Below are 56,477 nucleotides of genomic sequence, written 5' to 3' on the forward strand. Positions count from 1 at the left end.
GGGGGTCGCCGTGAGGCCGAGAATCTTGAGCCGCGGGTTGGCCGCGCGCAGCTGGTCGATCACCTGGCGGTAGCTCGAGTCCTCCGCCGGCGACACCCGATGGCACTCGTCGACCACCAGCAGGGTGAAGGGGCCGCGCGGGTGGTCCGGCGCGGCGAAGCGTTCGAGGTTGCGCACCACCGACTGCACCGAGCCGAACACCACCTGGCGCCCGGCCTCCTTGCGCCCCAGGCCGGCGCTGAAGATGTCGGCCTCGAGGCCGTAGGCCAGGTACTTGGCGTGGTTCTGTTCCACCAGTTCACGCACGTGGGCCAGCACCAGCACCCGCCCCCGCGCCAGGCGCGCCAGCTCGGCGATCACCAGCGATTTGCCGCTGCCGGTAGGCAGCACCACCACCGCCGGGTCGTCGGCGCCGCGGAAATGCTCGACGACACGGCGCACCGCCTGCTGCTGGTAGGGCCGAAGGCTGGGCGGTGCGGCGGTCATGCAAGCTCCTCGAGCAGGACGCGACTTGACCCGTACCGGGACAGCCATGGTATCTAGAAGGGTAATGGGATGACTGGAACGCCATTTGCCGAGACAGGAGACACCTCTATGAAAGTGAAGACCAGCCCCGAATGCCCCAAGTGCGGCAGCCGCGAGAAACGATTCCCACCGGGTCGTGAAGATCAGTATCACGTCTACTGCGATGGCTGCGGCCACGACTTCGGCCGCTTCGACCACTTCCAGAGCCAGTTCCGTCATCTTCTCGACGACCTCGAGACCCAGCTGAAGCGCGAGGAAGCCACGGACGACGACGCCACCTGACGCTATCCACCCCCTTACCCACGACGCCCGGGCCATGGCCCGGGCGTCGTGGGTTCTCGAAGGGCGAGCATTTCAGCCCAGCCAGACCCGGGCGTTGCGGAACAAGCGCATCCAGGCGCCATCTTGGGTCCACTCGGCGGGACGCCAGGAGTTGGTCACCGCGCGTACCACCCGCTCGGGGTGAGGCATCATGATGGTGACCCGGCCGTCGGGGGTGGTCAGGCCGGTGATGCCGGAGGGCGAGCCGTTGGGGTTGGCCGGATAGCGGGTAGTCACCTGGCCATGGTTGTCCAGGAAGCGCAGGGCGACCTGGCCGCTGCCCTGGATGCCGCGCAGGTGGGCACTGTCGCGGAACTCGGCGCGGCCCTCGCCGTGGGCCACGGCAATGGGCAGGCGCGAGCCCTCCATGCCGGCCAGCAGGATCGACGGGCTCTTCTCCACCTGAACCATGGAGACCCGGGCCTCGAACTGCTCGGACTCGTTGCGCACGAAGCGCGGCCAGGCCTCGGCGCCGGGGATCAGCTCCTTGAGCTGGGCGAGCATCTGGCAGCCGTTGCACACCCCCAGCGAGAAGCTGTCGTCCCGCTCGAAGAAAGCTGCGAACTGCTCCCGGGCGCGGGGGTTGAACAGCACCGACTTGGCCCAGCCGCCGCCAGCGCCCAGCACATCGCCGTAGGAGAAGCCGCCGCAGGCCACCAGGCCCTTGAACGGCTCGAGGTCGATACGCCCTTCCAGGATGTCGCTCATGTGCACGTCCACGGCCTCGAAGCCGGCCCGGTCGAAGGCCCAGGCCATCTCCAGCTGGCCGTTGACGCCCTGCTCGCGCAGCACCGCCACCGCCGGGCGGGCCGTGTTGACCTGGGGCGCCTGGATCTGGGGTGCCTCAAGATAGGGGGCGGTGATGTCATCGTCGACATCGAAGGTCGGCTGAGCGGAGAGCCCGGGGTCGCGGCCATCGAGCAGGCCGTCGAACTCGCTCTTGGCGCAGTCGGCGTTGTCACGCAGCGCCTGCAGGCGGTAGCTGGTCTCGGCCCAGGTCCGCTCGGCGAGCAGCCGGGTGGTCTCCAGCAGCGGCTCCTCGAAGAGGGTCACCCGCACCTGGTCGTCGTAGCGCGGCCGGGCGATGACGCCGCAGGTCTCGATGCCGGCGGCGGCGAACTGGGCCAGCACCGCCTCGGTGTGCTGGCGGTTCACCTGGATCACCGCCCCGAGCTCCTCGGCGAAGAGCGCGTTGAAGGCGTCGACGGGCTCGTCGATCAGCCAGTCGAGCTTGATCTCGAGGCCCGCATGGGCGGCGAAGGCCATCTCCAGCAGCGTCACCAGCAGGCCGCCGTCGCTGCGGTCGTGGTAGGCCAGCAGCGTGCCCTCGGCGTTGAGCCCCTGGATCACCGCGAAGAATGCCTCGAGGTCCTCGGGGTCATCCAGGTCCGGACACTCGTTGCCCACCTGGCCGTAGACCTGGGCCAGGGCGGAGCCGCCCAGACGGTTCCGGCCGCCGCCCAGGTCGATCAGCAGCAGGTCGGATTCGTCCTGCTCCAGGTTGATCTGCGGGGTCAGGGTCTGCATGGCATCAGTGACCGGAGCGAAACCGGTCACGGAGAGCGACAGCGGTGAGGTGACGCTCTTCTCCTCGGCCTGCCCGTCTTCCGCGCCACTCTCCTCCTGCCAGGCGGTGCGCATGGACATGGAGTCCTTGCCCACCGGGATGGCGATGCCCAGCGCCGGGCAGAGCTCCATGCCCACCGCCTGGACGGCGTCATACAGCGCCTGGTTCTCGCCCGGGTGGTCGGCGGCGCTCATCCAGTTGGCGGAGAGCTTGATGTCGCCGAGCTTGTCGATGGGCGCGGCGGCCAGGTTGGTGATGGCCTCGGCCACCGCCAGGCGCGCGCTGGCCGCCGGGTCGATCAGCGCCACCGGCGGACGTTCGCCCATGGCCATGGCCTCACCGGCATGGGTGTCGAAGCTCGCCGTGGTCACGGCCACGTCGGCTACCGGCACCTGCCAGGGGCCGACCATCTGGTCGCGGGCCACCTGGCCGGTGATGGAGCGGTCGCCGATGGTGATCAGGAAGCTCTTGGAGGCCACGGCGGGCAGACGCAGCACCCGGTCCATGGCCTCGCGCAGATCGAGGTTGTCGAGCATCACCCCGGAGAGGGTATTAGCCTGGCGCTGGAACTCTCGAGTCATCTTCGGCGGCTTGCCGAACAACACGCTCATCGGCAGGTCCACCGGCTGGCTCTCGAAGTGGCCATCGGTCACCGCCAGGTGGTGGGGCTCGAGGGCTTCGCCCACCACGGCATAGGGACAGCGCTCGCGCTCGCACAGCGCCTCGAAGGTGTCGAGGTCCTCCGGCGCCACCGCCAGCACATAGCGCTCCTGGGCCTCGTTGCACCAGATCTCCAGCGGGCTCATGCCTGGCTCGGCGTTGGGCACGGCACGCAGATCGAACAGGCCGCCGCACTCGCCATCCTTGACCAGCTCCGGCAAGGCGTTGGAGAGGCCGCCGGCGCCCACATCGTGGATGAAGCGGATCGGATTCTCGCTACCCAGCGCCCAGCAGCGGTCGATGACCTCCTGGGCGCGGCGCTCCATCTCGGGGTTGCCGCGCTGCACCGAGGCGAAGTCCAGGTCGGCGCTGGAGGCCCCCGAGGCCATGGAGGAGGCCGCGCCGCCGCCCAGGCCGATCAGCATCGCCGGGCCACCCATCACGATCAGCTTGCCGCCGACCGGGATCTCGCCCTTCTGGACATGGCCGTCACGGATATTGCCGTAGCCGCCGGCGAGCATGATCGGCTTGTGGTAGCCGCGGCGCTCGATGCCGTCATGCCCCAGGGCGTCCTGCTCGTAGGTGCGGAAGACCCCGGCGAGATTCGGGCGGCCAAACTCGTTGTTGAAGGCGGCTCCGCCGATGGGCCCCTCGAGCATGATCGCAAGCGCCGACTGGATGCGCTCGGGCTTGCCGTAGTCGAAGGCCTCCCAGGGCTGCACGAACTCGGGGATGCGCAGATTGGAGACGGTAAAGCCGGTCAGGCCCGCCTTGGGCTTGCCGCCGATGCCGGTGGCGCCCTCGTCACGGATCTCGCCGCCGGCGCCGGTGGCCGCCCCCGGGTGCGGTGCGATGGCCGTCGGGTGGTTGTGGGTCTCCACCTTCATCAGGATCTGGATCGGCTCGTGGGCGCTACCATAGACGGCGCGCTCGCCGTCCTTGCCGGTGAGCGGCGCCGGGAAGAAACGCGGCGCCTCAGAGCCCTTGATCACCGCGGCGTTGTCGCTGTAGGCGGAGAGGATGTCCCCGGGGGAACACGCGTGGGTGTGCTTGATCATCCCGAACAGCGAGTGGCTCTGCGCCTCGCCGTCGACCACCCAGTCGGCGTTGAAGATCTTGTGGCGGCAGTGCTCGGAGTTGGCCTGGGCGAACATCATCAGTTCGACGTCCGTGGGGTTGCGACCCAGATCGTGGAACGCCTCGACCAGATAGTCGATCTCGTCCTCGGCCAGCGCCAGCCCCAGTGCCGTATTGGCGGTGACCAGCGCCTCGCGGCCGCCCTCGAGCAGGTCGACGCTGCCCAGCGGCGCCGGCGCGTGGTGGGCGAAGAGCTTGGCGGCGTCGGAGGCGTCGGCCAGCACGCTCTCGGTCATGCGGTCGTGCAGGGCGGCCTGGATCTGCTCGAAGGCCGCCTCGGCGAGGGTGCCGGCGACCTTCACCCGGTAGGCGACGCCGCGCTCGATGCGCCGCACCCTGGCCAGCCCGCAATTGCGGGCGATGTCGGTGGCCTTGGAGGACCAGGGCGACTGGGTGCCGATGCGCGGCACCACCAGGAACAACTGGCCCTCGGCACGGCTCTGGTCCTGTCGCGCGGGGCTCTCGTTATGTCGCTCGGGGCCGTAGTCGAGCAGCTGCTCCAGCAGGCGCCGCTCGTCGTCCCCCAAGTCGCCGTCATGGTCGACGAAGTGGACATGGTCGGCGTGCAGGGACTCGACCTCGGGAACGGATGCGCGCAGGGCGTCCAGCAGCTTGGCATGACGGAAAGCAGATAGGGCGGGCGCGCCTCGCAGTTCGAGCATATCCTGGAACCTCTGAAACAGGGAGAGTTCGGGGCCGCGGCCGGCGGCAATGAGCGCACATGTTACTGGAAAGCGCCGGATGCGAGAAATCGGCGTAGGTGACAGCCGCTCGCGGGCTGGTTAAGGTTGTGGGTCTCATCGCCGCACATCGCCCACATGCTCGCATTCCCGACTGACCCTACCCGGCGCCAGTGGCGCCGGGCCGCCCTACTGTGCAGCGCCCTCCTGCTGGCGCTGCTGCCCGGGCGTTCCGGTATCCCCGAGGGCCAGCACCTGAGGGAGGTGCTGGCGCGCGACTTCCTCAGCGTGCACACCCGCAACACCCCCACCACTTACTACGAAGGGCGCCAGGGACCTACCGGCTTCGAATACGAGCTGATGCGGCGCTTCGCCAACCACCTGGGGGTCAGCCTGACCCTGGATGCCGACCATCATATCCAGGGCGTGCTGGACGCCGTGCGCGAGGAAGGCGACCTGGGCGCCGCCGCCCTGCCCCTGGACCCGACGTTGGACGGACTGATCTTCAGCCGACCGATCATGCTGCTGCAGCCGCTGCTGGTCTATCGCCGCGGCCTGAACCCGCCGGAGGAGATCGCCGAGCTCGAGGGGCTGGAGATCGGCACCCTGCGCGGATCCGGGACCGACCGGGTGCTGCGCGAGCTGCAGGCCGAGCATCCTGGGCTGAGCTGGAAGGAATCCAGCGAACTGGAAGTGGCCGAGCTGCTTGGCCAGGTGGCCCGCGGCACCCTGGATGCCGCGGTGATCTTCGAGCGCCAGTTCCGCCTCAACCGGCTGTTCTTCCCCGAGGTCGAGGATGGTTTCACCCTCGGCAAGCCGCTCTCCCTGGCCTGGGCCTTCCCCGCTGGACGGGGCCTGGGGCTGGTCAACGCCGCCAACCGCTTCCTCGACGACCTGCGCCGCGACGGCGAACTCGACGCCCTGGTGGCCAGCTACTTCGACCACGACGACTACCTCGAGTATGTCGGCGCACGCACGTTCATCCAGCAAGCCCGCAAGCGCTTGCCGCCCTACACCGAACTGTTCCGCGAGGCCGCCCGCAACTCCGGCTTCGACTGGAAGCTGCTGGCCGCCGTGGGTTACCAGGAGTCGCACTGGGACCCCGCAGCCACCTCGCCCACCGGCGTGCGCGGGCTGATGATGCTGACCAATGCGACCGCCGGTGATCTCGGCGTCGACAATCGCCTCGACCCCGCCCAGAGCATCCACGGCGGCGCTCGCTACCTGCGCAGCCTCGAGGAGCGGCTGCCGGCATCGATCACCGGTGACGACCGCCTGTTCATGGCCATGGCCGCCTACAACGTCGGCCTCGGCCATCTCTACGATGCCCGCAAGATCGCCGAGCAGCGCGGCGACGACCCCGATCGCTGGCGCGACGTGCGCGAGGCCCTGCCGCTGCTCCAGGAGCGCGAGTGGTATAGCCAGACCCGCCACGGCTATGCCCGCGGCGGCGAGCCGGTGATCTATGTGCGCAACATCCGCCGCTACTACGAGATCCTGGCCTACCTGGACCGCAGCCAGGAGCAGTTTTACGAACTCAATGCGCGCCTGCCCGACAAGGACGACGGCGCACTGTTCGAGCAGGTCCCGCCCGTCCTCTAGTCAGTGGACTCCGGCCTCAGTCGTTCTCCAGGCCGTCGCGGCGCGCGGCGAAGAAATCCCGCAGCAGGCGGGCGGCGCGGCCGGCCAGCACCCCGCCCTCCACCGTCACCCGGTGGTTGTACCAGGGCTGGGCGAAGAGGTTGGCTTTCGATTCCGCCATGCCACTGCGCGGCTCGGCGGCGCCATAGACCACCCTCGCCAGGCGGGCATGGATGATCGCCCCGGTGCACATCAGGCAGGGCTCCAGGGTCACGAAGAGGGTGCTGCCGTCCAGCCGGTAGTTGCCGAGCCGCTCGCCGGCATCGCGCAAGGCACGAATCTCGGCATGGGCGCTGGGGTCGTGCTCCCCGACCGGGGCGTTGAAGCCGGCGCCGACGATCTCGCCCGCGGCGTCCACCACCACCGCACCCACCGGCACCTCGCCGGCTGCCAACCCCCGCCGGGCCTGATCCAGCGCCCGGTGCATGTAGAACTCGTCGCTGCGCACTGTCATGAACTCCCGTAGACTGGATGGCACTCAGACGATCGTATGGTAGCGATGGCCGGCACGCCATCGCTCCGGAGGAGAACGATGAAGCCCGATGCCCTGAACGCCCTGGTGGACCTGCTCGGCCTGGAGGCCCTTGAGGAGAACCTGTTCCGCGGCCGCAGCCAGGACCTGGGCCTGCCCCAGCTGTTCGGCGGGCAGGTGCTGGGCCAGGCGCTCTCGGCAGCCAGCCAGACCGTCGACCCGGCGCGCCGCACCCACTCCCTGCATGGCTACTTCCTGCGCCCGGGGGACCCGCATCGCCCGGTGGTCTACCAGGTCGACGCGGTGCGCGACGGTGGCAGCTTCACCACCCGCCGGGTTACCGCCATCCAGAAGGGGCGGCCGATCTTCTTCTGCAGCGCCTCCTTCCACGGCGAGGAGCAGAGCATCGCCCACCAGCCCGCCATGCCCGAGGTCGCCCCGCCCGAGACGCTGGCGGACGGCGATGCCCGCCTCGAGCGCTTCCCCGGCCATCCCATCGAGTTCCTGCACCTGGGCGACGAGGCCGAGGCGGGCCGACCGGCGCGCAAGCGCCTCTGGTTCCGGCTGGTCGGCGAGTTGCCCGATGACCAGGCGCTGCACCGCACCCTGCTTGCCTACAGCTCCGACTTCAATCTGCTGACCACCGCCCTGGTGCCCCACGGCATCGATTTCCGCGACCCGCAGCTGCAGATCGCCAGCCTCGACCACGCCCTCTGGTTCCACCATGACGTCAGGGTCGACGACTGGCTGCTCTACGACATGGACAGCCCCTGGGCCGGCGGGGCACGAGGCTTCGCCCGCGGCAGCATCTACGACCGCCAGGGCCGGCTGGTCGCCTCCAGCGCCCAGGAGGGGCTGACCCGGCTGCGCCGCTGACGCCTGGCATCGGGCCCTGAGCGGCGCTACCATGCCCCCTGCGCCGCAATAGCTCAGCTGGTAGAGCAACGCATTCGTAATGCGTAGGTCGGAGGTTCGAATCCTCTTTGCGGCACCAGAAATTCCTTTAGAAACGGTCACTTGGCTCATCGAGGCAGTGGCCGTTTCGCGTGTCGGCCTGTTCAGGCGGCAAGCAGGCAGCGCCCATCGGAGCGCCGCTCTGCTTCTCCGCTCGGACCGCCATGCCAGGACTTTCCCTTCCAGTTGCATGCAACTCTAGCCTAAAGTCTAGTAATACGGCACCCTGTTTCTCTTCTATCTTACAGATTGCATGCAATCCAGGACCTCCGCCGTGAGCACTAGCCGACACCTCGATGCCGCCCCCGTCGCCAGAACGGCCACCGCCCAGGTCCACGAGGCGCTGAAGCAGCGCATCCTCGACGGCAGCTACCGACCCCACGACTACATCCGCGAGGCGAGCGTGGCCCGCGAGCTCGCGGTGAGCCGCACGCCGGTGCGCGAGGCGCTGCGGGAACTGGTTTCCGAGGGCTGGCTCGAGGCGATCCCCCACCATGGCGCCCGGGTGGTCGCCTGGACCGACAAGGACGCCCGCGAGGTCTTCGAGCTGCGCCTGGTGCTGGAACCCATGGCGGTACGGCTGGCCAGCGAGCGCCTGGACCGGGCACGGCTGGACCACCTGGCGTCACTGGCCGAGCGCATGGAGGCCCTGACCGAGCGCGTCGAGACCGACCCCGGCGTGCGCAACGAGATCGCCTTCCTCAACCACGAGTTTCACCGCGAGCTGGTGCTGGCCAGCGACAACCAGCGCCTGGCCAGCGTGCTGGAGAGCGTGGTGCGCACCTCGGTGATCCGTCGCAACTTCGGCAACTACGACCTCACCAACCTGCGCCGCAGCATGCGCCATCACCGCGAGATCCTCGAGGCCATCGTCGCCGGCAGCCCCGAGTGGGCCGAGCACGTGATGCGCGCCCACCTGCTGGCCGCCCAGGCCCTGCATGTCCGGTCAACCGACGTCCCCGACGGCGCCCTGCCGGGGACCTCCCCCCACTGACACTCACGAGGCACCACAACAACAATGACGCCGCACGATACCCAATCCCCGACGCCCCTCAGCGATATCAAGGTCCTCGAGCTGGGCCAGCTGATCGCCGGCCCCTACTGTGGCCAGGTACTGGCCGACTTCGGCGCCCAGGTGATCAAGGTCGAGCCGCCCGGCAAGGGCGACGCCATGCGCCAGTGGGGAGAGGCCGACCGCGACACCGGCGAACCGCTGTGGTGGAACGTCATCGGCCGCAACAAGCAGTCGCTGACCCTGGACCTGCGACAGCCCCGCGGCCAGGAGCTGCTGCGCGAGCTGGCCAGCCAGGCCGACGTCATCATCGAGAACTTTCGCCCCGGCACCATGGAGCGTTGGGGGCTCGGCTACGATGAGCTCTCGCGGCACAACCCGGGCCTGGTGATGGTGCGCGTCACCGGCTTCGGCCAGGACGGCCCCTACGCCTCGCGGGCCGGCTTCGCCTCGGTGTGCGAGGCCATGGGGGGCCTGCGCCACCTGAGCGGCTACCCGGACCGCCCGCCGGTGCGCGTGGGCATCTCGCTGGGCGATACCCTGGCCGGCCTGCACGCGGCACTCGGCACCATGATGGCCCTGCACCAGCGCGACCGCAGCGGCCGCGGCCAGGTGGTCGACAGCTCGATCTTCGAGTCGGTGCTGGCGATGATGGAGAGCCTGGTCCCGGAATACGCCCGCGCCGGCAAGGTGCGCGAGCGCAGCGGCAGCTTCCTGCCCAAGATCGCCCCCTCCAACGCCTATCCGGCACGCGATGGCCGCAATGTGATCATCGGCGCCAACCAGGACACGGTGTTCCGCCGCCTCTGCGAGGCGATGGGCCAGCCGCGCCTCGCCGACCACCCCGACTACGCCACCCACCGCGCCCGCGGCGAGCATCAGGCGGCCATCGATGACCTGGTCGCCGCCTGGACACGCGAGCACGATGCCCAGCAGGTGGTCGACATCCTGGCCGAGGCCGGCGTCCCGGCGGGGCTCGTCTACCGTGCGCCGGACATGCTCGATGACCCGCACTTCCAGGCCCGGGGGTCGATCGTCGAGGTGCCCGACCGCCACGGCCGCCCGCTACCCATGCAGAACGTCTTCCCGCGGCTCTCCGACACGCCGGGACGCGTCCGCGAGGTGGGGCCGGCACTGGGTGAGCACACCGAGCAGGTGCTCACCGGCTGGCTGGGTCTGGCACCCGAGGCTCTCGACGCCCTGCGCGCCGACGGCGTGATCTGAGGACACCGCCCCCATGGATCCCATCATCGTGCTGGTCGTGCTGGTCGTGCTGATCACCATCGGCTTCCCGATCTTCCTGGCCCTCGGCCTCTCCGGCCTGGTCGGGCTCTACATGGCCCGCGGCTCGCTGGCCTTCTTCTTCGCGCCCTCGTCGCTGTTCGGCCAGCTCAACGCCTTCGAGCTGATCGCCCTGCCGCTGTTCATCCTGATGGGCAACTTCCTGGGCGCCACCCCGGTGGGCTCGAGCCTGTTCACCGCCGCGGTGCGCTGGCTCAACTGGCTGCGCGGCAGCCTGGCGATCTCCTCGGTGGGCGCCTCGGCGATGTTCGGGGCCGTCTCCGGCGTGAGCCTGGCCGGCGTCGCCGCGGTTGGCTCCATCGCCGTGCCGCAGATGCTGGCGCGCGGCTACAGCCGCTCGCTGGCCGCCGGCGCCGTGGTCAGCGCCGGGGCACTCGCCATGCTGATCCCGCCCAGCGTGCCCTTCATCATCTACGGCGCCGTCTCCAGCGTCTCGGTGGCCGACCTCTTCATCGGCGGTATCGTGCCCGGCATCGTGCTGGCGCTGGCCCTGTCGCTGTTCATCTACATTCGCGTGCGCTTGAACCCGGCCGAGGCACCGGCCAGCGAGGAGCGCTTCACCTGGCGGCAGCGCTGGGCGAGCCTGGCCAACATCTGGCACGCCGGCCTGCTGGTGGTGGCCGTGCTCGGTTCCATCTACTCGGGCCTGGCCACCCCCAGCGAGGCGGCCGGCATCGGCGCCGCCGGGGCCTTCCTGATCGCCACGGTGGTGTTCCGCAGCCTCAGCTGGAAGAAATTCCTGTCGATACTGGCCACCACGGCACGAATCAGCGGCGCCATCCTGCTGATTATCGGCTGCGCCAAGATCTTCGGCGACTACCTCAACATGGTGCGGGTCCCGCAGCTGCTCACCGAGGCCCTCACCGCCACCGGCCTGCCCGCCTGGGCGATCCTGGTGGCGGTGATGCTGCTGCTGATCCTGCTCGGCATGATCGTCGACGCCGTGTCACTGATCGTTGTGACCACCCCGGTGCTGCTGCCGCTGATCACCGCGCTGGGCTACGACCCGCTGTGGTTCGGCATCGTTATGGTGCTCAACCTGGAGATCGCCGTGATCACCCCACCGGTGGGGCTCAATCTCTACGCGCTGCGCGGGGTCTGCCCCGAGCTCTCGGTGGAGGAGATCATCAAGAGCGCCCTGCCCTTCGTCGCTGTGCAGTTCCTCGTGCTGATGCTGTTCGTGCTCTTCCCCAGCATCAGCCTGTGGTTGCCGGGACTGATGTAGTCCCGGCGTGTCGAAGCAAGTGAAGTGAAATGTCACCGGGGTCGTCTTGCATGACCCGCACAACAACAAGCAGGAGATACACCATGACGCTTTCCCGTCGCCAAGTCCTCAAGTACGGCACCTTCGCCACCGCCGGCGCCACCCTGTTCGGTAGCCAGAGCCTGCTGGCGCCGTATAGCCACGCCGCCACCACCCTCACCGGCGTCACCTACCTGCCAAATTCCTACAAGGCGCTGACCTACGGTTCCAACCGCTTCGTGGAGATGCTCAAGGAGCAGGGCGGCGACGCCCTCTCGGTGGAGTTCTACGACTCCGGCCAGCTGCTCAAGGTGGACGAGCAGCTGCCGGCGCTGCGTGCCCGCAGCATCGACTTCATGTTCCATACCTTCTCCTACGTTACCCGCTCGATCCCGATCCTCGGTGTCACCGGCCTGCCCGGGGTAGCCGGCGAGCTCTACCGCCACCCGGAGCGCCTGCGCCAGGGCAGCCCGCTGATGGAACTGATCAATGAGGTGCTGGCCGAGGACAACCTCTACATGCTCACCTCCGGCGGCGGTATCCTCGAGCCGGAGTACCTGTGGAGCACCGAGGCGAGCCCGATCCGCCGCCTCGAGGAGGTGCGCGGCAAGAAGGTGCGCATCGTCGGCTTCGAGGCCACCCAGGCCTTCGAGCCCTACAACATCGGCGCCACCCGCATCCCCTCCTCGGAGACCTACATGGCCCTGCAGCGGGGCACCGTGGACGCGGGGGTCTTCAACATCTCGACGGTCATCGGCCGCAGCCTCCAGGAGCAGCTCAAGGTCTGCTACAAGCTGCCGATTACCGGCTTCTCGGTGGCGCCCTTCATGCTGCGCGATACCTGGGACAACCTCGACGACGACGTCCGTGCCGTGCTGCAGAAGGCCGCCGACTGGTACGACGCCAACTTCATCGAGCACTGCAACAACGATATCTATCCCAACGAATACTGGCCCCAGGTCGAGCAGGCCGGCGTCGAGATCGTCGAGCCCACCGAGGAGGACCTCGAGACCTTCAATGCCGGCGTCCAGGACGTCTGGGACCACTGGAAGGGCGAGGTCGGCGAGGAGGTCGGCAGCCGGGCCATCGCGCTGGCCCTGGGCGAGGCCTGAGGGAGAGTGCCATGACGATGACTGCCCTTCGCAGCTGGGACGGCCTGCTGGCCGTCCTGCGCTGGACGTCGATGGCGGTGCTGGTGTTCATGATGGCGTCGATCTGCTACGACGCCATCATGCGCTACGTCTTCACGGCCCCGACCAGCTGGAGTCTGGAGATCAACTCCTTCCTGCTGGTCTACCTGGCCGTGATCGGCGCCGCCGAGGCCCAGCGCCACGACGCCCATATCCGCATCACCTACTTCAAGGACAAGCTACCGTGGCGCCTGCGCGGTGCCATCGACCTGGCCACCGGGCTGCTGGGGGTGGCCTTCTGCACCATCCTGGTGTGGCGCGGCGGCATCATGGCCCTGCAGGCGCTGGAGTACAGCGAACGGGTTTCCAGCTCGCTGGGCACCCCCATGGTCTACCCCTATGCGCTGCTGCCGATCGGCTTCGCCGCACTGGGGCTGCAGTTCCTGATCGACGCCCTGGCGAGTGTGCCAAGGCTGACGCGAGACCACCACGAGGAGGACGCCATCCATGGCTGACACCCTGAGCCACAAGCTGATCCGCGACCACCTGGTGGGCGGCGAGATGGTGCCCGGCCGCGAGATCGCCCTGCGCATGGACCAGGCCCTGCTGCAGGACATCCTCGGCACCCTGGTGATGCTCGAGCTCGACGCCATGGGCCTCGAGCGGGTGCACACCTCGCCCAGCGTGCAGTACATCGACCACACCCTGATCCAGCAGGACAACATCAACGCCGACTCCCATCTGTTCCTGAAGAGCGCCTGCGAGCGCCTGGGGGTCTGGTACAGCGGCCCGGGCAACGGCATCAGCCACCCGGTGCACATGGAGCGCTTCGGTGTGCCCGGCCAGAGCCTGGTGGGCTGCGACAGCCACACCACCGCGGCCGGGGCGCTGGGGATGCTGGCCATCGGTGCCGGCGGCATCGAGGTCGCCATGGCCATGGCCGGCCAGCCGCTCTACCTGCCGATGCCGGGGATCGTCGGCGTGCGCCTGGAGGGCGAGCTGCCCGACTGGGTGAGCGCCAAGGACGTGATCCTCGAACTGCTGCGCCGCCACGGGGTCGCCGGGGCGAAGAACTGCATCCTCGAATACCACGGCCCGGGGCTCGCCACCCTGGACGCCATGGACCGCCACGTGCTGGCCAACATGGGCACCGAGATGGGCGCCACGTCGAGCGTCTTCCCCAGCGACGAGATGACCCGCGACTTCCTGCGCTCGCGGGGCCGCGAGGCCGACTGGGTGGCGCTGGCCGCCGATCCGGGCTGTCGCTTCGATCGTACCGAGCGAATCGACCTCTCGCGTCTCGAGCCGTTGATCGCGCTGCCCTCCAGCCCCGACCGGGTGGTGGCAGTGGCCGAGGTCGCGGGGCAACCGCTCTACCAGGCCTACATCGGCTCCTCGGGCAATCCCGGCTACCGCGATATCGCGGTGGTGGCCGAGATCGTCAGGGGCAGGAGCGTGGCCGGCAACGTCTCCCTGGACATCAATCCCTCGACCCGGCGGATCCTCGCCGCGCTGATCGACGAGGGCCACCTGGGCGCCCTGGTCGCCGCCGGGGCCCGCCTGCACCAGCCCGGCTGCAACGGCTGCATCGGCATGGGCCAGGCCCCGGCGGCGGGGCGCAACAGCCTGCGCACCGTGCCGCGCAACTTCCCCGGGCGCTCCGGCACCCGCGAGGACAGCGTCTTCCTGTGCAGCCCCGAGACCGCCGCCGCCTCGGCGCTCAGGGGCGTGATCACCGACCCGCGCACCCTCGACATGCCCTGCCCGCGGCCTCGCGAGCCCGCCGACATGGCCCTCGACGAAGCCTGGTTCCTGCCGCCCTTGCCCGCCGACCAGGCCCGCGGCGTCGCGCTGCTGGCCACCGACAACACCCCGCCGCTGCCATTGATCGAGCCGCTGCCCGCGACCCTGGAGGTGCCGGTGCTGCTGGCGGTGGGCGACAACGTCTCCACCGACGACATCATGCCCGCCGGCGCGCGGGTACTGCCGCTATGGAGCAATGTCCACGCCTCGGCGGAGCACCTCTTCGAGGCCCTCGACCCCGACTACGTCAGCCGCGCCCGCGAGCAGGGCGAGGCCGGCCACGCCATCGTCGGCGGCGCCAACTATGGCCAGGGCTCGAGCCGCGAGAACGCCGCCCTGGTGCCGCGCCTGCTGGGCCTTGAGCTGGTGATCGCCGAGAGCATCGCCCGCATCCACTGGCAGAACCTGCCCTGCTTCGGCGTGCTGCCGCTGACCCTGGCCGACCCGGCCGACCGGGCGCGGCTGACCCGGGGCACCCGCGTGCGTATCGAGGGCTGGCGCGAGCAGCTCGCCGCCGGCCGCGAAGTCACCGCGACCCTGGACGACGGCAGCCCCCTGGCCCTGACCCATGAGCTCAGCCCCCGCCAGCAGGCGATCCTCGCCGCCGGCGGGGTGATCAACTACCTCTCCTCCCCACCATGAACGACGAGATCGCTGCCATGACCCTACTCACGCCCCCCGAGCGGGTGGACATCGTCGAGGTCGCCCCGCGCGACGGTTTCCAGTCGATCCGCGAGCCGCTGCCCACGGACGAGAAGATCCGCTGCATCCAGCTGCTGATCGAGGCCGGCGTCACGCGCATGGAGATCGGCTCCTTCGTCAGCCCCCGGGCCATCCCGCAGATGGCCGATACCGGGGCGCTGGTCGCCGCCTTTTCCGACCGGGCCGCCATGCGCTTCTCGGCCCTGGTGCCCAACCTCAGGGGCGCGGAGCTGGCCCTGGCCCAGGGCATTCGCGAGCTGGTCTTCGTGGTCTCGGTCTCCGAGTCCCACAACCAGGCCAACGTGCGGCGCAGCGTGGCCCAGTCCCTCGAGGACCTCGCCCGCATCGTCGAGCTGCTCGAGCGCGACGGCAACGCCTGCCTGCGCCTCGACCTGGGCACCAGCTTCGACTGCCCCTACGAGGGCACCATCGCCTGGCACCAGGTCGATGACGTGCTCTCCCGGGCTCGCGCCCTGTGCGGGAACCTCCACCTGGAGGTCGCGCTGTGCGACACCACCGGGCGCGCCACGCCCTACCAGGTGGCCGAGCACTTCCGCCAACTGGTCGCGCGACACCAGGGGCCGCGGCTGACCTGGGCCTTCCATGGCCACGACACCTACGGCATGGGCGTGGCCAACGCGCTGTTCGCCATCCACCACGGCGCCACCACGGTGGACACCGCCTGCGCCGGGCTGGGCGGCTGCCCCTTCGCCCCCGGCGCCACCGGCAACACGGCCACGGAAGACCTCGTCTACGCCCTCAACGGGGGCCAGGTCTACAGCGGGATCGACCTGTCGCGGCTGCTGGCGGCGGCCGATGCCATCGCCGCCCTGCCCGGGGGACAGACCGCCAGCCACCTGCGGCAAGTGCCCAGGGACCGGGTAGCCTGAACCGCCGTGCCGGTCGTCCTGCTCGCCACCACCCTGGTGCTGGCCTTCTCCTCGCTGGTGGCGCTGTTTCCCGCCGCCATCGCGCCGGAGGTGGCCAGGGCCCTGGGGGTCTCCTCGGCCACGGTGGGCCTGCAGGTCAGCCTGATCTTCGCCGGCGCCATGCTGACGTCGCTGGTGGGTGGCCCCCTGACCCGGCGCCTGGGCCCCTGCCGCACCAGCCAGCTCTCGCTGGCCCTGCTGGGCGGCGGCGCCGGGCTGCTGGCCATCCCCACCCTGCCGAGCTTCGCCGTCGCCTCGCTGGTGGCCGGCCTCGGCTATGGCCTGACCAACCCCTCGGCCTCCCTTCTGCTGGTGCGCTTCACCCCGCCCGGGCGACGCGGGCTGATCTTCTCCCTCAAGCAGTCCGGCGTGCCCCTGGGCGGGGTGATCGCCGGCGCCAGCGCCCCCTTCCTGGCGCTGCTGATCGGCTGGCAGGCGGGGCTGCTGGTGCTCACCGGCCTCGCCCTGGCCGGCATCGCCGCCCTGCAGCTCGCCCGGCCTCGCTGGGACGACCAGCGCGCCCCCCACACCCCCTGGCTGGCCACCCCCTTCGCCGGGCTCGCCGTCGTTTGGCAGCAGCGTTCGCTGCGCCACGTGGCGCTGCTCAGCCTCTGCTTCTCGGCGATCCAGCTATCGGTCTCGGCCTTCACCGTGGCGCTGCTGGTGGAGGACCTGGCCTTCGGCCTGGTCGAGGCGGGGCTGGTGATGTCCGGCGTGCAGGTCGTCGGGATCGTCGGGCGCATCGGCTGGGGCTGGGTCGGCGACCTGCTGGGCGACCGCCTGACCGCTCTCGCCCTGATCGCCTGCACCACCGCCGTCGGCGCCCTGCTGGTGGCCACCATGACGCCGGCCTGGCCCAGGCCGCTGGTCACTGGCCTGCTGTGCCTGCTGAGCCTCTCCTCGCTGGGCTGGAACGGCGTCTTCATGGCCGAGATCACCCAGCTGGCGCCGGCCGAGCGCATCGCCGATGCCGCCGGTGGCTGCCTGGTCTTCACCTATGGCGGCGTGCTGCTCGGCCTGCCCCTGTTCACGGCGTTGCACGGCCTGTTCGGCCGCTACACGCCGGTCTTCGCCGTGCTCGCGGGCATCGCCCTGGTCGGCCTGTGGCTGATCCGCCAGGCCCGCCTCGCCGCCCACCGCGAGGCAACCGAGCGGTCAACGAGCGGGAGCGGCGACGGCTAGCGCCTCAGGGCTTGCTGGCGGGTCAGGCGCCGGCCTGCGACTGGCCGACGTCCCCGGGAATGGAGGCGCCGTTGACGATGCCGTCACCACCACGGCTTGCGGCACGTTCTCAGCGCGTCTTGACCCGCATCAACTCGTCCCAGCGGGTGGTGTAGCGCGAGGTGCGCCGATGGCAGCGCAGCGCCCAGGCGGTGCCCCGGCGCGGCAGGCCGAAGCGCACGGTATCGCGGCCCATCTCGCGGTTGAGCCGGTCCACCGTCGCCATCAGCCGCTGGCTGCGCCCGCGCGCCGCCTCGCTGCGTGGCGCCAGCAGCGAGAGCTGATGGCGGTCGGCCTCCACCAGGTCGAGCAGCATCACCCCGCACTTCTGGTAGCGCACGCCCTCGAGGAAGATCGCCGCGAGCCCCCGGGCGGCGGCCTCGAGCAGCTCGCGGCTGTCGTCGCTGGGGGCCGGTAACGCCACCACCACGCTGTTGCGGTACTGGCGCTCGCCGGCCAGGTGCGGGTTGCTGCGCACAAAAACCATCAGCGCCCGGGCCTGGCTGCCCTGGTCGCGCAGCTTCTCGGCGGCCCGGGCGGCGTGCTGGCGCACGGCCTCCTGCAGGTCCGGGAAGGCGCCGGTCAGCCGGCCGAAGGAGCGCGAGACCATGATGCGCTGGCGCGGCTCATGGAGGTCATCGAGGACGATGGCCGGGCGGCCGCGCAGCTCCCAGACGATGCGCTCCAGCACCACCGAGAAATGGCGGCGGACCTGCTTGGGGTCGGCCTGGCGCAGCTGCCAGGCGGTGTGGATCTCCATCAGCGCCAGGCGTTCGGCGGTGCGTCGCGCCACGCCCCACAGCTCGGTCACCGGCAGCCCCTCGAGCAGCGCCCGGGTGGCGGGCCCCTCGGCCTCGAGCAGGCAGACGCCCTCGTAGGCCGCAAGCGACTTGGCCGCCCGGTTGGCCACCTTGGCCAGCACCCGGGTCGGCGCCAGCCCCACGCAGACCGGGATGCCGGTATCGCGGCGTACCGTCTCGCGCAGCCGCTGGGCATGCACCTCCAGGCCGGCCGGGGCAAAGCCGGAAAAGCCCACGAAGCTCTCGTCGATGGAGTAGGCCTCCACGTCCGGCGAGAACTCGGCCAGGATCAGGTTGACCCGGCGGCTCATGTCGCCGTAGAGCGCGTAGTTGCTGGAGAGCAGCACCGCCTGGCGGCGGATGGCCGGCGGCAGCAGGTGCATCGGCGCGCCCATGGCCACGCCCAGCGCCTTGAGCTCGTTGGAGCGGGCCACCACGCAGCCGTCGTTGTTGGAGAGCACGCCGACCGGACGTCCCTCCAGGCGCGGGTCGAAGACCCGCTCGCAGCTGACGTAGAAGTTGTTGCAGTCGACCAGGGCGATCACGGCCCGCCTCCCGGCAATGCATGGAGCACATGGGTGACCACGCCCCACACCTCGCACTCGCGGCCCGCCAGGGGGATCGGCGCAAAGCGCGGGTTGCTGGCCACCAGGAAAGTCTGCTCGCCGCGGCGCGCCAGGCGCTTCACGGTGGGCTCGCCATCCACGGCGATCACCACCACCCGCCCGGGCAGCGGCTCCAGGCTGCGGTCCACCACCAGCAGGTCGCCGTCGTGGATGCCGTCGCCGAGCATGGAGTCGCCCTCGGCCCGCACGAAGTAGGTGGCGGCCGGGCGGCGCACCACATGGGCGTGCAGGTCGATCTCCACGTCCAGGTGGTCGTCGGCGGGGCTCGGGAAGCCCGCCCGCACCCGGCACCCCATCAGCGGCTGGGCCGTCTCGCCGGGGAATGGCACGGCACGGCCGATCACCCGGGCGGTGGTGGACAGCGGCGACATCATGGGCCTCTCCCTCGAATACTGTACATATGAACAGTATTCGACACTTCGCCCCTGCCTGGCAAGCCCTGCCGGCACCCGGGACGCGTGCTACCGTGAAGGGGCCATCACAAAGAGCCATCACAAAGAGCCATCACCAAGCACCCTCACCAGGACGCCCGCCATGCCCCATCCCTTGCTCTCCCGCCAGCCCTTCACCGCGAAGGGCAAGGTGGTCTCCGCCCGCGAGGCCGTGAACCTGATCCGTGACGGCGATGCCCTGGCGACCGGCGGCTTCGTCGGCATCGGCTTCGCCGAGGGGCTCGCCGTGGCCCTGGAGGAGCGCTTCCTGGAGACCGGCAAGCCCCGCGACCTGACCCTGATGTATGCCGCCGGCCAGGGCGACGGCAAGGAGCGCGGGCTCAACCACCTGGGCCACGAGGGGCTGGTGGCGAAGGTGATCGGCGGCCACTGGGGGCTGGTGCCCGCCCTGCAGAAGCTCGCCATCGAGGGGCGCATCCAGGCCTGGAACCTGCCGCAGGGGGTGATCTCGCACCTCTTCCGCGACATCGCCGCCGGCAAGCCCGGCACCCTGACCCGGGTGGGCCTGGGCACCTTCGTCGACCCGCGCCTGGGCGGCGGCCGGATCAACGACGTCACCCTCGAGGAGCGCGTCTCGCTGCTGCCCATCGACGGCCAGGAGTACCTCTTCTACCGGGCCCTGCCGCTGCAGGTGGCGCTGCTGCGTGGCACCACCGCCGACACCCTGGGCAACGTCAGCATGGAGCGCGAGGCCCTGACCCTGGAAGCGCTGGCCATCGCCACGGCGGTGCGCAACTCCGGGGGCGTGGTGATCGTGCAGGTGGAGCGCCTCGCCGAGCACGGCACCCTGCACCCCAAGGACGTCAAGATCCCCGGCGTGATGGTCGACTGCGTGGTGGTCTGCGAGGATCCCGCCCACCACTGGCAGACCTTCCGCACCGCCTACAACCCGGCCTTCTCCGGCGAGATCCGCGCCCCCATGGCGACCCCCGAGCCGCTGCCGCTCTCGGCGCGCAAGATCATCGCCCGGCGCGCGGCCTTCGAGCTCAGGCCCAACAGCGTGGTCAACCTGGGGATCGGCATGCCCGAGGGCGTCGGCGCGGTGGCCAGCGAAGAGCGCCTGCTCGAGCACCTGACCCTGACCGCCGAGCCCGGGGTGATCGGCGGGCTGCCGGCCGGCGGGCTCGACTTCGGCGCGGCACTGAACACCCAGGCGATCATCGACCAGCCGGCCCAGTTCGACTTCTACGACGGCGGCGGGCTCGACATCGCCTTCCTGGGCATGGCCCAGGTGGACGGTGCGGGCCACGTCAATGTCTCGCGCTTCGGCCCGCGGCTGGCCGGCGCCGGCGGCTTTATCAACATCAGCCAGAACGCCCGCAAGGTGGTGTTCATGGGCACCTTCGTGGCCACCCGGGAGGCGCTCGCCATCGTCGACGGGCGGCTCGAGGCGCCCCCCGGCGGCCAGGGCAAGTTCGTCGCCGAGGTGGAGCATCGCACCTTCAGCGGGACCCTGGCCGCCGCGGACGGCAAGCCGGTCTGCTATGTCACCGAGCGGGCGGTATTCGAGCTCACCCCGGAGGGGCTCACCCTCACCGAGATCGCCCCGGGGGTCGACCTGGAGCGCGACGTCCTGGCACTGATGGCCTTCACCCCGCGGATGCCCGAGCCGCCCCGGCTGATGGACGCGCGCATCTTCCGCGAGGCGCCCATGGGGCTCGCCGAGGAACTGCTCGACCGGCCCCTGGCACAGCGCTTCAGCCTCGACGAGGAGGAAGGCATCCTCTTCATCAACTTCGAGCACCTGCGCATCGCCTCCCCGGAGGACATCGACGCCATCGAGCAGGAGGTCGAACGGCGTCTCGCGCCGCTGGGCCGCCGCGTCCAGGCCATCGTCAACTACGACCACTGCCGCATCGACGACGCCCTGCTCGCCCCCTACACCGAGATGGTGCGCGGCCTCGAGCAGCGCTTCTACACCCGGGTGACCCGCTACACCACCAGCGGCTTCATGCGCCGCAAGCTCGGCCACGCCCTGGAGGCGCGCGCCGTCTCGCCGCATATCTACGAGAGCGCCGAGGAGGCCGAGGCCCACCTGCGCGACCGCGACGCCTGAGCCCTCGCCTCAGGCATCGAGCGCCAGCGCCTCCAGCGGCACCGGCCGGCTGAAGAGGTAGCCCTGGAAGGCCCGGCAGCCGTGTGCCACCAACCAGGCCCGCTGGGCCTCGGTCTCGACTCCCTCGGCGATCACCTCCAGCTGCAGGCTCTCGGAAAGGGCGATGATGCTGGCAACGATGGCCGCACTGGCCTCGTCCTCCAGCAGGTCGCGCACGAAGGACTGGTCGATCTTGAGCTGATCCAGGGGCAGGCGCTTGAGGTAGGAGAGCGAAGAGTAGCCGGTGCCGAAGTCGTCCAGGGCGAAGGTCACGCCATGCTCCCTGAGGCGCCGCATGGTCTCGCGGGCCTCGTCGCGATCCTCAACGAACAGGCTCTCGGTCACTTCGAGCTTGAGCCGCTCGGGGCGGGCGCCGGTGCGCGCCAGGGTGGCCAGCACTTGCTCGACGAAATCCGCCTCGCGGAACTGCTGGGGGCTGACGTTCACCGAGATCGTGAGGTCGGTCGTGGCGGAGTCCCTGGCCCAGGCCACCAGCTGCCGACAGGCGGACTCCAGCACCCAGCCGCCGATGGGCACGATCAGCCGATTCTCCTCGGCCAGCGGAATGAACTCGCCGGGGGAGACCATGCCCCGCTCCGGGTGCTGCCAGCGCAGCAGCGCCTCGACGCCGATCATGCGACGGTCGGCATCCACCTGGGGCTGGTAGTGGAGCAGGAACTCATCCCGAGGCAATGCCTGGCGCAGGTCCGCCTCGAGCCGGGCCCGCGCGTGAAGCTGGGCCTGCAAGGCCGGGTCGAAGAAGCGCAGGGTGTCGCGCCCGGCCCGCTTGGCCTGGAAGAGGGCCATGTCGGCCTGCTGGAGGATCTCGTCGAGGGTCGTGCCGTGATCGCGGTAGAGCGTGATGCCGATGCTGCCGGTCATCGTCACCGAGCTCCCGGCCAGGCCGATCGGCGCCTGGAGCACCCCGAGCAGCTTGTGGGCGATACGCTCGGCAACGGCCGCCACCCGCTGCGGGTCACGCCCCAGGTCGTGCAGCAGCACGGCGAACTCGTCGCCGCCCAGCCGTGCCAGGGTATCGGTGGCGCGCAGCACCCCACCCAGCCGGCTCGCGACCTCCCGCAGCAGCTGGTCACCGGCATGATGCCCCAGGGTGTCATTGACCTGCTTGAAGTTGTCCAGGTCGAGATAGAGCAGCGCGCCGAACTGGTCGCTGCGATAGCTGTGCTTGAGCTCGCCCTCCAGGCGGTCCAGCATCAGCCGGCGATTGGGCAGCCCGGTCAGGGGGTCGTAGAAGGCGAGCTGGTGGACCTCCTCCTCGGCGGCCTTGCGCTCGGTGATATCGCTGAAGGTGGCCACATAGTGAGTCAGCTCGCCGGCCTCGTCGCGTACCGCGCTGATGGTCAGCCACTCCGGGAACACCTCGCCGTTCCTGCGCCGGTTCCAGATCTCGCCCTGCCAGCTGCCCTTCTCCTGCACGCTCTCCCAGAGCTGCCGGTAGAAGGCCTCGTCGTGGCGCCCGGAGCTGAGCAGGCTCGGATTGCGCCCCAGCACCTCGGCCTCGGCATAGCCGGTGATGCGGGTGAAGGTGTCGTTGACCCTGATGATCCTGGCCTCGGCATCGGTGACCAGCATGCCCAGGTGGGTCTCGAAGGCCATGGCGGCGATGCGCAGCTGGGCCTCGGTGGCGCGGGACTGGGTCACCTCGCGCACCACCGCCAGCACGCCGCTGAAGCCCTCGCCCGCCTCGGCCAGCGGACTGATGATGGCCTGGAAGTCGCGGGGCACGCCGGCCAGGGTGACGCGATACTCGGTCTCCACCGGCTCGCCGGTGGCCTTGAGCTCGGCCAGGGCCTGGTCGAACTGCCGCGCCACCGCTTCCGGCAGGACCTCGGTGTAGTGGCGCTGCAGCAGCGCCTCGGCGTCCTCGAGCAGCTGGTCCCGGTCCACGGCATGGACATAGACGAAATACCCATGGGCATCGAACACGAAGATCATGTCCTGGATCGAGCCGACCAGGGCCTGCAGCCGCGCCTCGCGGTCCTGCACCTCGCGACGGGCCTGCTCGCGCTCCACCAGGCGCCGGCGCAGCTCGCCCTCCAGCCGCAGCCGGCCGAGATAATGGCGCAGCAGCCACCAGCCCAGCGCCGCCACCACCAGGAAGATGGCGCCCAGCAGCCAGAGCCGCTGCCACCAGCCGGCGAGCAGCACCTCGAGTTCCTCGCCGACCACCACCAGGAGCGGCAGCCCCGCGACCCGCTGCATGGCGTAGAGCCGCTCGCTGCCATCCAGCGGCGAGGCGGTGCGCAGGGTCGTCGACGCCTCGCCGCTGTCGAGGAAGGCGCGGGTCAGCGGCTCGCTGACCGGGGTGCCGAGCACGCCCATGGCGCCCCTCTCATCGAAGGCCGGCCGCCGGGTGATCAGCCGCATCTGGGTATCGAGAATGGCGATGCTCTCTTCCTGGGTCATGGTCAGTCGCTCGAGGACCTCGCCGAAGATCGCCGGATTGAGTCGCAGCACGGCCAGGCCCCGGAAGTCGCCATCCGGCCCGACCAGGCGCCGGGCATGCACCAAATGGAACTCCTGGCTGACGGCCGACCAGTAGAGTGGGGACACCCACTCCTGACGGTCGGCATCCTGCTCGAAGGCCTGGAAATGGGGCAGGCCGGTGATATCGAAACCCTGTGGAAATGCCGGGTTGTCAGAGGCCCGCAGCATCCCCCCGGCACTGAAGATACTGAGGTCATCGATCAAGGCATGACGATGGTTGTGCTGGCGATGGCTATGCTGATAAAGGAGTGCCTCGAGGGCCGCATCATTGCCGCGACGCGTCAGCAATGCCTGCCCGAGAGGCGACTGGAACACCTGCACCAGGCTGGAGAGCGTGTGCTCGTTGACCTCGAAGGTACTGGCCACCCACTCGGCCACCAGGTCGGCCTGCGCGCTGGCACGCTCCCGACCCACCTCGAGGTCACGCCGGTGCTGGTCCAGGAGGATGCCGGCGAACAGCAGCAGCAACGTGAGCAGGGCAAGCAGGTAGAGGATGATGGCACGGCGCCGTATGCGCCGATGGCCGCTCTCGGGCAACGCCTTGGGGGGGAGCGACTCGCCGCTCATTGTCATGGACAATCCTTGCGTTGGATCAGAGAGATAGAGTGTACCGGGTCGACGACAGGAAGACGCTCGACGGTCGACGGGGCACTTGCTTCTTATTAGTAACCATTGAAGCAGACGTTGCCACAGGCCACCATGAGGGTATCCGCCGGCCATCGGGCGGCGTCGGGAAGGCCTACCCATGGATGATGTCGCCAGCCAGTTCCTCACCGCCAACGAATCCGCCATCCGCCTGGGTGTGGCGCTGCTGCTGGGTGCCCTGATCGGCATCGAGCGCGGCTGGGTGGCACGGGCGCAGAAGTCCGGCGAGCGCATCGCCGGCATCCGCACCCACTCGCTGGTCGGGCTGCTCGGCGGCATCGCCGCGCTGCTCTCGGAGACCGTCAGCGACTGGGCCTTCCCGCTGGTCTTCGTGACCGTGGCCGGCATCAGCCTGGTCGCCTGGCGGGCCAAGCTCGCCGAGCAGCATGACTACAGCATCACCGGCCTGGTGGGCCTGCTGCTGACCTTCTGCTTCGGCGCGGTGGCCGTGGCGATCGACCTGGCCCTGGCCGCCGCCGGCGCGGTGATCACCGCGGTGATCCTCGACAACAAGCACGAGATCCACGGCCTGCTGAACAAGCTGCAGGCCCACGAGCTCGATGCCGGCCTCAAGCTGCTGCTGATCACCGTGGTGATGTTGCCGCTGCTCCCCGACCGCGGCATGGGGCCCGGCGAGGTGCTCAACCCCTACGAGATCTGGTGGATGGTGGTGCTGATCGCCTCGATCAGCTTCGTCGGCTACTTCGCCGTGCGCCTGGGCGGTGCCGAGAAGGGCATCCTCTTCACCGGCCTCTTCGCCGGACTCTCCTCCTCCACGGCGCTGACCCTGCACTTCGCCCGGATGTCGCGCCAGAGCCGGGAACTCGAGGCGATGCTCGCCGCCGGCATCCTGCTGGCCTGCGGCACCATGTTCCCGCGCATCCTGATCTATGCCGCGGTGATCAGCCCAGGGCTGCTGCCGGCGCTGCTGCTCCCGGTCACGGTGATGGGGGGAATGCTCTACCTGCCGGCGCTCTATCTCTGGCGCCACCACCGCCAAGGCCTCAGGGTCGACAGCCAGACCCCGATCCAGAACCCCCTGGAGCTGCGCACCGCGCTGCTGTTCGGGGGCCTGCTGGCGGTGATCATGCTGCTCGGCGAGTGGCTGCGCGGCGCCCTGGGCGAGGCCGGCATCTACCTGCTGGCGGCCTCCTCGGGGGTAGCCGACGTCGACGCCATCACCCTGTCGCTGACCCGCATGTCGCTGGAGCGCATCGCGCCCTCTACCGCGGTGCTGGGCATCGTCATCGCCGCCGCGGTCAACAACCTCTTCAAGTCGGGGCTGGCCACTGCCTTCGGTACCCGACAGATCGGCATGCGAGTCGCCCTGCCGATGGTCGCCTCGATGGCGACAGGCCTGGCGCTGGCCTGGTGGCTGTAGGGCCCAGGCTCAGTCGTGGGTGGGCTCCTGTGCCTCGCCCAGCAGGCACATGCAACAGCTGGGGGAGGCGGGCGAGCAGCGGGTTGAAGGGGTGGGCATCGCAGCCGAAGAAGCCGTACACCGGGGTCATCGCCTAGCCTCGACCGCAGCACCGGGTGATGTCACCCGGCGCGGGGGGAGCGCGGCCGCCTATGTGGCCTCGTAGGGCCGGGCCTGCACCTCGTCGGGGCCGTGGCGATTGAGGATCTCTTCCGCCTCCGGCTGCGACGTCTCGGGGACGATCACCTTGACTTCATTGGTCTCCTTGTCGAGGAACAACTTTTCCCGAGGATAGCCCTCGGAGACCAGCTCATCGAAGGCGTTGGCGGCCTTGTCGATGCTGCCATAGGCAGCCGTAACGGTTTGTGTCATGTCACCCTCCGCAATAGGGGGTTGGAGTGTCCGGCACCGGACGGCACCGGAACGCGACGAGAGGGGCGCGCCCTCCCCTGCCTTCAGTGTAGTTATAGCTGTTCTTCCGCCACCGGCCAGGCGATCCGCGCGGCACTTGTCCCGGATCAAGCCGGCGCCATGGAAGGCGAGCGGAACCAGGCTCAAGGACTATGCTGGGGAGACATGACACCACGAGGTCGCCGCGCATGGAGATACTCCGCAAGAGCCGCCGCGAGGCCCGGGAAACGGTGCTGGACGATTACCCGTCGGCCTGTGCCGGCTTTTCCTGGGACGAGGCCCGGACCTGGCTCGACGGCCTGCCCGGCGAAGGCGGGTTGAACATCGCCCACGAGGCGGTGGATCGCCACGCCACCGGCGAGGCCGGCGAGCGCACCGCGATCCGCTGGCTCGGCAAGGCGGGGGCGCGGCGCGAGATCCGCTACCGCGAGCTGGCCGAGCTCAGCGCCCGCTTCGCCAACGTGCTCGGCGAGCTGGGCGTGGCCCGCGGGGCCGGCGTCTTCCTGCTCGCCGGGCGGATTCCCGAGCTCTACCTGGCGGTGCTCGGGGCGCTGAAGCACGGCGCCGTGGTCACTCCGCTGTTCTCCGCCTTCGGCCCCGAGCCCATCGCGACGCGGATGAATCTCGGCGAGGGGCGGGTACTGGTGACCACCACCAGCCTCTATCGTCGCAAGGTGGCCGCGATCCGCGACCGGCTGGAAAGCCTCGAGCACGTGCTGGTGGTCCGCGACGACGACCAGGCGTTGCCCGAGGGCACACGGGAGCTCGGGCCGCTGCTCGACGCGGCCTCGCCCGAGTATGCGATCCCGGCCACCGACCCCGAACAGCCGGCCCTGCTGCACTTCACCAGCGGCACCACCGGCACGCCCAAGGGGGCGCTCCACGTCCACCAGGCGGTGGTCGCCCATCACGCCACCGCTCGCTTCGCCCTCGACCTGCGCGCGGGCGATGTTTTCTGGTGCACAGCCGACCCCGGCTGGGTCACCGGCACCTCCTACGGCATCATCGCCCCACTCTCCCTCGGCGCCACCCTGGTGGTCGACGAAGCGGAGTTCGATGCCGAGCGCTGGTACCGGATCCTCGAGGAGGAGGCGGTTAGCGTCTGGTACACCGCCCCCACCGCCGTGCGGATGATGATGAAGGGCGGCTCGGAGCGGGCCCGCTCCCGGGCCTATCCGTCGCTGCGCTTCATTGCCAGCGTCGGCGAACCGCTCAATCCCCAGGCCGTGCACTGGGGCGTGGAGGCCTTCGGGCTGCCGATCCACGACAACTGGTGGCAGACCGAGACGGGCGGGATCATGATCGCCAACTTCGCCTGCATGGACATCCGGCCCGGCGCCATGGGCAAGCCACTGCCCGGCATCGAGGCCGCCGTGCTGCGCCACCTGCCCGACGGCGGCGTCGCGCGGGTCGACCATCACGACGAGGAAGGCGAGCTCGCCCTGCGCGTCGGCTGGCCCTCCATGTTCCGCACCTACCTGCACGAGGAGGCGCGCTACCGCCGCTGCTTCGTGGACGGCTGGTATCTCACCGGGGACCTGGCCCGGCGCGACCCCGAGGGCTACTTCTGGTTCGTGGGTCGCGCCGACGACATGATCAAGTCCGCCGGCCACCTGATCGGCCCCTTCGAGGTGGAGTCGGCGCTGATGGAGCATCCGGCGGTGGCCGAGGTCGGGGTGATCGGCAAGCCCGATCCGGTGATCGGCGAGATCGTCAAGGCCTTCGTGGCCCTCAAGCCGGGCCATGCGCCCGACGAGGCGCTACGCCGCGAACTGCTCGGCTTCGCCCGCCAGCGCCTCGGCCCGGCGGTCGCGCCCAAGGAGATCGAGATCCAGGCTTCGCTGCCCAGGACCCGCAGCGGCAAGATCATGCGTCGCCTGCTCAAGGCCCGGGAACTGGGCCTGCCGGAGGGTGACACCTCGACCCTGGAGACCTCACGATGAGCGCCTCGCCTCCCCAGGAAGGCCCCGATACCCGGCCCGCCATCGGCGCGGCCGGCCTGGATGACCCCGACCGGGCCCGGGCGCTGCTGTGGCAGATGCTCCGCATCCGCCGCTTCGAGGAGAAGTGCGCCGAGCTCTACAGCGCCGGCAAGATCCGCGGCTTCCTGCACCTCTATATCGGCGAGGAGGCGATCGCTGCCGGCACCATGCCGGCCCTGGCCGAGCGGGACAATGTGCTGGCCACCTACCGCGAGCACGGCCATGCCCTCGCCCGCGGCGTTCCTGCCGGGGCGATCATGGCCGAGATGTACGGCAAGCAGGAGGGCTGCAGCCGTGGCCATGGCGGCTCCATGCACCTGTTCGACGCGAGCCGGCGCTTCTTCGGCGGCAGCGCCATCGTGGGGGGCTCCCTGCCGCTGGCGGTGGGCTATGCCCTGGCCGACCGGCTGGCCGGGCGCGACAGCGTCACCGCCTGCTTCTTCGGCGATGGCGCCGTGGCCGAGGGGGAGTTCCACGAGTCGCTCAACCTCGCCGCCCTCTGGCAGCTGCCGGTGCTCTTCCTGTGCGAGAACAACCGCTACGCCATGGGCACCGCGCTGGAGCGCCACCAGTCCCAGGTCGACCTGGCCGCCAAGGCCGCCAGCTACCGCATGCCCAGCGAGTCGGTGGACGGCATGGACGTGGTGGCGGTGTCCCGGGCCACCGAGGCGGCGGTCGACCAGGTGCGCGCCGGCCAGGGCCCCATGTTCCTGGAGTACCGCACCTACCGTTTTCGCGCCCACTCGATGTTCGACCCCGAGCACTACCGCGACAAGGCGGAGGTCGAGCAGTGGAAGAAACGCTGCCCCGTCGAGACCTTCGCCCGGGACGCGGTGGCCTGCGGGCTGCTCGCCGCCACGGTGCGTGACGAGATCGAGCGCGAGGTGGCCGAGGAGATCGACGCCGCCGTGACCTTCGCCGAGGCGGGCACCCGGGAGCCGGTGGAACAGCTCTGCCACGACGTCTATGCCCGCCAACCACCGACTGGCACGAAGGTGCGGCCATGACCACCCAGACGATCGCCTACCGCGAGGCCCTGCGCCAGGGGCTTCGCGCGGCCCTGGCCGGCGATGAGCGTGTCTTCCTGATGGGCGAAGACGTGGGTCGCTACGGCGGCACCTATGCGGTCAGCCACGGCCTGCTGGAGGAGTTCGGCGAGGCGCGCATCCGCGACACGCCGCTCTCCGAGTCGACCTTCACCGGCGCCGGCATCGGCGCGGCGCTCAACGGCATGCGTCCCATCGTCGAGATCATGACGGTGAACTTCAGCCTGCTGGCCCTCGACCAGATCATCAACAACGCGGCAACCCTGCGGCACATGTCCGGGGGCCAGTTCAGCGTGCCGCTGGTGATCCGCATGACCACCGGCGGCGGCCGCCAGCTCGCCGCCCAGCACTCCCACAGCCTGGAGGGCTGGTATGCCCATATCCCGGGGCTGCGCATCGTCGCCCCGGCGACCCACGAGGATGCCCGCGGCATGCTGCTCACCGCCCTGGAGGACCCCGATCCGGTGCTGATCTTCGAGCACGCCCTGCTGCTGGGTGTCGAGGGCGAGGTCGAGGGCAAGGTGCAAGGGGTGGACATCGACCATGCCACCATCCGCCGCGAGGGCAGCCAGGTCAGCCTGATCACCTACGGCGGCATGCTGCACAAGAGCCTCGCGGCCGCCGAACAGCTGGCCACCGAAGGCATCGACGCCGAGGTGCTTGACCTGCGCACCCTGCGTCCACTGGACGACGCGGCGATCATGGCCAGCGTGGCAAAGACCCACCGGGTGATGGTGATCGACGAGGGGTGGCGTAGCGGCAGCCTGTCGGCCGAGATCATCACCCGCATCAACGAGCAGGCCTTCTTCGAGCTGGATGCCCCGCCGGCGCGGGTCTGCAGCCAGGAGGTACCGGTGCCCTACGCCAAGCACCTCGAGGACGCGGCGATCCCCCAGGTCGAGGATATCGTCGCCGCCGTCCGCCGGCTGCTCGGCTGATGGCAAGACGGGCAGGAGGGAGGCACCCATGAGCGAGTTCCGCATGCCCTCGCTGGGCGCCGACATGGAGAGCGGTACCCTGGTCGAGTGGAACATCCAGCCCGGCGATCGGGTCGAGCGCGGACAGATCGTCTGCGTGGTCGAGACCCAGAAGGGCGCCATCGACGTGGAGGTCTGGGAGACCGGCACCGTGGAACGGCTGGTGGCGGAGGAAGGCCAGAAGGTCCCGGTGGGCGAGGTGCTGGCGGTGATCCTTGCCGAAGGCGAAAAAGCCGAGGACAAAAAAGCCGAAGGCGAAAAAGCCCAGGGCGAGGCCGCCGGCCGGGAGGCGCCGGCCGAGCACCCCATACCCGAAGCGCCCCAGGCGCCTTCGCCCCGGGCGCCCGACCTCTCACCGCCACCTACGACGGCGGCGCCGGACGTGGCCGCCGGCGAGCGGCTGCGCATCTCTCCCGCCGCGCGCAAGCGCGCCGCCGAACTGGACCTCGACCCGGCAGGCGTTCGCGGCAGCGGTGTCGGGGGCAGCATCACCCTGGAGGATATCGAGCGCGCGACCCGGCCGGCCGCGGAGAAGCAAGCCGCCCCTTCCTCCCGGGTCTCTACGACCGACACCCACGCCGCCATGCGCCAGGCCATCGCCGCCGCCATGGCCCGCTCCAAGCGCGAGATCCCCCACTACTACCTGGGCAACACCCTCTGCGTGGAACCGGCGATGGCCTGGCTCGAGGCCCATAACGCCGAACGCCCGGTGGCCGAGCGGCTGATCTTCCCGGTGCTGCAGCTGCGCGCCGTGGCGCTGGCGCTCGAGGCGGTGCCGGAGCTCAACGGCTGGTATCGCGACGACGCCTTCCAGCCGGCCGAGGGGGTGCACCCTGGGGTGGCCATCGCCCTGCGCGGCGGCGGGCTGGTGGCCCCGGCGCTGCACGACGCCGACCGGCTCGCGCCGGACGCCATGATGGCCGCGCTGCGCGACCTGCTGACCCGCGCCCGCCAGGACCGGCTACGCAGCTCCGAGCTCACCGCCGCCGGCCTTACGGTCACCAACCTGGGCGACCTGGGCGTGGAGAGCGTCCAGGGGGTCATCTACCCGCCCCAGGTGGCGCTGGTCGGCTTCGGGCGCATCGCCGAACGGCCCTGGGTCCGCGACGGCCAGGTGGTGGCCGCCCGCTGCCTGCACGCCTCGCTGGCCGCCGACCACCGGGTCACCGACGGCGCCCTCGGCGCGCGCTTCCTGACCCGACTCACCGACCTGCTGACGGAGCCCGAGCGCCTATGGCCCACCTGAGCCGCGACACCCTCCACGATACCGTCGTCGACTGTATCCTGGCGGTGGCCCCCGAGGCCGACGTCGACTCGCTGCCCCCCGGCCGCCCCTGGCGGGAGGCGCTGGAGATCGACTCCTTCGACTTCCTCAACATCCTGGTCGACCTCGAGAAGCGCCTCGGCGTCAGCGTGCCGGAGAGCGACTACCACGAGCTCGCCACCCTGGACGGCCTGATCGACTACCTGGAGAGGCGGCTCACCGCCTGAGCCAGGGCCGCCAAACAAGGCCGGCCATCGAGAGCGCCAGGCCGGTCAAGATCGCCTTCGCAGCGCGCATGGCGTTGGCCTCCCTCAGCGTCCCCGCTCGTGCAGCTGCCAGTCGTTGTCGGTGAGCGGCTGGCCCCCCTCGGGGGTGACCCGCACGGTGTCGCTGAGGCCGATGCCCCACTGCCCCGGCAGCCGCAGGCAGAGCGGCAGGTGGAAGACCATGTCGGCGGCGAACTCGCGATGCTGGCCGCGGGCGATGTAGCCGGTGCCCTCGACCCAGCTCGGCGGGAACTGGGCCCCCACCGCATAGCCGAACACCCCCGAGAAGAACACGCGCTCGGCGTGGGGCGCCAGCACCGCCTCGGCGGCACAGGCGGCATCATCGAAGCTGTGGCCGGGGCGCATCGCGGCGGTCAGCGCCTCGAACATCTCGCGACAGACATCGCGCAGCGCCTGCATCTCGGTGCTGGCCCGGCCGGCCACGGCGGTGCGCATCATCGGCGCGGTGTAGCGGTGAAAGGCCGAACCGAACTCCAGGAACACCGGTTCGTCCGCGGCGATCACATGGCGCTTGTGATTGACGTGGATGACGCTGATGCGCCGGCCGGTGGTGACGATAGGCTGCAGGCTCATGAACTCGCTGCCGGCCGCCAGCAGCGCCCGGCTGCCTTCCGCCGCGACATCGTTGTCGGTGACCCCGGGCGCGATGACCTCGATGGCCGCCTGCAAGCCGGCGGCGGTGATCCGCGCGCTCTCGCGCAGGCAGTCAAGCTCCGCCAGCGTCTTGACGATGCGGATGCGGTCGAGCAGCTCGCCGCCGTCGTCGCGGAAGCGCCCACTGCCCAGGCGTGCCTGCAGCTCACGGATGACGCCGAAGCGCAGGCCGGCCCCGAAGACATCCAGGCCGATGGCATGGAAGGGGGCGAGGATCTCGGCCAGCGGCGCGATCACCTCCTCGATGCCTTCCCAGCGATAGCCCAGGATCTCGTCAACCGAGGCGGTGACCACGGCCGGGCCGGTCTCGATGGAGGGCACCTGCAACACCAGCCGGTCGTCGGAGACGACCAGGCAGGTGTAAACCGAGACCTCGAAGGTGTGGTAGCCGGTCAGGTAGAAGATGTCGGCGGGGTCGGTCAGCAGCAGCGCCTCGAGCCCGGCGGCCTGCATGGCCTGTCGCACGCGGCGGCGCCGTACCGCGAACTCCTCGGCGGCAAAGGGCAACTCGCTCTCGGCGAGGCAGTCGGCCAGCGCATGGCGGTAGGCGTGATGATCCATCGGATGACGCTCCTGGGTGGACGAGACTCCCTGCCAGTGTAGTCATGACGGCCGTCAGGTCCCCCGGGAATCGCGGCAAAATATCCCTGTTCGCCTCCGCCCCGGTTTCGTAGAATCCAGCCTCGTGTTTCGACGCCACAGGACAATGCAATGGGCAGGGCCTTCCAGAACCGCAAGGAATCCATGGCCAAGACGGCCGACGCCAAGACCAAGGTTTACAGCAAGTACGGTCGCGAGATCTACGTCTGCGCTAAGCAGGGCGGCACCGACCCCTCGGGCAATCTCTCGCTGCGCGGCCTGATCGAGCGCGCCAAGAAGGACCAGGTGCCCAGCCACGTGATCGACAAGGCCCTGGACAAGGCCTCCGGCGTGGGTGGCGAGGACTTCTCGCCGGCCCGCTACGAGGGCTTCGGGCCGGGCAATTGCATGGTCATCGTCGAGTGCCTGACCGACAACCCGAACCGCACCTTCGGCGACGTGCGTGCCTGCTTCACCAAGGCCAAGAGCAAGCTCGGCACCCCCGGCAGCGTCAGCCACATGTTCGATCACTGCGCCATCCTGGCCTTCCCGGGCGATGACGAGGAGGCCACCCTCGAAGCGTTGATGGAGGCCGATGTCGACGTCACCGACATCGAAAGCGAGGACGGTCATATCACCGTCTTCGCCCCCCATACCGAGTATGCCAAGGCCAAGCAGGCGCTGCTCGATGCCTTCGGCGAGCTCGACTTCGAGGTCGACGAGATCCAGTTCGTGCCCCAGACCGTGACCCCGGTCGAGGGCGACGACGTGGCGATGTTCGAGAAGCTGCTCGACACCCTCAACGACCTGGACGACGTGCAGAACGTCTTCCACAACGCCGAGATAGCCAGCGAGGCGTGAGGTGCCGCCGGCCAGCATGTAGGCGATGCCCATCGACTCGGCCTCGAACGGCTCCTTGTTCTGCCAGGTCTGTCCCCACGCCTGCCCGGCTGGGGCGGATCACTCCACCGTGATGGTGAGGGGGCCGGAGGTCACCGGAGGGGCGAAGCTGAGATGGTTGGCATCCATGAACAGCAGCTGCAGGGTATGCTCGCCGGGCTCGAGTTCCAGGGTGGTCTCGGTCTGGCCGCCGCCGAAGTGGCGCATCGCATCATTGGCCGGCAGGGGCCGGTCGAGTTCCACCTCGTCCAGCGGCGTGTCCACCAGCAGGTGGTGGTGGCCGGTGCCATCGGCCTGGGTGCCGGCGGGCGCCACGCCCATGCCCTTGAGGCCCATGCGCACGGTCAGCGGGCTCTCGACGGTGGCTCCCTCCTGTGGCGAGATGAAGTAGACCTCGGTGCCCGCCGGGGCCGTGGCGCGTTCCATCTGGGCCAGGGCCGGACCGGCCAGCAGCACGCCGCCCGCCAGGGCCAGGCCCGCTATCCACTTATTCATTGCCGTCTCCTCGTCGTTGACCGGGGTCGCCCGCGTCGGGCGACGCTCGCCTACAGCATAGTCGAGCCAGGCACCGGGAGCGACGCGAGCACGGGCCTCAGCGCTCGCCGTGGGACTCCCGCCAGGCCTCGGCGGCTTCCTCGACGCCCGGCTCATCGTCGCGGGACAGAGCGGCGCGGCGCTCAGTCTCCTCCTCGCGGACATCGTCGATCACGGTCATCAGCTCGTCCACATCCACGGCACTGGTGTCGTGCTCGAAGCAGCCGGTCAGCGGGCTATCCGGCTGCAGGTCGCCGGCTTCATAGAGCGCCCAGATCTCCTTGCCGTAATCAGTGGCCAGCAGCTCCGGGGCGAAGCGGCCGAAGTAGCGGCGCATGTTGTCGACATCGCGCTCGAACATCATTTCAGCGCTGTTGTTGCCGGCGGCATCCACCGCCTGAGGCAGGTCGATGATCACCGGGCCATCCGTGGAGAGCAGCACATTGAACTCGGACAGGTCACCATGGATCAGGCCGGCACACAGCATGCGCACCACGTCACCGATCACCTTGGCGTAATGGGCCCGGGCCTCGTCGGCCGTCAGGGTCACGTCGTCCAGCCGCGGCGCGTTCAGGCCCTCGGCATCGGTGATCATCTCCATCAGCAGCACGCCGTCGACGAAGCTATGCGGTTGGGGCACCCGCACGTCCGCCGCCGCCAGCCGATAAAGGGCATCGACCTCGGCGTTGAGCCAGGCCTGTTCCTGTTCCTTCTGGCCATAACGGGTCTTCTTGGCCATCGCCCGGGACCGACGACTGTTGCGCTCCTTGCGTCCTTCCTGGTACTGCACGGCCTGCTTGAAGCTGCGCTGCTTGGCCTCCTTGAAGACCTTGGCACAGCAACGCTCGCCATGGGAGCGCACCACATACACCTGGGCTTCCTTGCCACTCATCAGCTGGCTCTCGACCACGTCGATCAGGCCGTCGTCGACCAGCGGTTGCAATCTCTTGGGTATCTTCATGTCACCACGTTGGCATAGAACCCGGCGGCTGGGTATCCCGCGGGCGTATCACGTTTCCTTTATGGTCAGCGGCTGATGCGGCGGGCACGAAAGGTGCGCCCCTTGAGCTTGCCGTTGCCCAACTGGTCGAGGGCCGCCGCGGCGACATCGCGCCGCACGGCCACGTAGGCGCTGTTGGCGAGCACCTTGATCTTGCCGACCTGCTCCCCGGCGATCCCCCCCTCGCCCGTCAGGGCACCGAGGATGTCGCCGGGTCGCAGCTTCTGCTTCTTGCCGCCGCCGAGCTGCAGGGTCGCCATGGCGGGACGGTAGGGCTGGCGCTCCAGCACCGCGCGAGAGGGCAGTGGCTCGGTCTCCAGCGCCTCGCCGAGCAGCTCGGCGAGGCGCGCCAGCCGGTAGTCCTCCTGCTCGGTGAGCAGGGTACAGGCCGTCCCGGAGCCGCCGGCCCGGCCGGTGCGCCCGACGCGGTGGACATGCACCTCGAGCTCGCGGGCGATGCGATAGTTGAACACCGCATCCAGGGTGTCGATGTCCAGTCCGCGCGCGGCCACGTCGGTGGCCACCAGGATCGAGGCGCTGCCGTTGGCGAACAGCACCAGCAGGCGGTCGCGGTCGCGTTGCTCCAGGTCGCCATGCAGCGCCAGTGCGCTGAAGCCCGCGTCGTTCAGGGCGTCCGCGACCTCGTCGGTCTCGCGCTTGGTATTGCAGAACACCACGCTGGAAGAAGGCCGAAAGTGCAGCAGCAGGCGACGCAGCGCCTCGAAGCGGGCCGACTCGTCCGCCACCCGATAGAAGTGCTGGCGGATCGTGGTGGCGTCGTGGGGCTCGGCCACCTCCACGCTGACCGGCTCATGCATCAACCGCTCGGCGATGGGCCTGATGCCCTCGGCGAAGGTGGCGCTGAACAGCAGCATCTGGCGGCTCGCCGGGGTCGCGGCGATGATCGCCTCCATGGCCGCCTGGAAGCCCATATCGAGCATGCGATCGGCCTCGTCCAGCACCAGGGTCTCGAGCGCCCCCAGGGCCAGCGAACCCTTGCGCAGGTGTTCCTCCACCCGCCCCGGCGTGCCGACGACGAGGTGCGCGCCATGCTCCAGCGAGGACAGCTGAGGCCCCAGCGGGGCCCCGCCGCACAGGGTCAGCACCTTGACGTTGGGCAGGCTGCGCGCCAGGCGACGGATCTCACCGGCCACCTGGTCCGCCAGCTCGCGGGTCGGGCAGAGCACCAGCCCCTGCACCCGGAAGTCCGCCACCGACAGCCGTGACAGCAGCGCCAGGCCGAAGGCGGCGGTCTTGCCCGAGCCGGTCTTCGCCCGAGCGATCACATCGCGGCCCGCCAGCATGGGCGGCAGGCTCTCGGCCTGGATCGGCGTCATGGCGTGATAGCCCAGCGAATCGAGGTTGGCCAGCAGTTCCGGTGCCAGCGAGAGCGTGGCGAAATCGGGAGAGGAATCAGACACGTGGATAGACCTGCAAGAGGAAGCGGGCACCGAAACGAGACGCGGAGACGGCGGGAGCCGTCGGGCAGTACTGTGGGAGCGAGTGCCGTGGGAGCAAAGATGAAGACGGCCAGGATAGCAGAAAGTGGCGCGCATCACCCGGATCGGTGGCGTTGCCACGACATTCGGTGCACGCCTCGCCGAGGAGGCTGCCCCGCTTCCGGGCAGAGCCATGTCTAACGGCGCCCCATCTTCTATAGTCAATGGCAGGTATAGTCAATGGCAGGGTGGGCTGATGCCACCCGCGACCATCACGCCACATGACAAAGGGGCCGACGCGGATCATGTGCCTGGCGATTCCCATGCAGATCACTCGCCTCGACGGCGACACGGCGCGCGCGGCTTCCCGCGGCATCGAGCGCGACATCGACCTGATGCTGATCCAGGATCAGGCCCTCGTCGTGGGCGACTTCGTCATCGTGCATGTCGGCTACGCCCTCCAGCGACTGGACCCCGAGGATGCCCTGGCGACCTGGCGACTGCTCGACGAGATGGACGACGCCACCCCCGCAGAGACGGACGACGGAGCCCTCGGCCATGCATGAACTGAGCCTGTGTCGCTCGCTGGTCCGCCAGGCCAGCCGGGTCGCCGCCGAGCACGGTGCGCTGCGCATCCGCCGCGTCTGCCTGCGCATCGGGCCGCTCTCCGGGGTCGAGGCCGCGCTGATGCGCGAGGCCTTTCCGCTGGCCAGCCGCCATACCGCCGCCGAGGGCGCGCGGCTGGAGATGGCCAGGTGTCCGGTCCGGGTGCACTGCCCCCGCTGCCGGCAGGAGGCCGAGGCCAGCGTCAACGACCTGAGCTGCCCGCGTTGCGGGCACTGGCAGACCCGGCTGACCGGCGGCGACGAGCTCCTGCTGGTCAGCGTCGACCTCGCCGACACCCCTCTCCCCCCGACCGGATAACAGGAGCCCCATCGTGTGCCAGACCTGCGGCTGCGCCCTTCCCGACCACCTGCAACACGCCTCGACCGAGCACGACGTCCATACCGTGGAGGTCCTCGAGGGCTTGAAGGCCCACAACGACGAGGTCGCGCGCCATAATCGCGAGCACTTCGACCGCACCGGGCTGCTGGTCGTCAACCTCATGTCCTCCCCCGGCGCCGGCAAGACCCGCCTGCTGGAGGCCACCATCGAGGCGCTAGGCGCCCGCTACCGCCTGGCGGTGATCGAGGGCGACCTGGAAACCGAGAACGATGCCCGCCGCATCCGCGCCAGGGGCGTGCCCGCGGTCCAGATCACCACCGGCAGTGCCTGCCACCTGGATGCCGCCATGGTGCACAGCGCGGCCCACGCGCTGCCGCTGGACGCGCTGGACATCCTGTTCATCGAGAACGTCGGCAACCTGGTCTGCCCCGCGAGCTTCGACCTGGGCCAGCATGCCAACGTCACCCTGCTCTCGACGCCGGAGGGCGACGACAAGCCGCTCAAGTACCCGGTCATGTTCCGCGCAAGCGACCTGGTGCTGATCACCAAGACCGACCTGCTGCCGGTCCTCGACGACTTCGACGTCGAGGCGGTGGCGGCGCACATGCACCGGCTCGCCTCCGCCGCCCCGGTGATGGCGCTGAGCAGCAAGTCGGGGCCGCTCGATGCCTGGCTCGCCTGGCTCGAGGCCGGCCTGGCCGAGCGGCGCCGGCCCTTCCGCCCGGCGCCTCCCGCCGAGGGTGCGTGCCTGCTGTCCCGTCCCCAAGGTCTCGCCTGAACCATGGCGGTCACTACCCCCGGCGAGTGGCTGGACCGGATACGCGCCCTGCCCCGCCCGGCATCGGGTCGCCTGCGGGTCATGAACGTCTGCGGCGGCCACGAGCGCACCATCACCCATGCCGGCCTGCGCAAGGTGCTGCCCGACTACCTGGAGCTGATCCCCGGGCCGGGCTGCCCCGTCTGCGTCTGCCCCGAGGAGGACATCCATGCCGCGGTGGCCCTGAGCCTCGCGGACGACGTGATCGTCGCCACCTTCGGCGACATGGTGCGCGTGCCCTGCAACGCCCCCCGGCGGGAACCGCGCTCCCTGCAGGCCGCCCGCGCCCTCGGCGGCCGGGTGGTCCCGGTCGCCTCCCCCGGCGAGGTGCTGGCCCTGGCCCGCCAGCATCCCGGAAAGCGGGTGGTGTTCTTCGCCGCCGGCTTCGAGACGACCACGGCGCCGATCGCCGCCCTCTTCTCCCGCATGGACCTGCCGGACAACCTGCTGCTGCTGCTCAGCGCCCGCCAGACCTGGCCGGCCATCGCCCACCTGCTGGAGGACGGCGCGCCGGGCTTCGATGCACTGATCGCCCCGGGGCATGTGGCCACCATCATGGGCGCCGAGCAGTGGCGTTTCGTGCCCGAGGCGCATGGCCTGCCCACCGCCGTGGCCGGCTTCACCCCCGGCCTGATCCTGGCGGGCCTGCATGCCGTGTTCCAGCAGGCGCTCGACCGGGCCCCGCGGCTCGACAACGCCTACCCGCAGTGCGTCACCGCCGACGGTAACCGCCGGGCACAGGCGCTGATGGCCTCGGTGTTCGAGATCACCGATGCCGAGTGGCGCGGCATCGGCACCCTGCCCGACTCCGGCTACGGCTGCACGGCGGCGCTGGCCGAGCGTGATGCCCGCCGACACTTTCCCGGGGTGTTCGAGGCCGCCTATGCGCGACGCGGCGAGATGCCGCCCGGCTGCGACTGCGCCGAGGTGGTGCTGGGGCGGATCCGGCCACCGCAGTGCCGGCTCTACGGCAGCGCCTGTCGGCCGGACACCCCCGTGGGCCCCTGCATGGTCTCCGAGGAAGGCGCCTGCCGGATCTGGTGGAGCCACGGCGTCCGGTCGGCGCAGGAAGCGCCCGCCGGGCGGATCGCCGCCACCCCGGTCGAGACAGCCCCGGCCGAGCCAACGCCCGGCCAGGAGGCACGACGCTGGGTGCTGGCCGGCGTGGTCCAGGGCGTGGGGTTCCGGCCCTTCGTCCAGCGGCTGGCCAGCCGGCTGGAACTCGCGGGCCAGGTGCGCAACAGCGGCGGCAAGGTGGTGATCGAGGCCCAGGGAAGCGCCGACCGCCTGGTTGCCTTCGAGCGGGCACTGCTCATTGATGCCCCGCGGCTGGCGCGACCGCGCCTGGCGGGGCGCGAGACGATCCCGGCGACGCTGAGCCCGCCGAGCACGGCCCGGCCGAACGCGGCCCGACCATTCGTGATCCAGCAAAGCGACGGCGACCCGGGCGGCGCGATCCACCTGCCACTGGACACCCCGGTGTGCCCGGCCTGCCTGGCGGAGATGCACGACCCGCAGGACCGCCACCACGGCTACCCCTTCACCCACTGCGACCAGTGCGGCCCGCGCTACAGCGTGATCGAACGGCTGCCCTACGACCGAGCGCGTACCAGCCTCAAGGCCTTTCCGCTCTGCCGCGAGTGCCAGCGGGAATACGACGACCCGGATAACCGGCGATTCCATGCCCAGTCGATCGGCTGTCCGCAGTGCGGGCCGCGGCTGACGTTTGTCGAGGGCTTCGTGCAGGGCGAGCGGACGCTGTCGGACCCGCGGGAGGCGCTGGCGGCCGCCATCGCGGCGCTGGCCGATGGCCGGATCGTCGCCGTGAAGGGGGTCGGTGGCTACCACCTGATGGCCGATGCCGGCAACCCGGCGGCGCTGGCGACCCTGCGCGAGCGCAAACACCGGCCGCACAAGCCGTTCGCCGTGATGGTCCCGTGGCAGGGCGAGGACGGCCTGGGGGCCGTGCGCCGCCATGCCCGGCTGGAGCCAGCGGCCGCCGAGGCCCTGCTCGCCGACGAGCGGCCGGTGGTGCTGCTTCCGCTGCGCGCCGACCACGGGCTCGAGGCGGGCCTCGCTCCCGGGCTCGACGAGGTCGGCGTGCTGCTGCCCTATGCGCCCCTGCACCACCTGCTGCTGGAGGCCCTGGCGCGCCCGCTGGTCGCCACCTCGGCCAATGTCGCCGGCGAGCCGATCATCGCCGACCGGGCCATGGCGGAACGGCGCCTGGGCCGGGTAGCCGATGCCTTCCTGCACCATGACCGCCCCATCCTGCACCCCGTGGATGACGGCATCCGGCGGCCCATAGCCGGCAGGGCCCGCCCGCTGCGCCCGGGGCGGGGCAGCACGCCCCTCGAGCTCGAGCTGCCCTGGCGACTGTCCTTGCCAGAGTCCCGGGCCCTGCTCGCCGTGGGTGCCCAGCAGAAGAGCACGGTCTGCCTGGCCTGGGAGGCGCGGCTGGTGCTGTCGCCGCACATCGGCGAGCTCTCGGCGCTGCGCACCCAGCAGGCCTTCGCGCGGCAGATCGAGACCCTGGCCGGGCTGTATGGCGTGCGCCCCGAGCTCGTCCTGCACGATGCCCACCGCGGCTACCACAGCACCCGTTGGGCCCGCGACAGCGGCCTGGCATGCCGGGAGGTCGCCCACCACCACGCCCATGCCGCCGCCCTGTGCGGGGAGCACGGCCGCTTCCGGGAGCCGACCCTGGTGTTCACCTGGGACGGTACCGGGCTGGGCCCGGACGACACCCTGTGGGGCGGCGAGGCCCTGCTCGGCCGACCCGGCCGCTGGCAACGCCATGCCTCGTTCGCGCCCTTTGCCCTGCCCGGCGGGGAGGCGGCGATTCGGGAGCCCTGGCGCCTGGCCACCACCCTGAGCTGGCAGAGCGGCCTCGAGGGGCCGGTCGCCGAGGGCACCGACGAGGAGCTGGCCCTGCTGCGAGCGGCCTGGGAGCGGCGCCTCAACGCCCCCGCCTGTTCCGCCGTGGGCCGGCTGTTCGATGCCGCCGCGGCCCTGCTGGTCCCGATGCCCCGAGTCAGCCACGAGGCCCAGGCCGCCATGCGGCTCGAGGCCCTGGCCGACGGCGACGGCCAGGGCCTTGACCTGCCGCACCATCGCGACCCGGCCGGGGTGCTACGCTGTGACTGGCGCCCGCTGATCCGTCACCTCCATGACGCACGCCTCGCCCCGGAACGGCGCGCCGCGGACTTCCATGCCACCCTGGTCCGGGTGCTGCGACGCCAGGCCGGGGCGGCCCGGGACGCCTCGGGGGTAACGACCCTCGGCCTGACCGGCGGCGTGTTCCAGAATCGCCGACTGACCGAGGCGGCCGTGGCAGCCCTGGAGGAGGACGGCTTCAGGGTGCTGCTGCACGAGCGGCTGCCCTGCAACGACGCCGCCATCAGCGTCGGCCAGGTCATGGAGTGCCTGGCCCGACTGTCACGGCAAGAGGAGGAGTGAGTGACCCAGCCCGGTCCCGACACGGCCACCATCACCCTGGCCCACGGCAATGGCGGGCGCCTCATGCGCCAGCTGATCGATGCGGTGTTCGTCCGCCAGCTGGGCAATCCCTGGCTGGCGCCGCTGGCCGATGCCGCCATCCTGCCCCCCTTCCCGGATGGCGACCATGAGCTGGTCTTCACCAGCGACGGGGTCACCGTGCAGCCGCTGTTCTTCGCCGGGGGCGACATCGGCAGCCTGGCGGTGCACGGCACTGTCAACGACCTCGCCGTCTGCGGGGCAACCCCGCGCTACCTGAGCCTCAATGCCTTCCTGGAGGAGGGGCTGCCGCTCGAGGCCCTCGAGCGGATCGTCGCCAGCCTGGCCAAGGCCGCCCGGGCCTGCGATGTCCAGGTGGTGGCCGGCGACACCAAGGTACTGCCGCGCGGGCTCTGCGGCGGGCTCTACTTCGGCGTGTCCGGGATCGGCACGCGGCCCCCCGGGCTGGCCCTCGGCACCCGCGGCATTCGTGCCGGGGATGCGGTGCTGGTCAGCGGGCCGCTGGGCGACCACGGCATTGCCGTGATGCTGGCCCGCGAGGAATTCGGCCTGAGCGGCAACCTGGCCTCCGACAGCGCCAGCGTGCTGCCCCTGACCCGGGCCCTGCTGACGATGCCCGGCCTGCGCTTCATGCGCGACCCGACCCGCGGCGGCCTGGCGACGGTGCTGCATGAGGTGATCCAGGCCACGGGGCTCGGCGTGACGCTCGAGGAGCCACGGCTGCCGATCCGCGGCAGCGTGCGCAGCGTCTGCGACATGCTGGGCTACGACCCCCTCTATCTCGCCTGCGAGGGGCGGGTGGTCGCCATCGTGGCCGAGGAGCAGGCCGACGAAGCCCTGCACCGCTGGCAGGCGCTCCCGCAGGGGCGAGGGGCGCAGCGGATCGGCACGCTCGACCCGCACCACGACCGGCTGCTGCTGGTCAACGAGTGGGGCGGCGAGCGCCTCCTGCAGGAGCTGGAGGACGACCCGCTGCCACGCATCTGCTGAGCGTGGCGGTACCGGCCACCTGACGACCATTGAACGGGACACGCCACCATGAAGGTACGGCACTTTCTCGCCCGCGAGCGCCTCCAGTCACTCCTCGACCGGCTGGTGGAGGCGGGCTATGAGGTCATCGGGCCCCGGGTGCACGATCATGCCATCCTCTTCGAGCCCCTCTCGACGGTGGAGCAGCTGCCTGTCGGGATCATCGATGACCAGGCCCGCGGCCGCTACCGGCTCGAGCACACCGATTCCGGACGCGTCTTCGACTGGGCCACGGGCCCCCAGGCGATCAAGCCGCTGACCTTTGCCCCTCGCGAGACCCTGTGGCGAAGCGAGCGACAGCCCGACGGCCGCCTGGTGTTCCGCGAGCAGCCCCCCGAAGCCCAGCCGATGGCGGTCATCGGCGTGCGGGCCTGCGACCTCGCGGCGCTGGCGGTCCATGACCGCCACTTCCTGCATGACGCCCATCCCGACCCGCACTACCGCGAGCGACGCCGCAACCTCTTCCTGGTCGCCGTCAACTGCATGCGCTCCGCCGCCACCTGCTTCTGCACCGCCACCGGCGACGGCCCGCGAGTCCAGCACGGCTTCGACCTGGCGCTCTCGGAACTCGACGACGGCTTCGTGGTGGAGGCCCACTCCCAGGAGGGCCTGGCCATCCTGGACGCCCTGGAGACGACGCTGGCAAGCCATGACCAGCTCGAGCAGGTGGAGGCCGGCATCGAGCGGGCGACCAACCAGCAGACGCGACGCCTGCCCGAGGGCTCGCTGCCGGAGATGCTGCAGGCGGCCGTCGAGCATCCGCATTGGCAGAGCCTCAACGACCGCTGCCTGACCTGCGGCAACTGCACCGCGGTCTGCCCCACCTGCTTCTGCCAGACCCACGTCGACGAGCTCTCCCTGGACGGGAAGACGTCCGAGCACGGCCGGCAGTGGGGCAGCTGCTTCGACCCCGACCACAGCTACATCCATGGCACCGTCATCCGCGCCGAGCGGCCCCAGCGCTATCGCCAGTGGCTGACCCACAAGTTCGGCACCTGGGTGGAGCAGTATGGCCGCAGCGGCTGCGTGGGCTGCGGCCGCTGCATCGCCTGGTGCCCGGTGGGCATCGACGTGATCGAGGAACTGGCCGCGCTTTCCAAGGCGCCCGAAAACGCGCCTCCCAAGGCGCCCGAAGACGCGCCCCCCAAGGCGCCCGACGGGGAGGGCCAATCATGACCAGCGCGCTGGTGCCCTTCGAGGCCGAGGTCGTCGGCTGCAGGGACGAGACCCCGGACATGTTCAGCCTGCAGCTGCGCTTCACCGACCCCGAGGTGCAGGCCGCCTACCGCTTCTCGATGGGCCAGTTCAACATGCTCTACCTGCCGGGCATGGGCGAGGTGCCGATCTCCATCGTCTCCGACCCCGACGAGCGGACGATGATCGACCACACCATCCGCAAGGTCGGCTCGGTCACCCGTAACCTGGGGCGGCTCGAGGTCGGCGACCGGCTCGGCCTGCGCGGCCCCTACGGCCGCGGCTGGCCCACGGACGAGGCCGAGGGCACCGACCTGGTGATCGTCACCGGCGGACTGGGCTGCGCCCCGTCGGTCTCGCTGATCGAGTACGTCCTGCACCGCCGCGGACGCTACGGCCGGATGCATATCATCCAGGGGGTCAAGCACTCCAACGACCTGATCTGGCGCGACCGCTACGACGCCTGGCGCCGTCACCCGGACGTCGAGGTCTACCTGACCGCCGACACCGGCGACACCTTCTGGCCCTGGCATACCGGCCCGGTGACCCAGTTCTTCGAGCGCATCGCCTTCGACCCGGCGCGCTGCTCGGTCTTCATCTGCGGCCCCGAGGGCATGATGCGGGCGGTGATCAAGGCGATGCGCGAGCGCGAGGTGCCAGAAGAGCGGATCTGGCTCAGCATGGAGCGCAACATGCACTGCGCCATCGGCTCCTGCGGCCGCTGCCAACTGGGGCCCAAGTTCGTGTGCCGTGACGGCCCGGTCTTCACCTGCCGCGAACTGGCGCCCTACCTCTCGCACAAGGGAGTCTGACCATGACCACCGCGACCCGCCGCCCACGCATCGCCGTGCACAAGTTCAGCTCCTGCGACGGCTGCCAGCTGGCCTTCCTCAACCTGGGCGAGCCCCTGCTGGCCCTGGCCGAGACGGTCGATATCCTGCACTTCGCCGAGGCCGGCCCGGTCGACGAGGAGGCAGAGGTCGACATCGCCTTCGTCGAGGGCAGCGTGGCCACCTCCCAGGACGCCGCACGCCTGAGCGGCATCCGCCAGCGCAGCCGCTTCCTGGTCACCATCGGCGCCTGCGCCACCGCCGGCGGCATCCAGGCGCTGCGCAACCTCCATGACGCCGACGAGTGGGTGGCCGGGGTCTATGCCCAGCCCGAGCATATCGACCTGCTCGCCGACTCGACCCCGATTGCCGAGAGCGTCAGGGTCGACCTGGAGCTCTGGGGCTGCCCGGTCAGCGGCGAACAGGTGCTCGGTGCCACCAAGTCGCTGCTGGCCGGCCACCTGCCCCGGGTCGACCACAGTGCGGTGTGCATGGAGTGCAAGCGCCAGCAGGCGGTGTGCGTGATGGTCGCCCAGGGCCGGCCCTGCATGGGCCCGGTCACCAGCACCGGCTGCGGCGCGATCTGCCCCCGCTTTCAGCGCGACTGCTACGCCTGCTACGGGCCCGCCGTGCAGGCCAACGTCTCGGCACTGGCCAGCCACCTGGCCGATACCGGCATGCCGGCAGGCGACATCGCCCGGCGCCTGCTGTTCATCAACGGTCATGCCGAGCCGTTCCGGAGTGAAGGCCTGGACTGGCAGGCACGGGTCATCCAGCGTCAGGGCAGCGAGGAGGAGCAGGGATGAGTCGCACCACGCGAACCGGCGAGATCCATGTGCCCATCCTGGCACGGGTCGAGGGCGAGGGCGCCCTGGACCTTCGCATCGAGGCCGGCCGGATCGAAGAGTTGAAACTGCGGATCTTCGAGCCGCCCCGGCTGTTCGAGAAGCTGCTCGAGGGGCGCAGCACCCAGGACGTGATCGACAGCGTGGCCCGCATCTGCGGCATCTGCCCCGTGGCCTACCAGATGAGTGCGGTGGCGGCGATCGAGTCGATCCTCGGCGTCACCCCCACCCCTTGGGTGGAGGCGATGCGCCGGGTGATGTACTGCGGCGAGTGGCTGCAGAGCCACAGCCTGCACATCCACCTGCTGGCCGCCCCCGACTTCCTCGGCTACGAGAGCGCCCCGGCGATGGCCCGGGACTACCCGGACGAGGTGCGCCGCGGCCTGCGGCTCCAGGGGCTCGGCAACGAGATCCTCCGCACCTTCGGCGGCCGCTCGGTGCACCCGGTCGGTATCTGTCCCGGCGGCTTCTTCCATGCCCCCGAGGCGGCCACCATCGAGGCCCTTCGACAGCGCCTGGCGGAAGGCCTCGAGGAGGCCCGCGAGCTGATCGCCTGGACGGCCGGACTCCCCATCCCCGAGGACGACCAGGCGTTCGTCTCCGTCTCGCTGCGCCATGATCACGACTACCCCATCACCGCGGGCCGCATCGTCTCCGACCAGGGGCTCGACATCGCCCCGGCCGACTTCGAGCAGCACGTCCGCGAGTTCCAGGTCCCCCACTCCACCGCCCTGCACGCCCAGCTCGACGGCCATCCCTACCTGGTCGGCCCGCTGGCCCGCCTCAACAACAACCTCGACCGGCTGCCCGCCGAGACGAGGCAGCTGCTCGACGACTGCGGCGTGGCCTTCCCCAGTCGCAACATGTTCCACAGCATCGTGGCCCGGGCGGTGGAGATCCATCTGGCCCTCGCCGAGGCGCTACGCCTCACCGAGGGCTATGACCCCGTCGCCGAACCCCGTGTCGAGGTGCCGACCCGGGCCGGCGTCGGCGTCGGCTGCACCGAGGCCCCGCGCGGCATCCTCTGGCATCGCTACGCGCTCGACGGGGAGGCCCGGGTCGTGGAGGCGCGGATCGTCCCGCCGACCAGCCAGAACCAGGCGCGCATGGAGGCGGACCTCGCGGCGAGCCTGACGCGGTTCGGCCTGGAACGCGACGACGACGCCCTGCGGCTGCACGGCGAGATGGTGATCCGCAACTACGACCCCTGCATCTCCTGCGCCACCCACTTCCTGGACTTCCATGCCACACGTAGATGACATGGCCGCTGGTCGGCCGGCGGGCCATGCCTATCTCTTCGGCCTCGGCTCGCCCCATGGCGGGGACCGGCTCGGCTGGCTCGCCGCCGATGGCCTGCGCGAGGCGTTGGCCGGCCGCGACGACGTCAGCGTCGACTGCCTCGCCCAGCCCGTCGACCTCTTCCTCCATGCGGTGACGGCGAGCGACCGCCTGCTGCTGGTCGATGCCATGCGGGGCCAGGGGCCACCCGGCACCCTCAGGATCTTCGCGCCGGGAGAACTCCCCGAGACCGCCGCCTCTCTCTCTTCGCTTTCTTCCCATGGCCTCGACCTGGCGGGCACCCTGGCGCTGGTCGAGGCCCTGGGGCTCTTCCGGGCGGGCATCCGCATCATCGGCATCGAGATGCCGGCGGGCGCCGCCCCCGACGCGCCACCGTCGCGGCTCGACGCCGCCCAGGCCCGGCGACTCCACGCGGCGGTGCTGAGCTGGCTCGATGTCGGCTAGGCGCCCCGGCCCTCGTCCTCGAGCCGTGTCAACGGCAGCGGGCCGTGCTCCTTGACGGTCTGGATGGCGAAGTTGCTGCGGATGTCGCTGACGCCCGGCAGGCGCAGCAGGGTCCCGGTCAGGAAGTGCTCGTAGGCCGCCAGATCCGCCACCACCACCTGCAGCAGGAAGTCCGACTCCCCCGACACCAGGTGAGCGGAGACCACCTCCGGAAGCGCCACGACCGCCTCGCGGAAGGCGTTGGCCTGAGCCTCGTGGTGGCGCTCCACCTTGATGCCGACGAAAACGGTGAGGCCGAGGCCCACCCCACCGCGGTCCAGCTCGGCGTGGTAGCCGCGAATCAGCCCCGCCGCCTCCAGCTGGCGCACCCGGCGCAGGCAGGGCGAGGGCGATAGGCTCACCTCCTCCGCCAGCTGGACGTTGGTCAGCCGGGCATCGCGCTGCAGCGCCGCCAGGATGCGGCGGTCGATGGTATCCAGCCGATAGCTTGACATGAACCTTCACTCCCTCATTCTTAATTGGCATCTTCTACCAACTATAGCCGTTTTCCTGGCCGATTTCGCAATGACCTGCCGGCGCCCGGGGGGCTAGACTGGCAGCGTTCCAGGCGGATGTTTTACAACGACAGGAGGCGAGCCCATGGAGCTGTGGCTGTTCATTGGGGCCCTGGCGGCGATCTACCTGCTGCCCGGCCCCGACATGATCCTGGTGCTGCAGACCGGCAGCCAGCAGGGGCACGCCCGGGCGCTGGCCACCGCGGCGGGACTGGCCATGGCGCGGGGCCTGCACGTGGCCCTGGCGGCCCTGGGGCTCGCCACACTGTTCGCCACCGCCCCCTGGACCTTCGATGCGGTGCGCTATGCGGGGGGCGCCTACCTGGCCTGGATCGGCCTGCAGCTGCTCCGCTCGCCCGGCGCCACGACAAACATCGACGCGGTAAGCGTGGGGATTCTCGGCGACGGTCACCGCCGCGCCTGGCGCCGTGGCCTACTGACCAACCTGCTCAACCCCAAGTCGCTGCTGTTCTGCTCGGTGCTGCTGCCCCAGTTCGTGCATCCCGGGGAGGGGCCCGTGCTGCTGCAGTTCGCCCTGCTGGGCAGCCTGCTGGTGGGCATCGGCCTGCTGTTCGATGCCGGCTACGCCACCCTGGGGGCCGCGCTGCAGCGCTGGTTCGCCGACAGCCCGCTGCGGGCGCGCCTACAGCGCTGGACCTTCGGCTCGCTGATGATCGCCTTCGCCCTGCGCCTGGCCGCCTGAGGGGCCGGCGGTCTTGTCCTGCGTCAAGACGCCAACATTGCGTCCCGGCAGTCCATCCCCACCCTGTGCCATAGTGGAGCCATGAACGCCCATGCGCCCACCAACGCCACGACAATGAGAGTAGACCCCGATGCAGGAACGTGAGGTCGATATCGCCATCATCGGCGCCGGCAGCGCCGGCCTGAGCGCCGGCACCCGCAACGTCCCCTCGCCGTGGTGTTCACTGACCCACAGATGGCCACCCTCGGTACCAGCCGTGCCGAGCTGGAAAGCCAGTACGGCGGCTGCGACTGCATCACCACCGGCGAGGCCTCCTTCGAGGACCAGGGGCGGGGGGCCATGGTGATGCGCCAGAATCGCGGCCTGATGCGCCTCTATGCCGAGCACGGCTCGGGCCAGTTCCTGGGCGCCGAGCTGTTCGGTCCGCGGGTCGAACACATGGCGCACCTGCTGGCCTGGATGCTGGAGCAGAAGCTCAGCGTAAGCCGCATCCTCGAGATGCCCTTCTACCACCCGGTACTGGAAGAAGGCCTGCGCAGCGCCCTGCGCGACCTCAATGCCAACCTGCAGCAGGGCCCGGCCATCACCGAGCGCTGCATGGAGTGCGGGCCCGGAGACTGAGCATGACGCCACGGCTCATCATGTCCCGGCTCGCGTTTGCCCTGTTCACCGCCGCCCTGCTGGCAGTGGCCCCGGGCGCGCCGGCCTCCCCCGATACCTCGTCGCCCCGTCCGACCATCGGCCTGGCGCTGGGCTCGGGCGGGGCAAACGGCCTGGCGCACATCGCCATCCTGCATGTCTTCGACGACCTCGGGGTCGTACCCGACCGCATCGTCGGCACCAGCATCGGCGCGGTGATCGGCGGGCTCTATGCCGCGGGTCTCTCGGCCGAGGCGATCCGCGACATCTTCGACGACGTGGCCGGCTCGCCGCTGGATGCCCTCTCGGGCCTGGCCGAATCGGAGGTGGATCTGTCGGCGCTGGTACCGTTCGGGCGCGACGATGCCGGGCTGCTCGACTCGGCCGGCTTCCTGCGCTTCCTGGCCGGCCATACCGAGGTTCGCACCTTCGACGAGCTGCGCATCCCGCTCGAGGTGGTGGCCACCGACTACTGGACAGGGGAGAGCGTGATCCTGGACGAGGGCCTCCTGTTTCCGGCCATCGAGGCCAGCATGGCGGTGCCGGGGCTCTTCCTGCCCGTCCACCGCGGCGAGCAGCTGCTGATCGATGGCGGCACCTCCAAGCCCCTGCCCTTCGACCTGCTCCACGGCGAGGTCGACCTGGTCATCGCGGTGGACGTCTCGGGCAGCCGCCGTCAGGAGGACGGGAAGGAGGTCGGCCTGAGCGACATGCTGTTCAACAGCTTCAAGATCATGCAGCAGACGATCATCCGACAGGCGCTGCGCCACCAGCCACCCGACCTCTACCTGCGCCCGGAGACCCAAGGCGTACGCCTGCTGCACTTCAACCGCATCGACGAGATCCTGCGCCAGACCGAACCCGCTGCCGAAGAGCTGCGCGACCTGCTTGAGGAGCGGCTGGCACGCAACGCCCCGCGTTGACTCGTCCCGCCGAGGGCACCGCCGGAGACTGGTAGGCTGCTCCCATCATCTCTCCAGTCAGGATACCCGTCCATGTCCCGATCCCGCCTGCTCACTGCCATCCTGCTGCTGTCGCTGGCCCTGCTCCAGGGCTGCGAGCCGGGCGCCCCCCCGGTCACGCTGCTCGACCCGCCCGAGCCGGGTGAGACGCTGAAAGTGGCCACCCGCAACGCCGCCACCACCTACTACCTCGACCGCGACGAGACCCCCGCCGGACCGGAGCATGACTTGGTCCAGCAGTTCGCCGAGGCCCATGACTGGGAGCTCGAGTGGACGCTGCAGGACTCCACCGCCGGGGTATTGCAGGCCCTGGAGACCGGCGAAGTCGACCTGGCTGCCGCCGGGCTGACCCACCTGCCCTCCCGCGACGCGCGCTTCCGCCGCGGCCCCGGCCATACCGACATCGTCGAGCAGCTGGTCTGCCACCGCGACATGCGCCCCCTGCCGCGCCGCGTGGAGGAGCTGGCCGGCGTCGAGATCCGCGTCACGGCGGGCTCCAGCTATGCTGAGAAGCTCGAGAGCCTGGTCAACCGCCACACCGGCATCGCCTTCGAGGAGGACCCGCGCACCACCGAGGTACTGCTGGCCGAGGTGGCCGAGAGGCGCATCGACTGCACCCTGGCCGACTCCAACATCGTGCGGGTGGTGCGCCGCCACTTCCCGCACCTGGAAGTCGCCATGAACCTGACCAGCGGCGACCGGCTGGGCTGGTACCTGCCCGCCGGCCATCAGGCACTCGCCGACATGGCAAAGCAGTGGATGGCGAGCGCCGAGGGTCAACAAAGCGTCGCGGCGATGAAGGACCGCTACTACGCCTACATCGGCGAATTCGACTTCGTCGACCTGCGCGCGCTTAACCGGCGCATCGACGAGCGCCTGCCCTCCTTCCTCGATCTCTTCCTGGCGGCCGAGGAGACCACCGGGATGCCCGCCGACCTGCTCGCGGCCCTGGCCTACCAGGAGTCGCACTGGGACCCCCGGGCCGTCTCGCCCACCGGGGTGCGCGGCATCATGATGCTGACCCGCAACACCGCCGAATCCCTCGGCGTCACCAACCGCCAGGACCCGGCCGCGGCGATCGACGGCGGCGCGCGGTATCTCGCCGACCGCCACCGGCGCCTGCCCGAGACGATTCCCGAGCCGGACCGCACCTACCTGGCCCTGGCGAGCTACAACATCGGCCGTGGCCACCTGCTGGACGCCCGGCAACTGGCGCGCGATCTGGGCAGGGACCCGGACTCCTGGGAGGACATGAAGGAGGTGCTCCCGCTCAAGGCCGACAAGCGCTACTACCCGCAGACCCGCTACGGCTATGCGCGGGGCTACGAGCCGGTGCACTACGTCCAGCGGATCCGCAACTACCAGGACGTGATCGCCGCCGCGGTGGAGCTGGAGCTGTCGCCGTCCGGCGGGGAATAAGCACGGGGAGAGTGAGGGTCTCGCGCGCGGAGCCGGCGTCCTAGGCCTGGCAGAACGAGCGGTTGCGGCCGGCCCGCTTGGCGGCATAGAGCGCCTCGTCCGCCCGCTGCAGGAGGGCATCCGTGGAGGCATCCCCCGCGCCCAGGGTCGCCACGCCGGCACTGGTGGTGACACTCACCCGCTCACCGTTCTCCTCGAGGTCGAGGCCCTCGGTTTGGCGGCGCAGGCGCTCGGCCAGTGGCAGGGCCCCCTCCAGGCCGGTGGCCGGCAGCAGCACCACGAATTCCTCGCCGCCGATGCGCCCGAACAGGTCCTCCCGGCGCAGCAGCGAGCGGACCCCGGCGGCGAAGGCCTGCAGCACCCGATCGCCCGCGGCGTGCCCCCAGTGGTCGTTGATCCGCTTGAAGTGGTCGAGGTCGAGCATCACCAGCGAGAGAGCATCGCCATGGCGCCGGGCGCGGGCGAGCTCCTCGGCGGCCCGCTCGAAAAAGTGGCGACGGTTGGCGGCGCCGGTCAACGGGTCATGTTGGGCCAGTTGCTCCAGGGCGTGCTCCACCCGCTTGCGCGCCGTGATGTCGCGGAAGAACCAGACACGGCCGACATAGCACTGGTCCTCCCCCCAGAGGGCCCTGGAGTGGCGCTCCAGGGTGCGGCCATCCCGGCACTCCAGCTCACAGTGGTCCTCGAGCAGGGGGTCGGCGTAGAGCATCATCACCCGCTGCAGGAAGGGCTCCGGCTCGTGGATGAGCGGCAGGACCTGCGTCAGGAGGTTCTGGTCGTCCAATCCCGCCAGGTCACCGTCCTCACCACCCGCGATCGCCCCGGGGGCGATGCCGAACACCTCGAGCAGCCGCTGGTTGTGGCAGAGAATTATCCCCTGATCGTCGACGACGAAAATGCCGTCAGGCGAGGCTTCAAGGATTGCCTCGAGCAGCGAGCGCTCGAACTTGCGCTCCGGGGTGGCGGGGGCTTGGGTCGATGTCATGGCCCCAGTAGAGCCAAACCGTTCGTTGATTGCAAAGCCCTCGGCCGGCGGCCTCTTGCCCCCCGTCAGGTCGCGAGGCCGGCCCCGCCGGCCAGGTTCACGGCGATGGCCGCCATCATCACGCCGATGGTGCCGTCGATCGCCCGCCAGGCCAGGGGCCGGGAGAGCCAGGGCGAGAGCGCCGAGCCGCCCCAGGCCAGCAGGCTGAACCAGAGGATCGAGGCGGTGACGGCGCCCGCCACGAAGGTCGCGGCGCTCTGCTGCTGGGCACCGATGGCCGGGATCAGCAGCAGGGTGTCGAGGTACACCTGAGGGTTGAGCAGCGTGACCGCGAGGGTGGCGAGCAGCACGCCCCGGCGGCCGCGCCCGCCCGAGGCGCCATCGGCCAGCCCCTGCCGGCCAGTGGCGGCACGATGGAAGGCCTGGGCCGCCAGAAAGGCGAGGAACACCACCCCCAGCCAGCGCAGCGCCTGCATGGCGCTCGGCATGCTCAGCAGCACCGCACTGACCCCGAACATCCCGGCGGCCAGCAGCAGCACATCGGTACTCATGCACAGCCCGGCCGACCACCAGTGGTGCTCCCGTCGCACGGCCACTCCCAGCACATAGGCGTTCTGCGCGCCGATGGCGACGATGATCCCGCCGCACACCACCAGCCCGGTGAGATAGCTCTCCAGCATCGCGTTTCCCCTGTCCTGGTACCCGTCGAGAACGGCCAGCATAGCGACGACCCGAGATGCTGAAAAATCATCCTGCTAATATGGCATCAGTTTTGCTTATACTTGAGCGTCCACCACCCCCTCCCGGCAAGGAGAGCCCATGCTGGACTACAAGCTGCTCCAGGCGTTGGCCACGGTGGTCGAGTGCGGCGGCTTCGAGCGCGCCGGCGAACGGCTGGGCCTCTCGCAGTCGGCGGTCTCCCAGCGGATCAAGGCGCTGGAGGTCCGCCTGGGGCAGCCGGTGCTGATCCGCCACCCTCGGCTTGCGCCCACCCCGGCGGGCCAGCGGCTGCTCAACCATGTCCAGCGGGTCCAGCTGCTCGAGCGCGACCTGCGCACGGCCCTGCCCACCCTGGAGGAGGCCTCGCCCCGGCTGCGCATCGCCGTCAATGCCGACAGCCTGGCGACCTGGTGGGCCGAGGCGGTCGGCGACTTCTGCCGGGCAGAGGGCCTGCTGCTGGACATGGTGATCGAGGACCAGGACGTGGGGCTCAAGCGGCTGCGCGACGGCGAGGTAGCGGCCTGCCTGTGCGCCAGCGACCAGCCCATCGCCGGGGCCCGCTGCGTGCCGCTGGGCACCATGGTCTACCACCCCTTCGCCACCCCGGCCTATATCGCCCGCCACTTCCCGGACGGGCCGACGCCCGAGGCCTTCCGCCGGGCAGCGGCCATCGTCTACGGCCCCCATGACCAGCTGCAGCACCGCTTCCTCGCCAGCTGCGGCTACCACGGCAGCTTTCCCTACCATCTCTGCCCCTCGTCGGAGGGCTTCGTGCGACTGACCGGCGCCGGCATGGGCTACGGCATGTTGCCGCGGATGCAGGTGGCGTCGCTGGTGGCCGAGGGCCGGCTGGCCAGCATCGCCCCCGAATGCTCGCTCGCCGTGCCGCTCTATTGGCACTTCTGGCGTCACAGCGGCGAGGTACTGGAGCGGCTGACCGGGGTGCTGGGCGAGGTCCGGCTTAGCTAACCCGCTGATTTTCGGTGGTGGATAGTGACCGAGGAAGGCGCACCCGGGCTGATCACGAAAAACCTTGCTGCACTGCAACAAAAGCGCCTATGGTGGTAGTGCAATCCCCCTGATGAGGGCAATCGCAATGACTACCCCACGAGTGCAAGTCCAACCGTTCGACTCCTACGTGCTGAAGTGCTGGGCACACCAGGCTCAGTTGCAGCGAGCCGCCTTCGAAGCCTTCGCCGCCTACCTGGGCTGAAGAATCTCACTGACGTGCCGGATGCACTGGCCCGATGGTCGAAAGCCTGTATGATGATTGTGCAACATCTTCAGATACGGAGCAGAAGACACGATCGATCATTCTTTCAAGCCAGCACGGGAGGTTCTCATGAAGGTCTACAAACCGGAGTGGCAGTGCACGTTTAGCGTAAACGAGGGCGTGGAAGAATCAGCCAGCTGGAAGGCGCGAATCGCCTGGCGCTTTCGGGAATTCGCCGACAAGCTGGACGGTGGTGGAAGAACGATCAAGATTGACTGCAACGTCACCCCCGAAGTGAGCCGTGAGGACGTCGACACCTGCCTGGAGAAGGGCTTCGCCCTGAGCCAGAGCCTGCTCACCCAGCTCGCCCATCAGGCCGCCTGCGAAGACGTCATGCGTGATGCCAAGGCAGAGCTGTTCGAGGAAGCGCCTCAGCGTTGAGGCCGTGACCGTACCTGCAAGTGCCGTCACCGCACCCCATTCGGCCCCAGGTCGAATGGGGTGTTTTCGTTCACAGGTTGGTCCGTCCGCCGTCTCTGCATTAGACTGGTCGTCTACTCACCGAAGCGAAGGAGCTGCATGATGCAATCCCGCTACTTCACCATCAACGACATCCCCCAGGGCACACCAGGGCGCGAGCTGTTCGAGCTGCACGAAGCCGAGTTGGCCGAGCTGGCCGAGGGCGAGGTGCGCATCCGTAACACCTGGCTGTCGGTGGACCCCTACATGCGCGGACGGATGAGCGGCGTGAAGACGTACATCGACCCCTTCGTCATCGGCGAGCCGCTGGAAGGCGCCGCGGTGGGCGAGGTGATCGCGTCACGGGATGCGCGCCTGGCCGTGGGCGACAAGGTCCGGCACATGGCCGGCTGGCGAGACATCGCCCAGCTGCCGGGCGATCAGGTGGAGCCGCTGCCGGGCATCGAGGTGCCGGAACAGGCCTACCTCGGCGTGCTCGGCATGCCGGGCATGACCGCCTGGACGGGCCTGAACCGGATCGCCGAGATGCGCGACGGCGACAACGTGCTGGTCAGCGCCGCCAGCGGCGCGGTGGGCTCGCTGGCCGTGCAGCTGGCCAAGGCCAAGGGCGGCACCGTGGTCGGCATCGCCGGGGCGCCCGAGAAGCTCGCGTGGCTGGAGTCCCACGGCATCAAGGCGGTGAGCTACCGCGACCGCGACACCCAGCAGCTGACCGAGGCGCTCAAGGCGGCCTGCCCGGAGGGTTTCGACGTCTACTACGAGAACGTCGGCGGCGTCTGCCTGGAGGCGGCCCTCAACACCCTGCGAACCGGCGGTCGCATCGCCGTGTGCGGAATGATCGCCCGTTACAACGCCGAGGGGCCAGCGCCAGGGCCGAGCAACCTGGCCATGGTGCTGATCCAGCGCCTGCGCATGCTGGGCTTCATCATCTTCGACCACTGGGCCGACTATCCGCGCTTCCTGGAAGAAGTCGGCCCGCGGGT

Annotated in this window: 50 protein-coding genes and 1 tRNA gene (2 of these 51 cut by a window edge); 37 read left to right on the plus strand and 14 right to left on the minus strand. The window is 70.0% G+C overall.

Translation table 11 applies throughout. From position 1 onward, the window contains the following. Nucleotides 1-486, minus strand: partial view of a DEAD/DEAH box helicase gene (locus OP497_RS02060; RefSeq protein WP_280546151.1) — the beginning only. The gene continues 1,314 nt to the left of window position 1, outside the view; the window shows 486 of its 1,800 coding nt (coding positions 1-486); it begins with the start codon at nt 484-486; its stop codon lies beyond the left edge, outside the window. A gap of 108 nt (nt 487-594) precedes the next feature. Here OP497_RS02060 and OP497_RS02065 point away from each other — a divergent pair, with 108 nt between their 5' ends. Continuing rightward, complete coding sequence (locus tag OP497_RS02065) at nt 595-807, plus strand: hypothetical protein (protein WP_280546152.1); 213 nt, start codon at nt 595-597, stop codon at nt 805-807. A gap of 72 nt (nt 808-879) precedes the next feature. On the opposite strand, the gene purL is transcribed toward OP497_RS02065, so the two are convergent. Continuing rightward, nucleotides 880-4,872: a phosphoribosylformylglycinamidine synthase gene (gene purL, locus OP497_RS02070; RefSeq protein WP_280546153.1), complete on the minus strand. Its 3,993-nt coding sequence runs from the start codon at nt 4,870-4,872 to the stop codon at nt 880-882. A 156-nt stretch (nt 4,873-5,028) separates the two neighbouring features. On the opposite strand from purL, the gene mltF (OP497_RS02075) reads away from it, so the two are divergent. After that, the gene (gene mltF / locus OP497_RS02075) at nt 5,029-6,492 is read left to right on the plus strand and encodes a membrane-bound lytic murein transglycosylase MltF (RefSeq protein ID WP_280546154.1); all 1,464 of its coding nucleotides are present in this window, start codon (nt 5,029-5,031) and stop codon (nt 6,490-6,492) included. Between the two features lie 16 nt (nt 6,493-6,508). Here the strand turns inward: mltF (OP497_RS02075) and tadA are convergent, their stop codons facing one another. Beyond that, complete coding sequence (gene tadA, locus OP497_RS02080; protein WP_280546391.1) at nt 6,509-6,979, minus strand: tRNA adenosine(34) deaminase TadA; 471 nt, start codon at nt 6,977-6,979, stop codon at nt 6,509-6,511. Between the two features lie 84 nt (nt 6,980-7,063). Between tadA and OP497_RS02085 the strand changes: the two genes are divergently transcribed. From OP497_RS02085 to OP497_RS02130, 10 genes are all read left to right on the plus strand, one after another. Next, entirely contained in the window at nt 7,064-7,879 is an 816-nt protein-coding gene (locus tag OP497_RS02085; RefSeq protein ID WP_280546156.1) for an acyl-CoA thioesterase II, read from the plus strand. A gap of 42 nt (nt 7,880-7,921) precedes the next feature. Beyond that, nucleotides 7,922-7,997 (plus strand) — tRNA-Thr (locus tag OP497_RS02090). Nucleotides 7,998-8,231: 234 nt separating this feature from the next. Continuing rightward, nucleotides 8,232-8,951 carry a GntR family transcriptional regulator gene (locus OP497_RS02095; protein ID WP_280546159.1) on the plus strand — a complete coding sequence of 240 codons (720 nt, stop codon included), beginning with the start codon at nt 8,232-8,234 and terminating at the stop codon, nt 8,949-8,951. A 24-nt stretch (nt 8,952-8,975) separates the two neighbouring features. Further along, a complete protein-coding gene (locus tag OP497_RS02100) occupies nt 8,976-10,193 on the plus strand; it encodes a CaiB/BaiF CoA-transferase family protein (RefSeq protein ID WP_280546160.1) in 1,218 nt (405 codons plus the stop codon). A 13-nt stretch (nt 10,194-10,206) separates the two neighbouring features. After that, complete coding sequence (locus OP497_RS02105) at nt 10,207-11,496, plus strand: TRAP transporter large permease (protein ID WP_280546161.1); 1,290 nt, start codon at nt 10,207-10,209, stop codon at nt 11,494-11,496. A gap of 83 nt (nt 11,497-11,579) precedes the next feature. Then, nucleotides 11,580-12,626 carry a TRAP transporter substrate-binding protein DctP gene (gene dctP / locus OP497_RS02110; protein WP_280546163.1) on the plus strand — a complete coding sequence of 349 codons (1,047 nt, stop codon included), beginning with the start codon at nt 11,580-11,582 and terminating at the stop codon, nt 12,624-12,626. Nucleotides 12,627-12,637: 11 nt separating this feature from the next. Then, nucleotides 12,638-13,159 carry a TRAP transporter small permease gene (locus OP497_RS02115; RefSeq protein ID WP_280546165.1) on the plus strand — a complete coding sequence of 174 codons (522 nt, stop codon included), beginning with the start codon at nt 12,638-12,640 and terminating at the stop codon, nt 13,157-13,159. Next, nucleotides 13,152-15,089: an aconitate hydratase gene (locus OP497_RS02120; RefSeq protein ID WP_280546166.1), complete on the plus strand. Its 1,938-nt coding sequence runs from the start codon at nt 13,152-13,154 to the stop codon at nt 15,087-15,089. The genes OP497_RS02115 and OP497_RS02120 overlap by 8 nt, the downstream gene beginning before the upstream one ends. 17 nt (nt 15,090-15,106) lie before the next feature. Next, nucleotides 15,107-16,039 carry a hydroxymethylglutaryl-CoA lyase gene (locus OP497_RS02125; RefSeq protein ID WP_280546168.1) on the plus strand — a complete coding sequence of 311 codons (933 nt, stop codon included), beginning with the start codon at nt 15,107-15,109 and terminating at the stop codon, nt 16,037-16,039. Between the two features lie 6 nt (nt 16,040-16,045). Continuing rightward, nucleotides 16,046-17,260, plus strand: a complete 1,215-nt coding sequence (locus OP497_RS02130) for an MFS transporter (protein ID WP_280546169.1) — start codon at nt 16,046-16,048, stop codon at nt 17,258-17,260. Between the two features lie 109 nt (nt 17,261-17,369). Here OP497_RS02130 and OP497_RS02135 read toward each other — a convergent pair whose 3' ends face one another. After that, the gene (locus OP497_RS02135; protein ID WP_280546170.1) at nt 17,370-18,644 is read right to left on the minus strand and encodes a Y-family DNA polymerase; all 1,275 of its coding nucleotides are present in this window, start codon (nt 18,642-18,644) and stop codon (nt 17,370-17,372) included. Beyond that, the gene (gene umuD, locus OP497_RS02140) at nt 18,641-19,099 is read right to left on the minus strand and encodes a translesion error-prone DNA polymerase V autoproteolytic subunit (RefSeq protein WP_280546172.1); all 459 of its coding nucleotides are present in this window, start codon (nt 19,097-19,099) and stop codon (nt 18,641-18,643) included. The genes OP497_RS02135 and umuD overlap by 4 nt, the downstream gene beginning before the upstream one ends. Before the next feature lie 160 nt (nt 19,100-19,259). Between umuD and OP497_RS02145 the strand changes: the two genes are divergently transcribed. Continuing rightward, on the plus strand, nt 19,260-21,233 hold the full coding sequence (locus tag OP497_RS02145; RefSeq protein WP_280546174.1) for an acyl CoA:acetate/3-ketoacid CoA transferase: 1,974 nt from the start codon (nt 19,260-19,262) through the stop codon (nt 21,231-21,233). A gap of 9 nt (nt 21,234-21,242) precedes the next feature. Here OP497_RS02145 and OP497_RS02150 read toward each other — a convergent pair whose 3' ends face one another. Continuing rightward, nucleotides 21,243-24,353 carry an EAL domain-containing protein gene (locus tag OP497_RS02150; protein WP_280546176.1) on the minus strand — a complete coding sequence of 1,037 codons (3,111 nt, stop codon included), beginning with the start codon at nt 24,351-24,353 and terminating at the stop codon, nt 21,243-21,245. 172 nt (nt 24,354-24,525) lie between these two features. On the opposite strand from OP497_RS02150, the gene OP497_RS02155 reads away from it, so the two are divergent. Then, a complete protein-coding gene (locus OP497_RS02155) occupies nt 24,526-25,806 on the plus strand; it encodes an MgtC/SapB family protein (protein ID WP_280546177.1) in 1,281 nt (426 codons plus the stop codon). Between the two features lie 189 nt (nt 25,807-25,995). Here the strand turns inward: OP497_RS02155 and OP497_RS02160 are convergent, their stop codons facing one another. Beyond that, a complete protein-coding gene (locus tag OP497_RS02160) occupies nt 25,996-26,217 on the minus strand; it encodes a hypothetical protein (protein WP_280546178.1) in 222 nt (73 codons plus the stop codon). A 227-nt stretch (nt 26,218-26,444) separates the two neighbouring features. Here OP497_RS02160 and acsA point away from each other — a divergent pair, with 227 nt between their 5' ends. The 5 genes from acsA to OP497_RS02185 are packed head-to-tail and all read left to right on the plus strand — an operon-like array spanning nt 26,445 to nt 31,752. After that, complete coding sequence (gene acsA / locus OP497_RS02165; RefSeq protein WP_280546179.1) at nt 26,445-28,199, plus strand: acetate--CoA ligase; 1,755 nt, start codon at nt 26,445-26,447, stop codon at nt 28,197-28,199. Further along, nucleotides 28,196-29,245 (plus strand): pyruvate dehydrogenase (acetyl-transferring) E1 component subunit alpha, encoded by a 1,050-nt coding sequence (gene pdhA, locus OP497_RS02170; protein WP_280546181.1) that lies wholly within the window; start codon nt 28,196-28,198, stop codon nt 29,243-29,245. The genes acsA and pdhA overlap by 4 nt, the downstream gene beginning before the upstream one ends. Further along, nucleotides 29,242-30,222 (plus strand): alpha-ketoacid dehydrogenase subunit beta, encoded by a 981-nt coding sequence (locus OP497_RS02175; RefSeq protein ID WP_280546183.1) that lies wholly within the window; start codon nt 29,242-29,244, stop codon nt 30,220-30,222. The genes pdhA and OP497_RS02175 overlap by 4 nt, the downstream gene beginning before the upstream one ends. Nucleotides 30,223-30,250: 28 nt before the next feature. After that, complete coding sequence (locus tag OP497_RS02180; protein ID WP_280546185.1) at nt 30,251-31,507, plus strand: dihydrolipoamide acetyltransferase family protein; 1,257 nt, start codon at nt 30,251-30,253, stop codon at nt 31,505-31,507. After that, entirely contained in the window at nt 31,495-31,752 is a 258-nt protein-coding gene (locus OP497_RS02185; protein WP_280546187.1) for an acyl carrier protein, read from the plus strand. Before OP497_RS02180 ends, OP497_RS02185 begins: the two co-directional genes overlap by 13 nt. 84 nt (nt 31,753-31,836) lie before the next feature. Here OP497_RS02185 and OP497_RS02190 read toward each other — a convergent pair whose 3' ends face one another. Next, entirely contained in the window at nt 31,837-33,027 is a 1,191-nt protein-coding gene (locus OP497_RS02190; protein ID WP_280546188.1) for a Xaa-Pro peptidase family protein, read from the minus strand. A 150-nt stretch (nt 33,028-33,177) separates the two neighbouring features. Between OP497_RS02190 and OP497_RS02195 the strand changes: the two genes are divergently transcribed. Continuing rightward, the gene (locus OP497_RS02195; RefSeq protein WP_280546189.1) at nt 33,178-33,906 is read left to right on the plus strand and encodes a YebC/PmpR family DNA-binding transcriptional regulator; all 729 of its coding nucleotides are present in this window, start codon (nt 33,178-33,180) and stop codon (nt 33,904-33,906) included. Nucleotides 33,907-34,005: 99 nt separating this feature from the next. Here OP497_RS02195 and OP497_RS02200 read toward each other — a convergent pair whose 3' ends face one another. The 3 genes from OP497_RS02200 to dbpA all read right to left on the minus strand — a co-directional run bounded on the left by OP497_RS02200 (nt 34,006) and on the right by dbpA (nt 36,900). Beyond that, the gene (locus tag OP497_RS02200; RefSeq protein WP_280546190.1) at nt 34,006-34,440 is read right to left on the minus strand and encodes a DUF4399 domain-containing protein; all 435 of its coding nucleotides are present in this window, start codon (nt 34,438-34,440) and stop codon (nt 34,006-34,008) included. A 97-nt stretch (nt 34,441-34,537) separates the two neighbouring features. Further along, a complete protein-coding gene (locus tag OP497_RS02205) occupies nt 34,538-35,440 on the minus strand; it encodes a PA4780 family RIO1-like protein kinase (RefSeq protein WP_280546191.1) in 903 nt (300 codons plus the stop codon). Between the two features lie 65 nt (nt 35,441-35,505). Next, the gene (dbpA, locus tag OP497_RS02210; protein ID WP_280546192.1) at nt 35,506-36,900 is read right to left on the minus strand and encodes an ATP-dependent RNA helicase DbpA; all 1,395 of its coding nucleotides are present in this window, start codon (nt 36,898-36,900) and stop codon (nt 35,506-35,508) included. 323 nt (nt 36,901-37,223) lie between these two features. Between dbpA and OP497_RS02215 the strand changes: the two genes are divergently transcribed. Genes OP497_RS02215 through OP497_RS02260 form a run of 10 tightly spaced genes read left to right on the plus strand, consistent with a single transcriptional unit; the run spans nt 37,224 to nt 47,819 of the window. Continuing rightward, complete coding sequence (locus tag OP497_RS02215) at nt 37,224-37,484, plus strand: HypC/HybG/HupF family hydrogenase formation chaperone (protein ID WP_280546392.1); 261 nt, start codon at nt 37,224-37,226, stop codon at nt 37,482-37,484. After that, the gene (locus tag OP497_RS02220) at nt 37,477-37,842 is read left to right on the plus strand and encodes a hydrogenase maturation nickel metallochaperone HypA (protein ID WP_280546193.1); all 366 of its coding nucleotides are present in this window, start codon (nt 37,477-37,479) and stop codon (nt 37,840-37,842) included. Before OP497_RS02215 ends, OP497_RS02220 begins: the two co-directional genes overlap by 8 nt. Before the next feature lie 13 nt (nt 37,843-37,855). Further along, nucleotides 37,856-38,641 carry a hydrogenase nickel incorporation protein HypB gene (gene hypB, locus OP497_RS02225; protein WP_280546194.1) on the plus strand — a complete coding sequence of 262 codons (786 nt, stop codon included), beginning with the start codon at nt 37,856-37,858 and terminating at the stop codon, nt 38,639-38,641. Nucleotides 38,642-38,644: 3 nt separating this feature from the next. Continuing rightward, nucleotides 38,645-42,139 (plus strand): carbamoyltransferase HypF, encoded by a 3,495-nt coding sequence (gene hypF, locus OP497_RS02230; RefSeq protein ID WP_280546195.1) that lies wholly within the window; start codon nt 38,645-38,647, stop codon nt 42,137-42,139. Beyond that, nucleotides 42,140-43,168, plus strand: coding sequence for a hydrogenase expression/formation protein HypE (gene hypE, locus OP497_RS02235; protein WP_280546197.1), 1,029 nt, complete (start codon nt 42,140-42,142; stop codon nt 43,166-43,168). Nucleotides 43,169-43,216: 48 nt separating this feature from the next. Beyond that, nucleotides 43,217-44,383: a 4Fe-4S dicluster domain-containing protein gene (locus OP497_RS02240; protein ID WP_280546199.1), complete on the plus strand. Its 1,167-nt coding sequence runs from the start codon at nt 43,217-43,219 to the stop codon at nt 44,381-44,383. Continuing rightward, nucleotides 44,380-45,213 (plus strand): FAD/NAD(P)-binding protein, encoded by an 834-nt coding sequence (locus OP497_RS02245; RefSeq protein ID WP_280546200.1) that lies wholly within the window; start codon nt 44,380-44,382, stop codon nt 45,211-45,213. Before OP497_RS02240 ends, OP497_RS02245 begins: the two co-directional genes overlap by 4 nt. Before the next feature lie 2 nt (nt 45,214-45,215). Beyond that, nucleotides 45,216-46,037 (plus strand): sulfhydrogenase subunit delta, encoded by an 822-nt coding sequence (locus tag OP497_RS02250; protein ID WP_280546201.1) that lies wholly within the window; start codon nt 45,216-45,218, stop codon nt 46,035-46,037. Further along, on the plus strand, nt 46,034-47,335 hold the full coding sequence (locus OP497_RS02255; RefSeq protein WP_280546202.1) for a Ni/Fe hydrogenase subunit alpha: 1,302 nt from the start codon (nt 46,034-46,036) through the stop codon (nt 47,333-47,335). Before OP497_RS02250 ends, OP497_RS02255 begins: the two co-directional genes overlap by 4 nt. Next, on the plus strand, nt 47,319-47,819 hold the full coding sequence (locus OP497_RS02260; RefSeq protein WP_280546204.1) for a hydrogenase maturation protease: 501 nt from the start codon (nt 47,319-47,321) through the stop codon (nt 47,817-47,819). Before OP497_RS02255 ends, OP497_RS02260 begins: the two co-directional genes overlap by 17 nt. Here the strand turns inward: OP497_RS02260 and OP497_RS02265 are convergent. Continuing rightward, the gene (locus OP497_RS02265; RefSeq protein WP_280546205.1) at nt 47,816-48,313 is read right to left on the minus strand and encodes an Lrp/AsnC family transcriptional regulator; all 498 of its coding nucleotides are present in this window, start codon (nt 48,311-48,313) and stop codon (nt 47,816-47,818) included. The genes OP497_RS02260 and OP497_RS02265 overlap by 4 nt on opposite strands. 145 nt (nt 48,314-48,458) lie before the next feature. On the opposite strand from OP497_RS02265, the gene OP497_RS02270 reads away from it, so the two are divergent. The 4 genes from OP497_RS02270 (at nt 48,459) to mltF (OP497_RS02285) (ending at nt 52,096) form a co-directional block, all read left to right on the plus strand. Beyond that, nucleotides 48,459-49,076, plus strand: coding sequence for a LysE family translocator (locus OP497_RS02270; RefSeq protein WP_280546206.1), 618 nt, complete (start codon nt 48,459-48,461; stop codon nt 49,074-49,076). Nucleotides 49,077-49,292: 216 nt separating this feature from the next. Beyond that, nucleotides 49,293-49,697, plus strand: coding sequence for a hypothetical protein (locus tag OP497_RS02275; protein ID WP_280546393.1), 405 nt, complete (start codon nt 49,293-49,295; stop codon nt 49,695-49,697). A gap of 2 nt (nt 49,698-49,699) precedes the next feature. Beyond that, entirely contained in the window at nt 49,700-50,638 is a 939-nt protein-coding gene (locus OP497_RS02280) for a patatin-like phospholipase family protein (protein WP_280546207.1), read from the plus strand. Between the two features lie 72 nt (nt 50,639-50,710). After that, a complete protein-coding gene (mltF, locus tag OP497_RS02285; RefSeq protein WP_280546209.1) occupies nt 50,711-52,096 on the plus strand; it encodes a membrane-bound lytic murein transglycosylase MltF in 1,386 nt (461 codons plus the stop codon). A gap of 40 nt (nt 52,097-52,136) precedes the next feature. On the opposite strand, the gene OP497_RS02290 is transcribed toward mltF (OP497_RS02285), so the two are convergent. Together OP497_RS02290 and OP497_RS02295 are read right to left on the minus strand one after the other, a co-directional pair. Next, nucleotides 52,137-53,081 carry a sensor domain-containing diguanylate cyclase gene (locus OP497_RS02290; protein ID WP_280546210.1) on the minus strand — a complete coding sequence of 315 codons (945 nt, stop codon included), beginning with the start codon at nt 53,079-53,081 and terminating at the stop codon, nt 52,137-52,139. Between the two features lie 65 nt (nt 53,082-53,146). Further along, nucleotides 53,147-53,761 (minus strand): LysE family transporter, encoded by a 615-nt coding sequence (locus OP497_RS02295; protein WP_280546211.1) that lies wholly within the window; start codon nt 53,759-53,761, stop codon nt 53,147-53,149. A 139-nt stretch (nt 53,762-53,900) separates the two neighbouring features. Between OP497_RS02295 and OP497_RS02300 the strand changes: the two genes are divergently transcribed. The 3 genes from OP497_RS02300 to OP497_RS02310 all read left to right on the plus strand — a co-directional run. After that, the gene (locus OP497_RS02300; protein ID WP_280546212.1) at nt 53,901-54,770 is read left to right on the plus strand and encodes a LysR family transcriptional regulator ArgP; all 870 of its coding nucleotides are present in this window, start codon (nt 53,901-53,903) and stop codon (nt 54,768-54,770) included. Between the two features lie 373 nt (nt 54,771-55,143). Further along, nucleotides 55,144-55,455 (plus strand): hypothetical protein, encoded by a 312-nt coding sequence (locus OP497_RS02305; RefSeq protein WP_280546215.1) that lies wholly within the window; start codon nt 55,144-55,146, stop codon nt 55,453-55,455. A gap of 141 nt (nt 55,456-55,596) precedes the next feature. Then, nucleotides 55,597-56,477, plus strand: the 5' portion of a protein-coding gene (locus OP497_RS02310) for an NADP-dependent oxidoreductase (protein ID WP_280546394.1). It continues 118 nt past the right edge of the window; 881 of the gene's 999 nt are visible here — the first part of the coding sequence; it begins with the start codon at nt 55,597-55,599; its stop codon lies beyond the right edge, outside the window.

The sequence above is a fragment of the Halomonas sp. 11-S5 genome, from assembly GCF_029889825.1.
Classification (GTDB): Bacteria; Pseudomonadota; Gammaproteobacteria; order Pseudomonadales; family Halomonadaceae; genus Halomonas.

What these genes read in the sequence shown, in the direction of transcription:
- OP497_RS02065 (WP_280546152.1), top strand. Translation starts at nt 595, where the DNA reads ATGAAAGTGAAGACCAGCCCCGAATGCCCCAAGTGCGGCAGCCGCGAG.
- purL (WP_280546153.1), bottom strand. Translation starts at nt 4,872, where the DNA reads ATGCTCGAACTGCGAGGCGCGCCCGCCCTATCTGCTTTCCGTCATGCC.
- mltF (WP_280546154.1), top strand. Translation starts at nt 5,029, where the DNA reads ATGCTCGCATTCCCGACTGACCCTACCCGGCGCCAGTGGCGCCGGGCC.
- OP497_RS02085 (WP_280546156.1), top strand. Translation starts at nt 7,064, where the DNA reads ATGAAGCCCGATGCCCTGAACGCCCTGGTGGACCTGCTCGGCCTGGAG.
- OP497_RS02100 (WP_280546160.1), top strand. Translation starts at nt 8,976, where the DNA reads ATGACGCCGCACGATACCCAATCCCCGACGCCCCTCAGCGATATCAAG.
- OP497_RS02105 (WP_280546161.1), top strand. Translation starts at nt 10,207, where the DNA reads ATGGATCCCATCATCGTGCTGGTCGTGCTGGTCGTGCTGATCACCATC.
- dctP (WP_280546163.1), top strand. Translation starts at nt 11,580, where the DNA reads ATGACGCTTTCCCGTCGCCAAGTCCTCAAGTACGGCACCTTCGCCACC.
- OP497_RS02115 (WP_280546165.1), top strand. Translation starts at nt 12,638, where the DNA reads ATGACGATGACTGCCCTTCGCAGCTGGGACGGCCTGCTGGCCGTCCTG.
- OP497_RS02120 (WP_280546166.1), top strand. Translation starts at nt 13,152, where the DNA reads ATGGCTGACACCCTGAGCCACAAGCTGATCCGCGACCACCTGGTGGGC.
- OP497_RS02125 (WP_280546168.1), top strand. Translation starts at nt 15,107, where the DNA reads ATGACCCTACTCACGCCCCCCGAGCGGGTGGACATCGTCGAGGTCGCC.
- umuD (WP_280546172.1), bottom strand. Translation starts at nt 19,099, where the DNA reads ATGATGTCGCCGCTGTCCACCACCGCCCGGGTGATCGGCCGTGCCGTG.
- OP497_RS02145 (WP_280546174.1), top strand. Translation starts at nt 19,260, where the DNA reads ATGCCCCATCCCTTGCTCTCCCGCCAGCCCTTCACCGCGAAGGGCAAG.
- OP497_RS02150 (WP_280546176.1), bottom strand. Translation starts at nt 24,353, where the DNA reads ATGACAATGAGCGGCGAGTCGCTCCCCCCCAAGGCGTTGCCCGAGAGC.
- OP497_RS02155 (WP_280546177.1), top strand. Translation starts at nt 24,526, where the DNA reads ATGGATGATGTCGCCAGCCAGTTCCTCACCGCCAACGAATCCGCCATC.
- OP497_RS02160 (WP_280546178.1), bottom strand. Translation starts at nt 26,217, where the DNA reads ATGACACAAACCGTTACGGCTGCCTATGGCAGCATCGACAAGGCCGCC.
- acsA (WP_280546179.1), top strand. Translation starts at nt 26,445, where the DNA reads ATGGAGATACTCCGCAAGAGCCGCCGCGAGGCCCGGGAAACGGTGCTG.
- pdhA (WP_280546181.1), top strand. Translation starts at nt 28,196, where the DNA reads ATGAGCGCCTCGCCTCCCCAGGAAGGCCCCGATACCCGGCCCGCCATC.
- OP497_RS02175 (WP_280546183.1), top strand. Translation starts at nt 29,242, where the DNA reads ATGACCACCCAGACGATCGCCTACCGCGAGGCCCTGCGCCAGGGGCTT.
- OP497_RS02180 (WP_280546185.1), top strand. Translation starts at nt 30,251, where the DNA reads ATGAGCGAGTTCCGCATGCCCTCGCTGGGCGCCGACATGGAGAGCGGT.
- OP497_RS02185 (WP_280546187.1), top strand. Translation starts at nt 31,495, where the DNA reads ATGGCCCACCTGAGCCGCGACACCCTCCACGATACCGTCGTCGACTGT.
- OP497_RS02190 (WP_280546188.1), bottom strand. Translation starts at nt 33,027, where the DNA reads ATGGATCATCACGCCTACCGCCATGCGCTGGCCGACTGCCTCGCCGAG.
- OP497_RS02195 (WP_280546189.1), top strand. Translation starts at nt 33,178, where the DNA reads ATGGGCAGGGCCTTCCAGAACCGCAAGGAATCCATGGCCAAGACGGCC.
- OP497_RS02200 (WP_280546190.1), bottom strand. Translation starts at nt 34,440, where the DNA reads ATGAATAAGTGGATAGCGGGCCTGGCCCTGGCGGGCGGCGTGCTGCTG.
- OP497_RS02205 (WP_280546191.1), bottom strand. Translation starts at nt 35,440, where the DNA reads ATGAAGATACCCAAGAGATTGCAACCGCTGGTCGACGACGGCCTGATC.
- OP497_RS02215 (WP_280546392.1), top strand. Translation starts at nt 37,224, where the DNA reads ATGTGCCTGGCGATTCCCATGCAGATCACTCGCCTCGACGGCGACACG.
- OP497_RS02220 (WP_280546193.1), top strand. Translation starts at nt 37,477, where the DNA reads ATGCATGAACTGAGCCTGTGTCGCTCGCTGGTCCGCCAGGCCAGCCGG.
- hypF (WP_280546195.1), top strand. Translation starts at nt 38,645, where the DNA reads ATGGCGGTCACTACCCCCGGCGAGTGGCTGGACCGGATACGCGCCCTG.
- OP497_RS02240 (WP_280546199.1), top strand. Translation starts at nt 43,217, where the DNA reads ATGAAGGTACGGCACTTTCTCGCCCGCGAGCGCCTCCAGTCACTCCTC.
- OP497_RS02245 (WP_280546200.1), top strand. Translation starts at nt 44,380, where the DNA reads ATGACCAGCGCGCTGGTGCCCTTCGAGGCCGAGGTCGTCGGCTGCAGG.
- OP497_RS02250 (WP_280546201.1), top strand. Translation starts at nt 45,216, where the DNA reads ATGACCACCGCGACCCGCCGCCCACGCATCGCCGTGCACAAGTTCAGC.
- OP497_RS02255 (WP_280546202.1), top strand. Translation starts at nt 46,034, where the DNA reads ATGAGTCGCACCACGCGAACCGGCGAGATCCATGTGCCCATCCTGGCA.
- OP497_RS02260 (WP_280546204.1), top strand. Translation starts at nt 47,319, where the DNA reads ATGCCACACGTAGATGACATGGCCGCTGGTCGGCCGGCGGGCCATGCC.
- OP497_RS02265 (WP_280546205.1), bottom strand. Translation starts at nt 48,313, where the DNA reads ATGTCAAGCTATCGGCTGGATACCATCGACCGCCGCATCCTGGCGGCG.
- OP497_RS02270 (WP_280546206.1), top strand. Translation starts at nt 48,459, where the DNA reads ATGGAGCTGTGGCTGTTCATTGGGGCCCTGGCGGCGATCTACCTGCTG.
- OP497_RS02280 (WP_280546207.1), top strand. Translation starts at nt 49,700, where the DNA reads ATGACGCCACGGCTCATCATGTCCCGGCTCGCGTTTGCCCTGTTCACC.
- mltF (WP_280546209.1), top strand. Translation starts at nt 50,711, where the DNA reads ATGTCCCGATCCCGCCTGCTCACTGCCATCCTGCTGCTGTCGCTGGCC.
- OP497_RS02290 (WP_280546210.1), bottom strand. Translation starts at nt 53,081, where the DNA reads ATGACATCGACCCAAGCCCCCGCCACCCCGGAGCGCAAGTTCGAGCGC.
- OP497_RS02295 (WP_280546211.1), bottom strand. Translation starts at nt 53,761, where the DNA reads ATGCTGGAGAGCTATCTCACCGGGCTGGTGGTGTGCGGCGGGATCATC.
- OP497_RS02300 (WP_280546212.1), top strand. Translation starts at nt 53,901, where the DNA reads ATGCTGGACTACAAGCTGCTCCAGGCGTTGGCCACGGTGGTCGAGTGC.
- OP497_RS02305 (WP_280546215.1), top strand. Translation starts at nt 55,144, where the DNA reads ATGAAGGTCTACAAACCGGAGTGGCAGTGCACGTTTAGCGTAAACGAG.